This window comes from Stutzerimonas balearica DSM 6083 (assembly GCF_000818015.1).
Classification (GTDB): Bacteria; Pseudomonadota; Gammaproteobacteria; order Pseudomonadales; family Pseudomonadaceae; genus Stutzerimonas; species Stutzerimonas balearica.
The window spans coordinates 2,415,515-2,470,987 of record NZ_CP007511.1 but is presented as its reverse complement, the minus strand read 5'-3'; the positions used below and the strand labels follow the sequence as shown (position 1 = coordinate 2,470,987).

The following is a 55,473-nucleotide window of genomic DNA, read 5'->3' as shown; positions in this document are numbered from 1 at the left end:
CGGAGTTACCGGCGCCAGCAATGCCCATGGCCTTGCCCTGGTGTTCCGCCGGGTACCACTGCGAGGCCAGCGGCAGTGCCACGGCGAAGGATGCCCCCGCCATGCCGAGGAACAGACCGAGCAGCAGCGCCTGGCCGTAGCTGTGCACGCCGGCGTACCAGGCGACGAATAGCGCGGCGATCACCACGGCCTGGCCGAACAGCCCGGCGGTCTTTGGCGACGTGCGGTCGGCCAGCATCCCCAGCACCAGGCGCAGGACCGCCCCGGAGAGGATTGGCGTGGCGACCATCATCGCCCGCTCCTGGGTGGTCAGGCCCAGATCCGCGGCGATCTGCACGCCCAGCGGACCGAGGACGTACCAGACCATGAAGCTCAGGTCGAAATAGAGAAAGGCGCAAAACAGGGTCGGCGTATGGCCGGCTTTCCAGAAGCTCGTGTTCATCGTTCAGTTCCAGATTGGGGCAGTGCAGCCAGTCGCTGCCTCTGCGGGTGGCACATCGATCAACGCGGCCCCGGCATCGGGGCAAACGAAAAAAAGGCGCCGCAACACGCCTGCCGGAGCAGGGTGGTACGACGCCTTTGTCTTGATCGGTAGCCGCCGTTGGCCGCCGATGGCTTGGTTAGAGCAGAAAGCGTGCCAGCTCGCGATGGCCTACTGCCCGAGCAGCTCGTGCATGGCGATGATCTGCTCGGCGACCTGGATCAGCTTCTGCTGACGGCTCATCGCCTGACGACGCATCAGGGTGTAGGCCTCTTCCTCGTTGCAGTGGCGCATCTTCATCAGCAGGCCCTTGGCCTGCTCGATGCGCTTGCGATCGGCCAGCTGCTGGTCGCGCGCCTGCAGCTGTGCGCGGATCGCCTGATCGCTTTCGAAGCGGGCCATCGCCACCTCGAGGATCGGCTTGAGCCGCTGCGCCTGGATGCCCTCGACGATATAGGCGCTGACCCCGGCGCGGATCGCCTGGCGCATCACATCGGGGCGGTCGTCCTCGGTGAACAGCACGATCGGGCGCGGGCGATCACGGCTGACCATCACCACCTGCTCCATGACGTCGCGGCTGGGCGAATCGGTATCGATCAGCACCACATCGGGGCGGATGGCCTCGACGCGCTCGGGCAGGTCGATGATCGAACCGTGGTCGTCGATGACGTCGAAGCCGGCGTCGATCAGGGCGCAGCGCAGCCGGCCGACCTTCTTCGGGGTGTCGTCGATCAGGAGGATGCGCAACATGCAGGTCTCCTCAGGACAGATTGGCGATCGGCAGATCGCTCAGGGCATGCAGCGCGAAGCCGCGTGCATAACCGGCCGGATCGCTGCCGTCCCAGTGGCTGCCGTCCATCAGGCGGCTAGTGCGCATCAGCGATTCGGGCACGGCAATGCCCAGCGCGCTGGCGGCGTCCCGGTAGAGCGCGGTCTGCTGGACGCTGCGCGCCACGGCGAGGTAGTCCGGGTCCTGGCGCAGCAGGCCCCAGCGGCGCAGCTGGGTCATGAACCAGAGGCCATCGGAGTGGTACGGCATGTTCACCTCGCCCTCGCCAAAGAAGCGCAGGGCGTGCGCATCCTGCCAGGTGTGGCCGAGGCCGTCGGCGTACTGGCCGAGGAATCGGGGTGCGATCGCCTCGAGCGGGGCGCCGACGTATTCCGCTGCGGCGAGCAGCTGAGCGGTGCTGCGGCGGTTCTCGTCGCTCTGGTCGATGAAGCGGCTCGCGGCCAGGACCGCCATGATCAGCGCGCGCGCGGTGTTCGGGTACTGCTCGACGAAGGCACGGGTACAGCCAAGCACCTTTTCCGGATGATCCGGCCAGATCGACTGGCTGGTGGCCAGGGTGAAACCCGAGCCTTCGGCAACCGCTTGCGCACCCCAGGGCTCGCCGGCGCAGAAGCCATCGATATGCCCGCTGCGCAGATGGCCGACCATTTGCGCTGGCGGCACGACCAGCGTGCGCACATCCTCCAGCGGATGGATGCCGTGGGCCGCCAGCCAGTAATACAGCCACAACGCGTGGGTGCCGGTCGGAAAGGTCTGCGCGAAGGTCAGACGTGCACCGCTTTGGCGCACGCAGTGGCGCAATGCCTCGGCGTCGGTCACGCCGGCTTCCATCAGCGAGGACGACAGGTTGATGCTCTGGCCGTTCTGCGACAGCCCCATCAGCACCGCCATATCGACCGGCGCGCTGCCGCCGATGCCGAGGTGAACGCCGTAGATCAGGCCGTAGAGGCCCTGGGCGGCATCGAGCTCGCCATCGATGAGGCGATCGCGCAGCGCCGACCAGGAGTGCTGGCGGTGCAGGTTGAGGGTAAGTCCGTAGGGCTGGGCGAAGCCCTGGGTGGCGGCGACGATGAGCGAGGCTGCATCGGTGAGCGCCATGAACCCGAGGTTGAGGCTGTTCTTTTCGGGGGCGTCGCTGCCGTTGACCCAGGCGAGGGCGTCCGGGCGGGCAGAGGGAATATCGGTCATGAAAGCGGCCTTGTCGTTTGCTGCGCGCGGCAGGCGGGTCCTGCCGGTGCGTAGCAAGCGATATGCCAGGGTGCCCGGACTCAGCGCGGATAGAGCGGCGGCAGCGCGCCCGAGTCCTGTTCGGCAGTGGGGGTTTCCAGCGGTGGCAGCGAGCGGATCGCCTGCCACAGCGCTTCACCCTGCCAGCGCTGCCCGGTCTCGCTGTAGAGCGCACCATTGAGGCCGTCCAGTGCCTCGGACAGCGGCACGAAGCGAGCGGCCATCTCGGCGAGGGTTTCCGGCTGCTGCCGCGCCCAGGCGTCCAGCGCCTGGCGGGTGGCCTGGGTATCGTTGGCCTGGCAGGCCCGCCGGAGATCGTCGAGCAGGCTGCGCGGGGTCGGCCCGCTGGCAGCGCTGCGCTGCACCACCGGCGGCTGTCGACGAGCCCGCCACCAGAGCCCGAAACCCAGCAGGGTGGTCAGGCCGAGCAGGGCGGTGCTCAGCTGCCAGGGCCAGAGCGGCTTGGCAGCGGCGCGGCGGGGCTCGGCCGGGCCGCTCAGCGGCGCCTCTTCGAGCTGCGGGTTTTCCGCGATGCTGAGCTGGCGTGCGGCCAGGTTGGTGCGCTCGAGCCGATCCTGCTCGACGTTCCACCAGACGACCTCCAGCGCCGGCAGCTCGACCTCTCCGGCACGAGTCGGCACCAGCGCTTCGCGATCCTCGCGGCTGCCGACCACGCCGTTCGGGCCGGTCTCGTCAGCCAGCCCCGGCTGATCGGGGTAGCGCCGCAGCCCGTCGCCAGGCGCGCTGCCGAGCGGGGGCAACTGCGCACTGGTAAGCCCTTCGGCCTTGATCAGCAGGCTGCGGGTCAGCGAGTCGCCAACCTGTGCCTTGCCCGGGTCGCCGCTCCAGGCCTCGACCAGCGTCAGCGACGTGGCCGGCAGCCAGGGGGCGTCGGTCGGGTAGTCCCGCGGCTTGGGCTTGACCTCGACCGGGATGGTCGGTGACTTGACCTGGGTCGAGCGCCCCGGGCGCGGGCCGAGGATCGAATAGTCGTTGCCGCTGGCCACCGTCGTGGCGCTGAACAGCTGGCTGGGAATCTGCAGCCGCCCGCTCTTCTGCGGAAACAGCGCGTAGCGCACCTCGATCACGCCGTGGCGGACGCCATTGATGTCCTTTTCGTAGGTGCGTGGCTCGCCCAGCCGCTTGACCAGCGCATCGGGCATCTGCAGCGGTGAGAGCGTGCTGTCGTCGTACAGCGACACGGAGTGATAGATACGCAGCGTCAGGATGATCTGTGCCTGAACGTAGACGCTCTCGCGGTCAACGCTGGCGTCGATGAACACCGGTGCCAGCAGGGCGCTGTCGTGATTGCCGCGCGCCTCCTGCACGAACACGGTGATGGGGTCGCTGTGCCAGTCGCCCAGCTGCAGCGACGGAATGATCAGGTAGCCGGTACGGCGCGGGCGCAGCGTGGTTAGCCAGCGAGTGACCGCCTGCGCTTCGCCGCCGACGTTGGACAGGCTGTTGAGCTGACGCGTGTCGTAGACCTCGAACAGCTCGTTCAGCGGCTGCAGATCGGGCCGCCCGAATACCGCGGCGTCGCGCGCTTCGAGCGTCAGTTCCAAGGTTTCGTCGAGGCTCAGGCGAGTGCGATCGACGCTGGCGGCGAGCCCTGCGGCTTGGGCACTCAGCGCGGCGCAGGCGAGAACCAGGGCAAACAATAGGCGGATCATTGGGACGCTTCCTGACGCTTGCGCTGTTCGTAGAGAAATTTGCGGCGCAGCAGCTCGCCCGGATCGTCCGGGATCTGTCGGAGCCACTGCTCGGCGGCCTGGTACTGCTCGCTGATCGGGCGCGGCGCATCGCTGCTGGCCGACGCGGCGCTATCGGTTTCGGCGGGCGTCTGGGCGATCTGTTCGGTGTCCGAAGTGCTGGCCTGGTCGGCCGGGCGCTGCGCGGTTTGCGTGTTGCCCTGCTCCGGCGATGCAGCCGAAGGCTGGCCACCGTCCTCAGCCTGCCGGCCTTGCTCGCCCGGCTCCGGCGCTTCGGCGGCCTGGGCCGCTTCGTCGCGCTGGCGCAGCAGTTCTTCGACCAGGGCCTTGTTCTGCAGCGCGGGCTCGAGCCCGGGCTGCATGTCCAGCGCCTGTTCGTAGGCTTCCCGCGCCGCCTCGAGGTCGCCGGAGCGCGCCAGGGCGTTGCCTCGGTTGTAGTGATCGGCCGCGCTGTCGCCTTCGGCGAAGTGGCTGATGGCCGCCGCGTAGTCACCGGCCAGGTAACGGGCGATGCCTTGCCAGCGGCGGTCGGCGAAGCGCTCGGCTGCCTCGCCCGGGCGTCCCTCGTCGAGCAGGCGCTGGCCTTGCTGATCGGGGCGCAGCCAGAGATCGCGCAGCTCGAAGGCGTCGGCCGGAGCGGGTTGCACGAGCAGCAGGGCGAGACCGAACAGCCAGCCGCGACGGGCTGCACAGGCGGCAACCAGCAGCAGCGGTAACAGCAGCCAGTAGCCCTGGTCGAGCCAGGCATCGAGGCGCAGACGTTCGGGCTGCCGGACGATGGCGCCCGTGCGGTCGAGCAGGCCGAGGCTATCGAGGTCGGCCGTGTCGAGGCGCGCCTGCTGGTAACGACTGCCCAGTTGCGTGGCGAAGCGGCGCAGGCCGTTGTCGTCCAGGCGCGGAATCAGGATGGCGCCATCGGCATCCTTGACGAAGCCGCCTTCGGCGCGCGCGATCGGGGCGCCTTCGGGCGTGCCGACACCCAGAATCAGCAGCCGCTCGCCGTCGTCGCCCAACTGCTGGCCAATCGCCTGTTGCTGTTCGGCGGGGATACCGGTGCCGATCAACAGCAGTCGGCCGCGCCCTTGCGCGCCCTGCTCGAGCAGGGCCAGCCCCTGTTCGACTGCCAGATCCACCCGCTGGCCGCTCTCGGGCATCAGCGAGGGCTTGATCGCCTGCAGTAGATTGGCGGTGGTCGCCAGGTCGTCGGATAGCGGCACCAACGTGTGGGCACTGCCGGCGTAGACGACCACCGCAGTGTGCGCATCGGCGCGCGCGAGGAGCAGGTCGAGCAGCTTGCGGCGCGCCTGTTCCAGCCGGGTCGGCGGGACATCGCCGGCGAGCATGGCCGGCGTCATTTCCAGCAGGACCACCAGCGGGTCGGCGCGTTTGAGGCTCGGTTGCTCCAGCCGCTGCCAGCTCGGCCCAAGCAGCACGAGCATGCCGAGCGCCCAGCCCAGTGCCAGCAGGGCCCAGGGCAGACGGCTGGTGCGTTGGCGGCCCTGGGTCAGCAGGACCGCTTGAAACGCGGCAGGAATCAGGCGTTGCCAGCGGCCGACCTGGCGCTGCCGATGCCACAGTCGCCAGAGCAGCCAGGCGAGTACGGGCACGGCGAGCAGCCACCAGGGGCGCAACAGATATGGCATGAGCGCGTTCATTCGCCGGGCTCCCGGCGCGCCAGCCAGCGTGCCAGCGGCGCCTGCCAGAGCTGCGCCATGGCCAGCAGCACGCTGATGGCGAGCGCCGCAGCCAGTGGCCAGGCATGCAGCGGCTCGGCTAGGCGAGCGCGGGTGGGCGCCTGGGCGGCGGGTTCGAGTTGGTCCAGGGTTTCACCGATGGCCTGCAGCTCTTCCCGACTGCGGGCACGGAAGTAGGCACCGCCGGTGGCCTCGGCGATGGCACGCAGCGTCGGCTCGTCGAGCTCCAGCCCCGGGTTGAAACCGAAGCGGCTCAGTACACCGGTTTCCTCCGGTGCGGCACCGATACCGATGGTGTGTATCTTCACGCCCTGTTCGGCGGCCAATCGAGCGGCAACCAACGGGTCGACCTCGCCGCCGTTGTTGGCGCCGTCGGTGACCAGCACCAGCACGCGGCTCTTGGCCGGCCGTTCGCGCAGACGCTTGACCGCCAGGCCGATGGCGTCGCCGAGTGCGGTGTTGCTGCCGGCAATGCCGACGATCGCTTCGTCGAGCCAGGTGCGCACCGTTCGCCGGTCAAAGGTCAGCGGCGCCTGCAAGTAGGCCTTGCTGCCGAACAGGATCAGGCCGACCCGATCGCCCTCGCGGGCTTCGATGAAGTCGCCGAGCAGGCGCTTGACCAGCTCCAGGCGGGTGATGTCCTCGTCCTCCCAGCGCATGTCGGGGTAGTCCATCGAACCGGACACATCGACGGCCAACAGCAAGTCGCGACCGCTGGTGGGTAACGGCAGGGGTTCGCCGAGCCATTGCGGCCTAGCCGCAGCGAACAGCAGCAGCAACCAGACGGTGAGATAGGGTAACTGCTGGCGCCAGCCGGGCAGGGCGATGCGCGCCCGGCGGCCGGATAGCGACTCGAGCTCGGGCAGAAAGCTGATCTTCAGCGCGGCCTCGCCGTTGTCGGCCGCCGGTAGCAGCCAGCGCAGCAGCCAGGGCAAGGGCAGTAGGGCAAAGGCCCAGGGCCAGGCGAGATCAAACATGCTTGCGAATCCAGATGTCGACGGCCTGCTCGAGGCCATCGATGGCTTTATCGTCGAGCCGGCACTGCGGGCGGTAGGCGCCTTCGACCAGCACCATCCAGCGGGTCAGGCCGGCGGCCGGGCAGCGGCTGTCGAGAAAGGCGAGCCAGGCACGGCCGCTCAGCGTGTGCGGATGGTCGTCTGGATAGCGCGCCCGGCACAGGCGCTTGAGCAGGCCGTTGAGCTGTTGCAGCCATTCGTTGGCGGGTTGCTGACCGTAGGGTTTGCTCAGTCGGGCCAATTCGTCCAGAGCCGCCTGACGGCTCGGCTCGAGCGGTGCCGGGGCGGCCGTCTGCGGGCGCGGTCGATGCAACCGGCTGCGCAGACGCCATAGGCCGAGCAGCGCAGCCACCAGCAGCAAGGCGAGCAACCACCAGCCAGGTGCAGGCGGCCACCAGCTCACGGCCGGTGGCAGGATCGGCGGGGCCAGCTGCTCCAGCGGGTTCATGCCAGGGCGCTCGGGCGAAGGCTCAGATGACTGCGCAGCTGTTCGACCAGGTCGCTCTGCGTGTCCAGCGGCATCAGCGGAACGCGCAAGCGGTCGGCCAGGCGCTGCCAACGCGCCTGGCGCGCCTCGCCCTGGCGGTGATAGGCCTGGCGCAACGGGGCGTCCAGCGTATCGAGCTCCAGGCGTGCCGCGCCCTGGGCGAAGCGCAACAGGCCGGCGGCCGGCAGGGCGTGGTCGAGGGGGTCGAACAGTGGCAGTAAAAGAAGGTCGACGTGGCGCGCCAGCAGGCTCAGCTGCTGTTCGGCGGCGTCGCCCAGGGTGCGCTCGTCGCAGAGGACTACCGCCAGGCTGCCGGGGCGCAGCACCTCGCGGGCGCGGCGCAGGGCAAGCGAGAAGGCTTCCGGCTGTTCGGGCGTGTCGCAGTCGAGCGCCCGGTTCGCGCGCACCAGGCGGTCGAGCAACTGCAGCAGGCTCTGCTTGTTGCGTCGCGGCTTGATTTCGTGATGCTCGCTGGCGCCGAAGACCAGGCCGCCGACACGGTCGTTGTGGTGCAGCGCGGCCCAACCGACCAGGCTGGCGGCCTGCGCGGCGAGCACCGACTTGAACACCCGGCCGCTGCCGAAGAACAGGCGGCGGCTCTGCTCCACGACAAGAAAGATTGGTCGCTCGCGCTCCTCGTGGAAGAGCTTGGTGTGCGGCTCCTGGGTGCGGGCCGTGACGCGCCAGTCGATGGTGCGCACATCGTCACCGGCCTGGTAGATGCGCACCTGGTCGAAGTCGACCCCGCGGCCGCGAAGCTTGGAGTGGTGCAGGCCGATCAGCGGGCTGCGGCGATGCGGCGTGGAGAACAAGGGGACTTCGCGCACGCGGTGGCGCCACTCGATGAGTTCGGCAAGGTCGACGCGCAGGCCACTGCCGGCCGGCGATGCTGCTGCGGCCGGGGTGTGCATGTCAGGCAACCGCCACCACGTCGAGGATGCGCTGCAGTACGCGGTCCTGGTCGATGCCGGCGGCTTCGGCCTCGAAGGACAGGATCAGGCGATGGCGCAGGGTATCGAAGAGCATCGCCTGGATGTCCTCGGGGCTGACGAAGTCGCGGCCCGCCAGCCAGGCGTGCGCACGGGCGCAGCGGTCCAGCGCGATGGAGCCGCGCGGGCTGGCGCCGTAGGCGATCCACTCGGCGAGCTCGGCATCGTACTTGGCCGGGGTGCGCGTCGCCATGATCAGCTGGACCAGGTATTCCTCCACCGCATCGGCCATGTACAGGCCGAGGATCTCCTTGCGTGCGGCGAAGATCACCTGCTGGCTGATCCGCTGTTCGGGTGCGGCCTCGCCGTGAATGGCTTCGCCGCGCGCCTGCTGAAGGATGCGCCGCTCGACCGAGGCGTCCGGAAAGCCGATCTTCACGTGCAGGAGGAAGCGGTCGAGCTGCGCTTCGGGCAGCGGATAGGTGCCTTCCTGTTCGATCGGGTTCTGCGTGGCCATCACCAGGAACAGCGGCGGCAGGTCATAGGTGCTGCGGCCGACGCTGACCTGGCGTTCGGCCATCGCCTCGAGCAGCGCCGACTGAACCTTCGCCGGGGCGCGGTTGATTTCGTCAGCCAGGACCAGGTTGTGGAAGATCGGCCCCTGCTGGAAAACGAAGCTGCCGGTTTCCGGGCGATAGATTTCGGTGCCGGTGATGTCGGCAGGCAGCAGGTCGGGGGTGAACTGGATGCGGTGGAACTCGGCTTCCAGACCTTCGGCCAGCTCCTTGATCGCACGCGTCTTGGCCAGGCCGGGCGCGCCCTCGACGAGCATGTGACCATCGGCGAGCAGGGCGATCAGCAGGCGTTCGATCAGGCGGTCCTGACCAAGAATCTGGCTGGAAAGAAACTGTCGCAGAGCGACGATCGCTTCACGGTGATCCATCGTTTCGATACTTCCGCAAACGGCGCCGGCACGGCTGCGCTCGATCGCGCTCGTGCATTGCAGGCGGCGGTCGTGACGCAGGAGTCGGGGGCCAGGGGGCGTCACTTTACTGCATTTATGCCTGGCTAGACTAACCTTGAACCTTGGCCCTGTGGCGTCAGTCACTACGCCGACCCTTCCTTTTCTTGCATCAGCAGCGGAGCCCTACATGGCGTTTTTCACCGCCGCCAGCAAGGCCGATTTCCAGCAGCAATTGCGCGCGGCCCTGGCACAGCATGTCGATGATCCTCTCCTTGCCCAACTGGGCCTGTTCGCCGAGCAGTTCTTCGGCATCGTCTCTCTCAGTGAGCTGACCGAACGGCGCATGGCCGACCTGGTCGGCTCGACCCTGGCCAGCTGGCGCCTGCTGGAGCGCTTCGATCCGGCCCAGCCGGAGGTCCGCGTGTTCAACCCGGATTTCGAGAAGCATGGCTGGCAATCGACGCACACCGTGGTCGAGGTGCTGCACCCGGACATGCCGTTTCTGGTCGATTCGGTACGCATGGAGCTGACGCGGCGCGGGCTGAGCATCCACACCCTGCAGAACAGCGTGCTGAACGTGCGCCGCGATGCCGATGGTGTGCTGCAGGCCTTGCTGCCGCGCGACGCCGCGCCGGCGGACGGTGGCCTGGAGTCGCTGATCTTTGTCGAGATCGACCGTTGTGCCAGCACCGCCGAACTGCGCGAGCTGGAGCAGGCGCTGCAGGCGGTACTCGGCGACGTGCGCCAGGTGGTGGGCGACTTCGCCATGATGAAGGCGAGGGCGGACGAAGCCCAGGCGCGGCTGGAACTGGCCAATCTGCCGGTGGATGCCGATGAGCTGCAGGAGATCCGTGATTTCCTGCGCTGGCTCGCCGACGACCATTTCACCTTTCTCGGCTATGAAGAATTCAGCGTCGTCGAGCAGGATGGCGTCGGCCACATCCAGTATGACGAGGCCTCGCTGCTCGGCTTGTCCCGTACGCTGCGAACCAACCTGAGCGAGGACGACCAGCGGCTGATGCCCCAATCGGTCGCCTACCTGCGCGAGCCGCTGCTGCTGTCGTTCGCCAAGGCCTCCACGCAAAGCCGGGTGCATCGCCCGGCCTATCCCGATTACGTGTCGGTGCGCGAGTTCGACGAGTCCGGCCAGGTCGTGCGCGAATGCCGCTTCATGGGCCTGTTCACCTCGTCGGTGTATACGCAGAGCGTGCGACGTATTCCGTTCATCCGGCGCAAGGTGGACGCGGTGCTGGCCCGCGCCGATTTCGGCGGGTCGACCCATCTGAACAAGGAGCTGGCGCAGGTCCTCGAGGTGCTACCGCGCGACGAGCTGTTCCAGGCCTCGACCGACGAGCTGTTCGACAACGCCGTCGCCATCGTGCAGATCCAGGAACGCAACCGCTTGCGCCTGTTCCTGCGTTTCGATCCCTACCGGCGCTTCTGCTACTGCCTGGTCTATGTACCGCGCGACAGCTACTCGACCGAAACGCGCCTGAAGATCCAGCAGGTACTGGTCGACCGGCTCGATGCCAGCGGCTGCGAGTTCTCCACCTATTTTTCCGAGTCGGTGCTAACCCGGGTGCAGTTCATCCTGCGCCTGGACCCGAACCGGCCGGTAGCGGTGGACCCGCAGCGTCTGGAGCAGGAGGTGATTCAGGCCTGTCGCAGCTGGCAGGCCGACTACGCCGGCCTGATGGTGGAGCGGTTCGGCGAGGCGCGGGGCACGACCCTGCTCGACGAATTCCCCAAAGGCTTCCCGGCCGGCTACCGCGAGCGCTTCACGCCGCAGTCGGCGGTGGTCGACATGCAGCATATCGAGAGCCTGAGCGCCGAGCGGCCTCTGGTGATGAGCTTCTATCAGCCGATCAGTGCCGACGAGCGCACCCTGCATTGCAAGCTCTACCACATCGACACGCCGCTGCCGCTGTCCGATGTGCTGCCGATCATGGAAAACCTCGGCCTGCGGGTGCTCGGCGAGTTTCCCTATCGCATGCTCGATCGCAATGGCCGCGAATACTGGATCCACGACTTCGCCTTTACCTACTCCGAAGGCCTGGAAATCGATCTGCTGGAAATCAACGAGCCGCTGCAGGATGCCTTCATCCATATCAGCCGCGGCGATGCCGAGAACGATGGGTTCAACCGGCTGGTGCTCGCCGCCGGGCTGACCTGGCGGGAGGTCGCGCTACTGCGTGCCTACGCGCGCTACCTCAAGCAGATTCGCATGGGCTTCGACCTCGGCTACATCGCCAGCGCGCTGCTCAACCACACCGAGATCGCGCGCGAGCTGGTGCGCTTGTTCAAGATGCGTTTCTACCTGGCGCGCAAGATGAGCGAGGAAGACCTGAGCGACAAGCAGCAGCGGCTCGAGCAGGCGGTGCTCGGTGCGTTGGACGAGGTCGCGGTGCTCAACGAGGACCGCATCCTGCGGCGTTATCTCGCGCTGATCAAAGCGACGCTGCGCACCAACTTCTATCAGCCTGATGCCGGGGGCAAGGCCAAGGACTACTTCAGCTTCAAGTTCGACCCGCGCGCGATCCCGGAGATGCCGCGGCCGGCGCCGATGTTCGAGATCTTCGTCTACTCGCCGCGCGTCGAAGGTGTGCACCTGCGCGGCGGCAAGGTCGCCCGCGGCGGGCTGCGCTGGTCTGACCGGGAGGAGGACTACCGCACCGAGGTGCTCGGGCTGGTCAAGGCGCAGCAGGTCAAGAACGCCGTAATCGTGCCGGGCGGAGCCAAGGGTGGCTTCGTTCCGCGACGGCTGCCAATTGGCGGCACGCGCGACGAGATTCAGGCCGAGGCCATCGCCTGTTATCGCATCTTCATCAGCGGCCTGCTGGACCTGACCGACAACCTGAAAGAGGGGCAGGTGGTGCCGCCTGCCGGCGTGGTGCGCTACGACGAGGACGATCCGTATCTGGTCGTGGCCGCCGACAAGGGCACCGCGACCTTCTCCGACATCGCCAACGGCATTGCGGCCGACTACGACTTCTGGCTGGGCGACGCCTTTGCCTCCGGTGGCTCGGCCGGTTACGACCACAAGAAGATGGGCATCACCGCGCGCGGCGCCTGGGTATCGGTGCAGCGACACTTCCGCGAGCGTGGCATCAACGTACAGACCGATCCGATCACCGTCATCGGCATTGGCGACATGGCGGGCGACGTGTTCGGCAATGGTCTGCTGATGTCGAGCACACTGCAGCTGGTGGCCGCGTTCAACCATCTGCATATCTTTATTGATCCGGACCCCGATCCGGCGGTGAGCTTCGCCGAGCGCCAGCGCCTGTTCGAAATGCCGCGCTCGTCATGGGCCGACTACGATGCCGGCCTGATCTCCGCCGGGGGCGGGGTGTTCCCCCGCTCGGCCAAACGTATCCTCATCACCCCGCAGATGAAGGCGCGCTTCGCGATCGACGCCGATCAGCTGACCCCGGCCGAGCTCATTCACGCGCTGCTCAAGGCTCCGGTCGATCTGTTGTGGAACGGTGGCATCGGCACCTATGTCAAGAGCAGCGCCGAGAGCCATGCCGATGTCGGTGACAAGGCCAACGATGCGGTGCGGGTCAATGGCAACGAGCTGCGCGCCCGCGTCGTGGGCGAGGGCGGCAACCTCGGCATGACCCAGCTCGGGCGCGTCGAGTACGCCCTGCACGGCGGGGCGAGCAATACCGATTTCATCGACAACGCGGGCGGCGTGGACTGTTCGGACCACGAGGTCAATATCAAGATCCTGCTCAACGAGCTGGTGCGTGCTGGCGACATGACTGGCAAACAGCGCAACCAGCTGTTGGCCGACATGACCGAGGCGGTTGCCGAGCTGGTGCTGCACAACAACTACAAGCAGACCCAGGCACTTTCCCAGGCTCAATACCGAGCCGGCGAGCGGGGCGGGGAGTATGTGCGCCTGATCGCCGCGCTGGAGGCCGATGGCCTGCTCGATCGCGGCCTGGAATACCTGCCGAGCGACGAAGCGCTGGCCGAGCGGAGCAACCTCGGCAAGGGGCTGACCCGCCCCGAGCTGTCGGTGCTGATTTCCTACAGCAAGATCCAGCTCAAGGACGCGCTGCTGCACTCGCGCGTGCCCGACGACGACTACCTGGCCCGGGAGATGGAAACGGCGTTTCCCACCCTCCTTGGCGAGCGCTATCGCGATGCCATGCGCCAGCATCGGCTCAAGCGTGAAATCGTCAGCACGCAGATCGCCAACGACCTGGTCAACAACATGGGCATCGCCTTTGTGCAGCGCCTGAAAGAGGCGACGGGCATGAGCGCGGCGAACGTGGCCGGCGCCTATGTGATCGTGCGCGACATCTTTCACCTGCCGCACTGGTTCCGCCAGATCGAGGCACTGGACTACCGGATTCCCGCCGAGCTGCAGCTCAAACTGATGGAAGAGCTCGTCCGCCTCGGCCGGCGCGCCACCCGCTGGTTCCTGCGCAACCGGCGCGGCGAGCTCGACGCAGCGCGAGATGTGGGCCATTTCGGACCCCGCGTGGCGGCGCTGGGGCTCAAGCTCAATGAGCTGTTGCAGGGCTCGACGCGGCAGTTCTGGGAAGCGCGTTACCAGCAGTACGTCGAAGCCGGTGTGCCGGAATTGCTCGCGCGCCTGGTCGCCGGCACCAGCCACCTCTACACCTTGTTGCCGGTACTCGAGGCGGCGGATGAGACCGGGCAGGCACCCGCCGATGTCGCGGCCGCCTATTTCGCCGTGGGCGACGCGCTGGAGCTGCCCTGGTACGGGCAGCAGCTGTCGGCCCTGCCGGTGGAGAACAACTGGCAGGCGCTCGCGCGCGAGGCCTTCCGCGACGATCTCGACAGCCAGCAGCGGGCGATGACGGTCTCGGTGCTGCAGCCGGATGTAGGCGAGGGCGGCCTGCATGAGCGCCTCGACAGCTGGTTGGCCCAGCGGCAGGGGCAAGTCGAACGCTGGCGCGGCATGCTCGGCGAGCTGCGCGGTGGGGCGGCAACCGACTACGCGATGTACGCCGTGGCCAGCCGCGAACTGCAGGACCTGGCGCAGGCTGCACCAATGCGCGAGCGACTGTGAGAGGCGCTGACCGATCGGGCGTCGCCCGGTCGGTCAGCCCGGTCAGACTTCTGGAAGCGGTTCGCCGCGCTTGAAGCGGGTGATCTGCGGCAGCCCTTTCAGGTAGCGGATGAAGTCGGGTGCGCCGGCTGCCTTCAGGCCCTCACCCAGCGCATTGGCGGTCGGCTGTCGACGTTCGAGCAGCAGCAGCTCGGAGTTGCCGGCCTGGCGCAGCAGCGAGAGGCGCGCATAGGGCACCTGGCTGTCCAGCAACATCGCCATGAACGCCTTGTCGCTCCAGGCCTGCGCCGGCATGGCGAGGGCGTGGTATTCCTCGTCCAGGGCGCGGACGCCACTACGCTCCAGCCGATAATCGGTCAGCGTCACGGGCGCGGAGACTTCGAGGCCGCGCAGCCGGGCATAGGCGATTGCGCAGGCAAAAGCATCGGCGTGATGATCACTGCTCCAGTACAGGCGCTCGCCCAGCCAGCTCGCCTGGCGCAGCTCGACGGGCGCGCCGGCCGGATAACCGGGAATGGCAGTGCCGATTACCCGCAGGAAATCCTTGTAGCTGATGATGCGTATCCGTCGCGCGCCACCGCTGGCAGCGAAAGCCTCGAAGCTGGGGTAGCGTTCGCCACCCTCACTTGACCTCGCGCATACGCCGTCGACCTGGCGCAGATCCAACGCTGAAAGCGCTTCGCTATCCTTGCGAATCAAGCGGCACAGCGCTGCATGCGCGCGGGCCTTGTCTTCTTGCACCGGGCCGGAAAGCGCGCCGCGCGGAAGTTCGACCAGACGATGCAGGCAGGGCCCGTCCTCCCAGAAAATGCTCGGCTCGGGTTCGGCAAGAGGGGTAAAGGGCAGACTCAGCGAGCCGGCACGCTCTTGTACGCCACGCGAGGACGAGGGGCCGAATCCCAGACGCTGGGCCATTCGAGCAATATGAGCGGTCAGTGAGGGCATGGTTTCCGACAGGCTGATCATGATGCGCGAGCTCGCACGGTCGCGTTCGAAGTGTGGCAGAGCTGCCGGTAATCTGCATCCGCTTTGCGCGTCGTGGAAGGGCTACGTCTGCCGGACGCACGGCTGAAGGCGCCGGCCACCGGGCGGGGCTGTGGCAATATGATCGCAACTGACACTGAGGAGCCTCCATGCCGACTCTTGTGCTGGATATCGCCTTGCCCGCCGAGAGGTTGTTGGCCGTCTACCAGGGGCAAGCCAATCGAATCCTGGTGCGTAGCCGGGAGGGCAAGCGAGTCAGCCTGCCGGCCCAGCATTTGCGCCCGTTTCTGACTCGCGAGGGCGTGTTTGGTTCCTTCGAGCTGCATTTCGCCGAGCAGGGCCAGTTGCTGGGGCTGCGGCGGCTGGATTGAGCGCTGCCGACGATGGGGCGATCGGCTTAAATCCGATGCCGGCTGCTATACTTCGCGCCCATCGTTCCTCTCCCAGGATATTAGGCTGCGTATGTACAACCTGGCCCGCCAGCTGCTGTTCAAGCTTTCCCCCGAGACGTCCCACGAACTGTCGCTCGATCTGATCGGAGCAGGCGGCCGGTTGGGCGTCAACCGCCTGCTGTGCAAGGCGCCAGCCAGCCTGCCGGTTCGCGTGATGGGGCTGGATTTCCCGAATCCGGTCGGCCTGGCCGCCGGGTTGGACAAGAACGGCGAGGCCATCTGCGGGCTTTCCCAGCTGGGGTTCGGCTTCATCGAGGTTGGCACGGTCACGCCCCGGCCTCAGCCGGGCAATCCGAAGCCACGCATCTTCCGCCTGCCCGAGGCCGAGGCGATCATCAATCGGATGGGCTTCAACAACAACGGTGTGGACGCCTTGCTCGCCCGGATCGATGCTGCCCGATTCGATGGCGTCCTGGGTATTAACATCGGCAAGAATTTCGACACGCCGGTCGAGCGGGCCGAGGACGACTACCTGCTCTGTCTGGACAAGGTCTATCACCATGCCAGCTATGTCACGGTGAATGTCAGTTCGCCCAACACGCCGGGCCTGCGCAGCCTGCAGTTCGGCGATTCGCTCAAGCACTTGCTCGATGCGCTGCGGTTGCGCCGCGAGGATCTGGAGATCGAGCATGGCAAGCGTGTACCGTTGGCCATCAAGATCGCCCCGGACATGAGTGACGAGGAAACGGCGTTGGTCGGCGAGGCGGTTTTCCAGGCTGGCATGGACGCGGTTATCGCCACCAACACCACACTCGGGCGCGACGGTGTCGCCGGGTTGGCGCATGCCGACGAGGCCGGTGGGCTGTCCGGCGCGCCGGTTCGTGACAAGAGCACCCATACGGTCAAGGTCCTGGCCGATACGCTTGGAGGGCGTTTGCCGATCATCGCGGTGGGCGGCATCACCGAAGGGCGGCATGCGGCGGAAAAGATCAAGGCCGGCGCCAGTCTGGTTCAGCTCTATTCGGGCTTTATCTACAAGGGGCCTGCGCTGATTCGCGAATCGGTGGATGCCATCGCGGCGCTGCGTTCGTCGAAGGAGTGAGGCCTGGCCCTGGAAGGGGCTCCTGCTGGAGCCCCTGGGCGTCTAGCCCGCCGCCCGGGTGGGGCGTGCCTGAAAAAGGTGTTTACCAGGTCGGATCAGCCGACCGCGTGGAATTGATTCATACGATGCAGACCGGCCGTGCCGATCATGCCATCCCAGTTGTCGCCACGGCCCTCCCGCCAGCCGTTCATCCAGGCTTGCCGAGTATTCGGATGAGTAAAGGGACATAGCTCGCGGGACTTACCATGGATACCGTGTTGATAACCGCGCAAGAAAGCTCGTTCCATCGGATCACGCTTGAGTCTTCTCATTGGGTGTTGCCCTCAGTGGTTGACTGGTGTTCCTGGTGGTCTCTCGGCGAGACCGGGCAGACAGGCTGCCGGTGAGGCCCGCTGCCGGCGTGGCGAGCCTCGTCGACTCCGTTGCGAAGCCGACCTGAGGGGAGTTCTAACCCAAGGGCCACGGGCCGGGAATGATCGTTTTGTCATAAGTAGGTAACGAATCTATGGTTCTGCCCATAAGCCTGATCAGCGTAGCGATACAGCGCTCCTTGGCAGGCCCGGAACACCATCGCTTCCCGACGGGCGTTTGCCTGCCCTGCGGGTGCCGTCGCTAATTTCACTGGAACCTTCATGACTACATCTCACGAACTCGTCCTCACGTGCCCCAAGGGCCTCGAAAGCCTGCTGCGCGAAGAAGCGCAGGGCCTTGGGTTGGAGGAGACCCGTGAACAGACCGCGGCCGTGCGTGGCCTGGGGGACCTCGCAGTCGCGTATCGCCTCTGTCTCTGGTCCCGCCTGGCCAACCGCGTGTTGCTGGTGCTGGCCAGATTCCCCGTGAGTGACGCGCAGGCGCTCTACGACGGCGTGAAGGCGGTCGACTGGAGCGACCATCTGGCCGCTGACGGCACCCTGGCCGTTGAGTTCTCCGGCCGCGGCGCGGGTATCGACAACACCCACTTCGGCGCCTTGAAGGTCAAGGATGCAATCGTCGATCGGCTCCGCCGGCCGGACGGCACGCGCCCGGGGATCGACAAGCTGAACCCTGACGTGCGGATGCATTTGCGACTGGACAAGGGGCAGGCGGTGCTTTCGCTGGACCTCTCCGGGAACAGCCTGCACCAGCGTGGTTATCGCCTGCAGCAGGGCGCAGCGCCGTTGAAGGAGAACCTGGCCGCGGCCATTCTGATGCGCGCCGGCTGGCCGCGCATCGCTGCCGAGGGCGGGGCGCTGACCGACCCGATGTGCGGGGTCGGCACTTTTCTCGTCGAAGGCGCGCTGATGGCCGCCGATATCGCGCCGAACCTGCGCCGTGAGCGCTGGGGCTTCAGCGCCTGGCTCGGCCATGTGCCGGCGATCTGGACCCGCCTGCTCGACGAGGCCCGAGCGCGGGCCGCCGCCGGGTTGGCGCGACCGCCGTTGTGGATTCGTGGCTACGAGGCCGACCCGCGGCTGATTCAGCCTGCACGCAACAACATCGAGCGCGCCGGGTTGGCCGAGTGGGTAAAAATCTACCAGGGCGAGGTTGCTACCTTCGCCCCGCGCCCGGACCAGAGTCAGAAGGGCCTGGTGATCTGCAACCCGCCGTACGGAGAGCGGCTGGGCGACGAGGCCAGTCTGCTGTATCTCTATCAGAGCCTGGGCGAGCGCCTACGCCAGTGTTGCGAGGGCTGGGAGGCGGGAATCTTCACCGCGACGCCCGAACTCGGCAAGCGCATGGGCATCCGTAGCTACAAGCAGTACGCCCTGTGGAACGGCGCATTGCCGTGCAAGTTGTTGCTGATGCACGTACAACCAGACCAGTTCGTCGTGGCGCAGCAGCCTGCGGCGAGCGCGGCGTCTGGCGAGGGAGCGGAGCAGGTCAGGCTGAGCGAAGGCGGGCAGATGTTCGCCAATCGCCTACAGAAGAATCTCAAGCAGCTCGGCAAATGGGCCAGACGCGAGGGGATAGAGTGCTACCGGCTCTATGATGCCGACATGCCTGAATATGCGCTGGCCGTCGACCTCTATCGTGATTGGGTGCACGTGCAGGAATACGCACCGCCGCGTTCGATCGACCCGCAGAAGGCGCAGGAGAGGCTGCTCGATGCGCTGGCCGCGATTCCGCAGGCGCTGCAGCTGCCGCGCGAGCGGGTGGTGGTCAAGCGCCGCGAGCGGCAGAGCGGCACTCGCCAGTACGAACGTCAGGCTAGCCAAGGGCAGTTTCTCGAGGTGGCCGAGGGAGGCGTGAAACTGCTGGTCAACCTCACCGACTATCTGGATACGGGGTTGTTTCTCGACCATCGCCCGTTGCGCCTGCAGATTCAGCGGGAGGCCGCCGGAAAGCGCTTCCTGAACCTGTTCTGCTACACGGCGACCGCCACCGTCCATGCGGCCAAGGGCGGCGCGCGCAGTACGACCAGCGTCGATCTGTCGAAGACCTATCTCGATTGGGCGCGACGCAATCTTGCGCTCAACGGCTTCTCGGAGCGCCAGCGTCTCGCGCAGGGCGATGTGATGGCTTGGCTCGCGGAGGATCGAGGCGAGTACGACCTGATCTTCATCGACCCGCCGACGTTCTCCAACTCCAAGCGCATGGAGGGTGTGTTCGATGTGCAGCGTGACCACGTCGCGCTGCTCGATCTGGCAATGGCACGCTTGGCGCGCGGCGGGACACTGTATTTTTCCAACAACTTCCGCAAGTTCGTTCTCGACGAAGGGCTGGCGGTGCGCTATCGGGTAGAGGAAATCAGCGCCAGCACGATCGACGAAGATTTTCGCCGCAACCCGCGCATTCACCGTGCCTGGAAGTTCCAGGCACGGTGAATGACTCGGCTCAGCGCTGAGCGGTACGGTTGCCGTTGTTGTTGTAGAGGCTGACCAGGACCTGGTCGAGGATCGATGACGCGCCCCACGGACGGGGGTGATTGAGAATGGCCACGACGGCCCAGGTGTGGCCGTCGCTGTCGCGGCTGTAGCCGGCGATGGCGCGCACGGTGTTCAGCGTGCCGGTCTTGATGTGGGCCTTGCCTGCTACAGCAGTGCCGCGTAGGCGCTTGCGCATGGTGCCGTCGATGGCCGCCAGCGGCATCGAGGAAATGAACTCGGGCGCGTAGGGGCTGTTCCAGGCTGCCTGCAGGAGGCCTGCCATCTCGCGCGCGCTGACGCGCTCGTCACGCGATAGACCGGAGCCGTTCTCGATCACCAGATGCGGCGAAATCAGCTTCTTCTTCGCCAGCCATTGGCGTATCACCCGTTGCGCAGCCTTGGCGTCGTCCGTATCGGCCTCGTTGCGAAACTCCGCGCCGAGGCTGAGGAACAGCTGTTTGGCCATGGTGTTGTTGCTGTACTTGTTCACGTCCCGAATCACTTCGACCAGATCGGGCGAGAACGCGCGGGCAATCAGCTTGGCGTCCTTTGGGACCTGGGCGACGCGGTCATGGCCGAGGATGTTGCCTCCCAGTTCCTGCCAGATGGCCCTTACCGCACCGGCGGCGTAGCGCTGGTGGTCCAGCAGCGAGAGGTAGGTCTGCGTCTTGCAGCCGGCAGCGAGTTTGCCGCTGACCACGACGGTCATGTTGCCGTTCTGCTCGACCGGATTGAACAGCACATCCGGCCAGCCGGGGCACTTCGCGGCCGGCAAAGGCTTGACCCGGTTGTCGATCTGGATGCTGGCAATCGGCGGTTCGACGGTGACGTTGACCTTGCCGCCATCGTTGCGGACCACGAAGCGCAGTGCCTTCAGGTTGACCAGCAGCGAGTCGGGCTCGACCAGGAAGGGCTTGTTGTCATCGCCGCCGTCATCGTCGAACTCGGGAAGGTCAGGCTGCACGAAATGGCTGCGATCGAGCACCAGGTCGCCGGTGACCGTACGCACGCCGTTGGCGCGCAAGTCACGCATCAGCAGCCAGAGCTTCTCCATGTTCAGCTTGGGGTCGCCGCCGCCCTTCAGGTAGAGGTTGCCCTTGAGCGTTCCGTCTACCAGCGGACCATCGGAATAGAACTCGGTCTTCCACTGATGGTTCGGACCGAGCAGTTCCAGCGCGGCGTAGGTGGTGACCAGCTTCATGGTCGAGGCCGGATTGACCGACACGTCGGCATTGAAATAGGTCGGCACGCCGTTGCCGTTGAGCGGCAGCATCACGACCGAGAGCGCGTTGCTGTCGATCTTGTTCGCTTGCAGAGCCTTGGCAACGCTCGGTGGCAGTGCCTGGTTCACCGGCGCGGCGAGCGACGTGCTGGCAAGCGGCACCGCCAGCACCAGGGCGGCAAGGGTGCGGCTGAGGAGATTCTTGCGGCGTGCGCCGGACGGCCGCACGCGATGAGCTACTGTTCGGGACATGTTTCCCACTGCTCCAAGGGAAAGGTGCGGGCATTATGCTATGGCCTGCGCTGCCAGAGGCGGCGCCCCGATAAGCGTAGCTGGCCCTGTGGGGTATCTGCAAAGGCTCGTGCAGCTGTCATCGCGTCGCCGGAGCGATGCTGCTAGAGTGCGCGCCGTCACTACTCAAGCAAGGGATCAACCATGGCTACCAATCGTTCGCGCCGCCTGCGCAAGAAACTCTGTGTCGACGAGTTCCAGGAGCTCGGCTTCGAAGTGAACCTCACCTATGCGCAAGGTGCCGATGCCAAGGCGGTCGACGCCTTTCTCGAAGCGTTCCTGCGCGATGCCATCGAAGCCAATGGGCTGGGTTATGTCGGCGGGGAAGATTACGGTTTCGTATGTCTATCCAAGCGCGGCTCGGTATCCGAAGAGCAGCGTCAGCAGGTGGAAAGCTGGCTCAAGGCGCGCACCGAACTCGCCGAGTTCCAGGTCAGCCCGCTGATGGACGTCTGGTATCCGGAAAATCCGATCAACGCGTGACGTCCGATCCCTTGTCGGTCGCAGGCTCGCCGTTTGTCGGTGCCTGGGACCGGCGGGAACGGAACATCCAGCGCCGCAGACCGTGCATCGTCAAGGTCACCAGCAAGGCCAGGCCTACCCCGATGGAGGCGTTGATCAGGCGCACCTGTGGCAGGTTCCAATCCTGCGCCAGTGTCTCGGCAAGCAGCAGGAAGCCCAGCGTGGTCTGCAGCACGAACAGGCCATAATGGTGAGCCTGGAACGCCCGTCCCAGCACCACCAGCGGCAGCAATACCATCACCATCATCGGCGGATCGGCCAGGCTGTGGCCCATGTAGATCAGGATCGCGGCGGCCAGCAGGATCGCCAGGCACGCCTGCACCGCGCGCACGACGCTGCGCTCGACATCCATCTGCAAGCTGGTGAACACCGCGAGCGTCAGCCAGTACCCGCGCGGTAGTTGCGCTAGGTTGACGATCAAGCCGCCCAGCGCGCAGGCGATGACATACGACAATGCGTGGACACGCCATTGGCGGATGGGGGTGCGCCTGGCGTGGCGATGCAGGACCTTGAACAGACGGCCGAGTCGGGGCATGTACGGCCACATGCGCAGACCATGCAGGCCGCGCAGGCCGAAGGCCAACAGCGTGACCCAGAGCCCACCCAGAGCGAACAGCATGGCGATCGCTGCCGGGTTGTTGAAGTCGGCGACGCCATGCTGGCCCTGTCCCAGGCAGAGACAGATCGCCAGGCCGATACCGAGCTTGCCGGCTTCGGCGCCATATCGCTGCAGCCAGGCCAGCAGCAGGGCATAGAAGGCAAACAGGCCGAGGCTGATCAGCGGGTGCGTAGCCGACCAGAAGCCAAGGCCCGCCGAGCACGCGCCCAGCGCGATCAACAAGAGCATCCTTAGCATGCCGAAGCGATGCAGCGGATTAGCCTTGGCCGCCTGGAAGGCGCCCACCGTTGCCCAGAGAAAACCCGGGTGCCCACTGAACAAGCCCAGCAGCAAGGGCAACGAGCAGCCAAACCCGGCGACCGCAGCCGCGCCCCAGGCGGGGCGGCCGGGTGTCCACTGGACTGTCTGGTTGAACAGGCGCTTCATGGTTTCAGACCGGGCTGGAGCGGCCGGTCATCTCTCCAGCCATTTCGGTGGCATAGCTGTCGGTCATGCCGGCGATGAAATCGATCATGCGCAGGAAGGACTGGTACAACGACAGCGCTGGATCCGGCGCGCCGCGTCCCAACAGGTCCAGAATGCGCTGATTCTTGAACGATAGACTGCCACCGCGATGCTGTTCCAAAGCCGCTCCGCAGAAGGCGTTGAGAAGGATCTCGAGCGTCGTGTACGCGCCGATCTCATGCAGCGTCTTGCGCTTGTCCTGGAAAATTTTCTGCCGCGCCAGCGTCTTGGCCTGCAGGACGCAACGCTTGGCTGGGCCATGCATATGCTCGACGAGATCGCCCGGCAAGGTACCGGCCAGCAGGCTCTGCTGTTGCTCGACGAAGGCACCAGCAGCAGCGTTGGTCAGGTGTTCGATGGCCTTGCCACGCAGTATGGCGAGCTTGCGCCGCCTTGAATCGCGGGGGCCCAGCTGGCGGTAGGTCTCAGGTACATCATCGCCCACCAGGTCAAGCAGCAGCGCCTCGACTTCCGCATAGTCGAGCAGCTCCATCTCCAGGCCATCCTCGAGATCGATCAGACCGTAGCAGATGTCGTCCGCTGCCTCCATCAGGTAGACCAGCGGATGACGGGCCCAGCGCTGGTTGTCTATGCAGGGCAGACCGAGTTTGGTGGTGATCTGCTCGAGAAGCTGTTGTTCGTTCTGATAGCAGCCGAATTTATGCTTCTTGTAGCCGAGCGCCTCGGCATGCCGCGACGTCCAGGGATACTTCAGATAGGCGCCCAGCGTGGCGTAGGTCAGGCGCATGCCGCCGTCGAACTGGTGGTATTCCAGCTGTGTTAGCACACGAAAGCCCTGCGCGTTGCCTTCGAAGTTCAGGAAGTCGGAGCGCTCGGCGTCGCTCATGTCGTCCAGCCAGCCGCGCGCCGCTGCCTGCTGGAACCAGTAGCGAATTGCATCTTCGCCCGAATGCCCGAACGGCGGGTTGCCGATGTCGTGTGCGAGGCACGCCGACTGCACGATCATGCCGAGGTCGGCTGGGCTGCACCATTCCGGGAGCGCATCGCGCAGCACTTCACCGACGCGCATGCCAAGAGATCGACCGACACAACTGACCTCTAGCGAATGCGTCAGGCGTGTATGGATATGGTCATTGCTGGAGACCGGATGAACCTGCGTCTTGCGCCCGAGCCGGCGAAAGGCGCCTGAAAAGATGATCCGGTCGTGGTCCTTGTGAAACGGGCTGCGGCCCAGCTCGTCAGTGCCTTGCGTCGGTTTTCCGAGCCGTTCGCGGGTCAGCAGGGTATTCCAATCCAAGGAGTCTCTCCATTCGCTCCGGCGGTGCGGCAACGCTAACACACTCCAGGTGTTCTTCCTCCTGGCTGCGCCTATATGACGAGGCGCCGATCTCTGGCGGGAAGTGCAAGGACGAAAATCATGGTGAATCGAGCTTTCGCCGAATCGCGCGCTGGCCTTTGAACAGGGGGTACAGCGTGATGCCGATTCGAGCCCATTTGCCAACCCGGCCAAGCCTGCGGCCGAACAGAAAAAGCACCACGGTAGCGATCGTCAGCGCGGGACTCTTGCCGGAACCTTGAGCGTCGTCGGCTGGTTTGTGGCGCCCGAACAGCCCCTGCGCGTAATGCAGCGGAGAGGCCAGGGGGCGAGCATGGTAGCGCAGTTGCTGGCGGTGCATTTCCAGGCGCAGACGAACAAGGTCCTTTCTCATCTTGAGGTCTGCAGAGCTGGTCAGTGGTGTACTCATGGCAGAAGTCGCTCCCGGTCGCGGGCAATCTCTTCGAGGGTTGCCTGGAATGGCGTTGCGCACTCTTTGGCCAGCCGGATCGCTCGCCCGATGCACAGCGCCATGAGCACTGCGTAGATCAGGCATAGCGACAGGATCGCGGCCATGCGATGCGTTTCCCAGAACGCGATGACGACCGCGGCGGACAGACCTACCAGCACCAGCAATCCGAATATCAGGCTGATTCCTGCTAGCAGGAACAAGCGGAACGTCCGGGCCTTTTCTTCCTGAAATTCGATGCCGAGTAATTCGAGGTGGCCATGCAAAAGGTCGACGAATGCGCCGCCGAGCTTTTTGATCGATGGCTTCGGTGCTTCTGCGTCAGAGGACGGCCGCATTACTGCCTCCGTTACCGACGAGTCACCAGGCCGAGGAGAAAGCCCACACCCGCCGCAATACCGATTGATTGCCAGGGATGGGTCTGAACGTACTCTTCGGTGCATTGCATGGCAGCCTGTCCCTGCTCGCGCAGATCCCCCTCGCGCTCTTTCAGCGCCTGGCGGGCACGTGCAAGGTTGGCGTTGATCTTGTTGCGCAGCTCCTCGGTCTGGCCTCCTGCCGACTCCTGGGTGTGCTTGAGCAGGCGCTCTGTGTCGGCGATGAGTGTGTGGAACTCTTCGATCAGGGCATTCTGCGCTGTCTGTAGGTTGCGCCGGTGAGCTTCCTTATCGATTACCGGGCGGGAGGCCGGATTGTCGGTCAGGTTTTGGTCAATCGGGCTGCCATTGGTTGATTCGATAGTCATCTTCCGCTCCTGAACGATTGGGCTGTGCCGCGGGTGTGTAAGCTTCGAGCATAGTCGTGGCGCAAGGTTCCCGTTCCGCTGCCGTGCCGGATAAAGGCTGGCAAAAGGTCGCAGGGAGATGGTTCAGCTACGTTTGGCGGATAATTTAAATGCGCAAAACAAGAAAACCCGCCGAGGCGGGTTTTCTTGTTCACGCCGGATGAATTACATCAGCGGGATGGTGTAGCTGACGATCAGGCGGTTTTCGTCCAGATCGTTAGCAGTTCCGTTGCTGCGGAAAGTGGCGTTACGCCATTTCACGTTCAGGTTCTTCAGGGCGCCGGTTTGGAAGGTGTAAGCGAGATCGGTATCGCGTTCCCACTCTTTGCCTTCGGAAACTCCAGCACGGTCAAAGTTGTCGCCAGTGATATACCGAGTCATCAGAGTCAGACCCGGGATACCAACAGCTGCAAAGTTGAAATCATAGCGAGCTTGCCAGGATTTCTCGTCTGCTTGGGCGAAGTCGCCAATCTGTACGTAGTTGACCAGGTAAGGATCGATATTGCCGCCAACATAGGCAAAGCCGGTATCGCCGCTCATCTTCTGATAGCCGACGCCAAAGCTGTGGCCGCTCAGAGAGTAGGTGACCATCGCGCCGAACGCCTTGTTATCGACGTTGGTATTGCCGTCATCGGTCGAACGCTGATAGCGCAGATCGGTCTTCAGCGATTGTCCTTCAGCGATCGGCAGCACATGAATCAAGTTCACGGCGTGCTGCTTGTAGTTATCTTCCAGATTGCTGTAGTAGTAACCAGCCGTCAGATCCTTGGTCAGCTTGTACTGGCCACCAAGGAATACGAAGCTGTCAGCTTCGGCTGCGCCGGTAATGCTCTTGCCAGAGGTGTTAACGCTCAGGTCTTCATAATCGCTCGAAGCACGATTGTTGATTTCGTCGAGGTAACCGAAGTCCAGCGTCAAGCCGTCGATTTCGTTCGAAACCAGTTGAGCGCCGCGGGTCACGGCCGGCAGCAGGCGGCTGTCGCTGGTGGCAATAGCCATGTTTTTCGGCTGAAGTGTGCCCACCTTCAGGACGCTATTGGAAAGTTTGGCTTTTGCAGTCAAGCCGACTTCGGAGAAATCATCTGCAGCGCTGTCGCCGTCACCCGGGAGAAGCTGGCTGCCACCACCGGCGCGGCCAGCGCCAGAATCCAGCTTGACGCCCAGCAAGCCAAGTGCGTCAACGCCAAAGCCTACGGTACCTTCGGTATAGCCGGATTCAACGCGCAGCAGGAAGCCCTGAGCCCACTCTTCCTGTTTCGACTGAGAGGCGCCTTCCTGACGGAAGTCACGGTTGAAATAGAAGTTACGCAGTTCAAGGTTGGCTTTGGTGTCTTCGATAAAGGCAGCCTGGGCCAGGGTTGGGATTACCAGTGTTGCTCCCAGAGTGGCCAGGGCCACGCCCCGGGCGATGGGGGTCTTGAGCATTTCTTATTTCTCCTCGTTGGATGATGCTCTGAATCGCTCTGTACGGCGCCGTGAAATAAAACATTACATAGCGCTTTCAACCTTTAGACTTTAGTCTTCAAGGCGCTGTAGTCAACGCGCTAGACGGTCGCATCATGCTTCGCGCGGCGCTGGCTACTGGGCAGTACGCCTTGTGGGGTCTGCCCGATCGGTTCTCCCGGCAAACTCTGCTGCCTGGGACGCCGCGTATCGTAGCGGTTTGGGGCATGCGAGTCGAACAGGTGTCGGTGGCGCTGACATTACACTGAGTCGAATGTCACGCTTTGCGAGCGACAGGCTTGCGTGTTTGCAAGATAACGCCTTGCTGGCGGGGGCTGTAAAGCTTGTGATTTTCTTCTGCAGGAGGCGCGAATGCTGCCCGAATGCCAATTGTTCGGAACCCTGGGGTGTCACCTGTGCGAGCAGGCAGAAGGATTATTGATGCCGCTCGTGGAGCGAGGCCTGCTCGTCGAGTTGCTGGACATCGCCGATGACGAGCGCTGGGTGGACGAGTATGGCTTGCGGATCCCGGTGCTGCGCAGGGCGGACAGCGGCGAAGAGCTCGATTGGCCGTTCGAACTCGAGCAGGTCGTGCTGTTTCTGCAGCGATGACGAAGCAGGCGAGGCGAATTCTAGGCAATAGAAAACCGGCGCAAGGCCGGTTTTTATTGCCTCTCAACAGTGCTGAGAGCGGGATATGGTCGGAGCGACTGGATTCGAACCAGCGACCTTCTCGTCCCGAACGAGACGCGCTACCAAGCTGCGCTACGCTCCGAAAGATGGCGCGCATTCTACAGAAAAAGTTTTGCTCGACAAGAGGTTAAGCGAAATTTTTTGCTTGGGGGCCAAGCCAGGCCGATTGGCTGGCTTGGCGTGTAGGGAGCGCTTACAGCTCACGTACTGTGCGGACACGGTCCTTGTTCACTTTGCCTGGCTTGCCATCGAGTTGCTCGTATTCATAGAAGCCAGACTCGTCGTCGTACTCGGGGGTATCCATGGTCTGGATTTCCCGGCCATCGTTCAGCGTTATGACGCTCGGGTTCGCGCAACCGGTCAACAATGCAAAGCCGGCGGCAATCACGCAGGTCGGAAGAATTGGGCGCATACGGATTTCCTTCTTGGATTGACTTCTTTGCATCCTGTGATGGCGCCAAGCCGGGTCAAGTTCCGTCTGGGAGCGCTTGTCGAAGTAGAGTGGGGTCGTTGAGGTTGGCCAGACGTGGATCCGTGTCGTCCAGGTCCAGGAGCGCGCAGGACTGAGCCAGGAGTACTTGGCGGGGGCTGCGCAAACCCTGTTGCCAGGATCGCTCAAATGTCGCCGCCAGGCGTTTTGGAATGACGCAGAACAGCGGCTCCAGTTGGCCGCGCTGGCGCAGCATGAGTGGCTGGTCGGGCCTTTCGAGCGCCTTGTGGAGCATGGCCCAGAGCAGGTTGCTATCTATCAGCGGGGTATCGCATGGCAGTACGAGCAAGCGAGAGTGGCGTGCAGCCGCCAATCCGGCGCGAATGCCTGCCAATGGGCCCGGAAATGTGTCGTCGTCATCGCATACCAGCCGGTCTGCGTGTTCTGCATAGGCGTCGTAATTGCGATTGCAGGAGATCAGCAGGTCGTCGGTTACGGGGCGCGCAGCGTCACATAGCCATTGAATCAGGGGTTTGCCGCGCCAACTGATCAGGCCCTTGTCCCGGCCGCCCATACGCTGGCCGCGACCGCCGGCGAGAATCAGTACGGACGTTGCGCTGCGAGCATCTGTTTCCATCGTAGGTCCTTGATGGTTGGGAGGGCATGCCTGAGGCGCAGTTGGGAGCTGAGCCGATGGTCGGCAGGTGCAAGGTTAAACAAAGCCGGCATTGGGTTGTCTATCTCCACCACCTGCCTCGCTGGCGGGGGCCGTCTTCGTTTCGCCCACGAAAACAAGGAGAACAGAACGATGAAGGAGAGAAACGTCTGGGTCGACTACGCCAAAGCGATCGGGATCATTCTGGTGGTATACGGGCATGTAGCACGCGGCGTCTTCAATGCCGGGCTGCCGATGGATGAAGCCCGGTACGCGCTGGTCGACAGCATTATCTACAGCTTCCACATGCCGCTGTTCTTCTTTCTGTCGGGGCTGTTCTTTTACGATTCGCTGGTCAAGCGCGGGAAGGGTGGCCTGATCATCAACAAGGTCGACACGATCGTCTACCCGTTTATCGTCTGGTCTCTTTTGCAGGGCTTCATCGAGGTCGTGCTGTCCAGATACACCAACGGCCAGGTAACCGTGACAGAGGTGCTGTCGCTGTTATGGATGCCTCGGGCGCAGTTCTGGTTCCTGTATGCCCTGTTCCTGGTGTTCGTGGTTTGCGCTTTCACCTACAGCCGGGCGGACCGTCGCTACTTTCTGCCACTCGTAGTGCTGTTCGGTTTGCTTTTTGTTTTTCAAAAGGACATTGCCACCGAGGGGCCGCTTCGTTTCATTCTGGGTAACACGGTGTTCTTTGCCCTCGGGGTCTGGTTCAACGAAGTGAAGGCTTTCTTCATGGCTCGTTGCGCCCAGTTGAGCGCTTTCTTCGGTGTCTTGTTCGTCGTCGGCCAATACCTGTTCCATGTGACCTATGGCCTGAATTACACCGTGGGCGGGCTGCCAGTGCTTGCGTTGGCGACCGTGTCGATCTTTTTCATGGCGGCCCTATCGATGTGGCTCGGGCAGTTCCGTGTCGACTGGCTGTTGTTCATCGGGGCGTCGTCCATGACGATCTATCTGATGCACATCCTGGCCGGTAGCGGGGCGAGGGTGATTCTCAGCAAGTTCATGGGCATCGACTCGATTCCTCTGCATCTGGTCGTCGGCACGTTGGTTGGCTTGCTGGCGCCGCTGGCTGCGCAGTGGGTCATTACGCGCTTCAACCTGAGCTTCCTGTTGACGCCTCCAAGGCCTGTTTCGGCAACCAATCTGCATATGCGCAAGGCGGTGGCTCAGTAGTCGGAGCTGGCGGGCCGGTGCTCCGTCGAGGCCGGCCCGTTATTTCTATCCGCAGTGAATGCGCTCGATGGTCAGTTCTTCATCGGTATGCAGGTTCAGCCGCTGTGAGTCGTATTCCAATGTCACCACGTCATTAGGACGCAGTACGCGTGCGCGCTGAGCGCCCGCAAGCTCTCGGGCCTTTTCGAGCAGGGCCGGGGTCGCTGTCTTGCCGATCATTGAATGAACGGCTTCGGCATTGCATCCCTGGAGGCTCGGAGAATGGGTGGCTGGAGGCGGCGAACTGCAAGCGCCGAGAGACGACACTGCAAGAATCGCCCAGAGGTGCTTTGCTGAAACATGCATAGACTTTCATTCCTTATGCTTTGCTTGAGATTGTGGAAAGGAACCGAAACGACGCCGGGCCGTCTCAGTTCGGTGAGTTGTGCGGTGTGGATAAAACAACCAAAAAGGGGTTTCGCTATGTTCACTTCGTCTTTTCTACGGCGTATCGCTGCAGTGGTGTTGATGATGCACGCGCTGCTTGTTGTTCAGGTTCCTCAGGCTCAGGCGGCCATGATCGGTACGCCGGAGATCCTCTCGGAACATCAGCAGCAGGTCGATCGCCAGCAATTGCTCGGCATGCTCGACGACCAGGACGTACAGAAAAAGCTCGAGTCAATGGGAGTCGAGCGGCAGCAGGTCGAAAAGCGCATCAACAGTCTGACGCCAGCGGAACTGGCGCAGTTCAATCAGCAGTTGGATAACGCTCCCGCTGGCGCCGGTGTTGTCGGCATCATCGTCCTGTTTCTGGTGATCTTCATCATCACTGACATGCTCTGTGCGACCAACATCTTCAACTTCGTCAATTGCATCAACCGTTGATCCGACTGCTCGTTGCGCTGTGCGTAGCGCTTGCGCTGGGCGGCTGCGCACAGCATCGGGTCGCCATCGAAGGGAAAGGGCTGCCGCCAAGGATCGAGTTGACCGAGGTGCCCTTTTTCCCCCAGCAGGACTATCAGTGTGGGCCTGCTGCCCTGGCGACCATGCTTGCCCAGCGCAATATCGCTGTGACTCCGGACGATCTGGTCGGGCAGGTCTATCTGCCATCCCGAAAAGGCAGCTTGCAGGTCGAACTGGTGGCAGCGTCCCGGGCTGCGGGCTTGCTGGTCTATCCGTTGCAACCTCGACTGGAGACGGTTCTGACCGAGGTTGCGGCAGGAAACCCCGTGCTGGTATTGCAGAATCTGGCGTTTGATCGATGGCCGCAGTGGCACTTCGCGGTCGTCGTGGGTTACGACCTGGCACAGCAGCAAATCATCCTGCGCTCGGGTACTACGCGCCGATGGGTTGGGAGCTTTGCGCAGTTTGAGCGGAGCTGGGCCAAGGGGGAGCGCTGGGCGGTCCTGACGCTGCCTCCCAGCCGCCTGCCAGCAACGGCGCAAGAGCTGCGCTGGCTTCAGGCGGCCAGCGATTTGGAGCAAACGCAAGGAGTGCAGCAGGCCAGTGTGGCCTACCGCACGGCCGTCGAACGGTGGGGCAGTGCGCTGTCCTGGTTCGCGCTGGGCAATAGTCAATACGCGGGCAGGCAATTTGGAGAGGCGGAGCGAGCGTTTCGCCAGGCGATCATCGCCGACGGTCACTTCGCTCCCGCCTGGAACAACCTGGCCCAGCTGTTAGCGGAGCGCGGGTGTACAGCGGGTGCAGCGGTGGCTCGTAGGTGCGCCTCACAGGTGGGGGCGCAGTCCGGTGATGCCGAGGCCTCCTCGCGGCCCGCTCATGCCTGTGGCGCGCCGCCTCGCTGCCCATAGTCGTAACGTTAAAAGCCGAGGCGATCACGCAGCGAGTAGTAGAGTGCACCCAGTGCGCTGATAGCGGCGCCAAACCGCTGCCCGCCGGGGAACGGATAGTGGCGCAGGCTGGCGAAAGCATCGAAGCGCTCGGCTTGGCCTTTGATGGCTTCGGCAATGATCCGGCCGGCAAGATGCGTATAGGTCACCCCGTGCCCGCTGCAGCCCTGTGAGTAGTAGATGTTATCGCCCAGCCGTCCGACCTGCGGCAGGCGCGAGAGAGTGAGGAGGAAATTGCCCGTCCAGGCAAATTCGATCTTCGCCTCGCGTAACTGCGGAAACGTCTCCAGCATCTTCGGTCGGATGATGGATATTACATCTGCCGGGTCTCGAGCTCCGTATACGACGCCTCCTCCATAGATCAGGCGGCGGTCGGCAGATAGCCGGTAATAGTCCAGCAGGTAATTGCAATCCTCGACACAGTAATCGTGCGGCAAGAGGCTGCTAGCGATTTCGGCAGCAAGTGGCTCCGTCGCGATGACTTGGGTGCCGCAGGGCATCGACTTCGCGGCAAGTTCCGGGACCAGATTTCCCAGGTATGCGTTGCCGGCGACCACGACGAACCGTGCGCTTACCTGGCCTTCTGGGGTTCGAACCATTGGACGTTGCCCTCGCTCGATCTTGATCGCGGGGGATTGCTCGAAGATCCTGCCGCCTAGATGTTCGACCGCCAGGGCCTCGCCCAGTGCGAGGTTGAGCGGATGTATATGGCCGCCTTGTCGATCCAGCATGCCGCCAACGTATCGGTCGCTGGCAACCTCGCTCCGAATGTCCTGGCCATCCAGCATTTCGAGGTGCTGGTAACCATAGCGCTCCCAGAGGGCTTTCTGGCCCTCCAGGTGCCGCATCTGTTTCGTGCTGAGGGCAGCAAAGATCCCGCCGTCCTTGAGGTCGCAGTCGATGTCGTACTGTCTGATACGTTCGCGGATGATCCGGGCCCCTTCAAACGCCATTGCCCCTATCAGTGCTGTTTCGTGAGCGCCAGCGGTTCGCTCGATCGTGTCGATGTCCCGGCTATAGCTGTTGACGATCTGGCCACCGTTGCGCCCGGACGCACCGAAGCCGACGCCTGCAGCCTCCAATACGACCACTCGGTATCCCTGCTCAAGCAAGGACAAAGCCGTGGAAAGGCCCGTATAACCCGCGCCGATGATACAAACATCGGTTTCTACTGCCTCCTGTAGTCGCGGGCGGGCAGGGGCTTTGTTGGCCGAGGCTGCATAATACGAGGCTGGATAGTCGATGTGCGCCATTTCGGTCAACCTGTTGTGAATATTTGACGCGATACTAGCTGGACACCAAGGGCGCTGTCAGCCACTGGTCGAACCCGCTTGCCGAAAGACGAAAAACAAAAAATTTTCAGTAGGTTAGCGAAAAAACGCTTGACGCTATTCTTCGAATCTATAGAATGCGCACCCAACGAAGGCACATAGCTCAGTTGGTTAGAGCACCACCTTGACATGGTGGGGGTCGTTGGTTCGAGTCCAATTGTGCCTACCAAATCGAAAAGGGTCGCGAAAGCGACCCTTTTTTTTGGTCTGCTTGCCCTGTGGCCTGCTTTCTGAAAGCATGCCGGGCTCTTTTTTCCAGTGACTTCGGTTCGCCAGGCTCTCAATGCTCCCACCAGTGTGCGGTGGGTTGGCCCGGTGGATCGCTTTCCTGGCTCATCCCACCCCATGTGGCCTTTGGTAGGGGTCACCACTAGGAAAGGAGGCGCCATGCCCATCATTACTCTTCCTGACGGCAGTCAGCGTGCATTCGATCATCCGGTAAGTGTTGCCGAGGTGGCGCAGTCCATCGGGGCGGGGCTCGCCAAGGCGACGCTCGCTGGCAAAGTTGATGGCCGTCTCGTAGATGCCTGTGACGTGATCGATCATGACGCCACGTTGCAAATCATCACGCCGAAGGATGAGGAAGGGCTGGAGATCATCCGTCATTCCTGTGCGCATCTCGTCGGGCACGCTGTCAAGCAACTCTATCCGTCGGCGAAGATGGTCATTGGGCCGGTTATCGATGAGGGCTTCTTTTACGATATCTCCTATGAGCGCCCTTTCACGCCGGAAGACCTGGCGGCTATCGAGCAGCGCATGAAAGAGCTGATCGACAAGGATTACGATGTCATCAAAAAGATGACGCCTCGTGCTCAGGTGATCGAAGTATTCAAGTCCCGTGGTGAAGACTACAAGTTGCGGCTGGTCGAGGATATGCCGGACGAGAAGGCCATGGGGCTGTACTACCACGAAGAATATGTCGACATGTGTCGTGGTCCGCATGTGCCCAACACGCGCTTCCTCAAGGCATTCAAGCTGACCAAGCTGTCCGGTGCCTACTGGCGTGGTGATGCCAAGAACGAGCAGTTGCAGCGCATCTATGGCACCGCCTGGGCTGACAAGAAGCAGCTGGCAGCGTATATCCAGCGCATCGAAGAAGCTGAGAAGCGCGATCATCGTCGCATCGGCAAGCAGTTGGATCTGTTTCATACCCAGGAAGAAGCGCCGGGTATGGTTTTCTGGCATCCCAATGGCTGGACCCTGTATCAGGTGCTCGAGCAGTACATGCGCCAAGTGCAGCGTGAGAACGGTTATGTCGAGGTTCGCACCCCGCAGGTCGTTGATCGCATCCTGTGGGAGAAGTCAGGCCATTGGTCCAATTACGCCGAGAACATGTTCACGACGGAATCGGAAAGCCGCGACTATGCGGTGAAGCCGATGAACTGCCCGTGTCATGTGCAGATCTTCAACCAGGGTCTGAAGTCGTACCGTGAGCTGCCTTTGCGCATGGCGGAGTTCGGCGCTTGCCATCGCAATGAGCCTTCCGGTGCGCTGCACGGCATTATGCGCGTGCGTGCGTTCACTCAAGACGACGCGCACATCTTCTGTACCGAAGAGCAGGTCAAGAAAGAGGCGGCCGATTTCATCAGGCTGACTCTCAAGGTCTACGCAGACTTCGGCTTCAGCGACATTGCCATGAAGCTTTCCACTCGGCCGGCCAAGCGGGTCGGCTCGGAAGAGCTCTGGGATCGCGCTGAGGGTGCGCTGGCCGATGCGCTGAATGAGTCTGGTCTGGCCTGGGATTACCAGCCGGGTGAGGGCGCTTTCTACGGGCCGAAAATCGAATTTACCCTGCGCGACTGTCTGGGGCGGAACTGGCAGTGCGGTACGCTGCAATACGATCCGAACCTGCCTGAGCGACTGGATGCCAGCTACATTGCTGAAGATAACCAGCGCAAGCGCCCAGTGATGCTGCATCGCGCGATCCTGGGGTCCTTCGAGCGTTTCATCGGAATGCTGATCGAGCATTATGCTGGGGCCTTCCCGGCTTGGCTTGCGCCGACCCAGGCGGTGATCATGAACATCACCGACAAGCAGGCTGATTTTGCGCTCGAGGCTGAGAGGGTGCTCGCTCAGAGCGGCTTCCGTGTCAAGGCCGACTTGAGAAACGAGAAGATCGGCTTTAAAATCCGCGAGCATACTTTGCTCAAGACTCCCTATCTCTTGGTTATTGGGGATCGGGAAGTCGAAACACGATCCGTTGCTGTGCGCACCCGCGAAGGCGTCGACATGGGCTCCATGCCCCTCGAGCAGTTCGCCCAGTTGCTGGCACAGGCGGTTTCCCGGCGTGGTCGCCAAGAATCGGAGTAATCACTATTAAGCGTGAAATGAGACAAGATAGAAGAGCTCAACCCAAGGCCCCGATCAACGAGAACATTACCGCACGCGAAGTGCGTTTGATCGGCTCCGATGGGGAGCAAATTGGCATCGTCTCGATTGATGAAGCGTTGCGTGTCGCCGAAGAGGCCAAGCTTGACCTGGTGGAGATTTCCGCGGATGCGACTCCTCCGGTCTGCCGAATCATGGATTACGGCAAGCACCTTTTCGAAAAGAAGAAGCAGGCCGCAGCGGCAAAGAAGAACCAGAAACAGGTTCAGATCAAAGAAGTGAAGTTTCGTCCAGGGACGGAAGAAGGGGATTACCAGGTAAAGCTACGCAACCTGGTACGTTTCCTTGAAGAGGGGGACAAGGCCAAGGTTTCCTTGCGATTCCGCGGCCGTGAGATGGCTCACCAGGAGCTGGGGATGGAGTTGCTCAAGCGGGTCGAAGCAGACCTCGCTGAGCTTGGTACCGTCGAACAGCATCCTAAGCTGGAAGGACGCCAGCTGATGATGGTCATCGCTCCCAAGAAGCGTAAGTAACCTACCGGGCACTGGCAGGCCTGATGGTTGACTGTTGTTATTGAATGCGGAGTACGAACATGCCAAAGATGAAAACCAAAAGTGGTGCTGCAAAGCGCTTCAAGAAGACTGCAAACGGCTTCAAGCACAAGCACGCCTTCAAGAGCCACATCCTGACCAAAATGTCCACCAAGCGTAAGCGTCAGCTGCGCGGTTGCTCGCAAGTGCATCCGTCTGACGTTGCAAAAGTGGAGCGCATGCTGCGCGTTCGTTGATTCGGTCAAGACCTGGAGAAATAACTCATGGCTCGTGTTAAGCGTGGCGTCATCGCTCGTCGCCGTCACAAGAAAATTCTGAAACTCGCCAAAGGCTACTACGGTGCGCGCTCGCGTGTGTTCCGCGTTGCCAAGCAGGCGGTGATCAAGGCTGGCCAGTACGCCTACCGTGACCGCCGTCAGCGCAAGCGTCAGTTCCGCGCTCTGTGGATTGCTCGTATCAATGCTGGTGCGCGTGTTAACGGTCTGTCCTACAGCCGTTTCATTGCCGGCCTGAAAAAAGCAGCCATCGAGATCGACCGTAAGGTTCTGGCCGATCTGGCAGTGAACGAAAAAGCGGCATTCGCTGCGATTGTCGAAAAAGCCAAAGCCTCTCTGGCCTAAGCTCCGACGATCACGAGTCCCCACGGATTCGTCGCGGATGTCACTCGATAGGGGAAGAGCCTGTGCTCTTCCCCTATTTCGTATCTAAGGAGGCTTTTGCAAAAGTGCACGGGAAACCCGGTGGGGCCGGTGCGGTTCTGCAAGAACCTCGGGAGGTTGTACATGGAAAACCTGGAGGCACTGGTCTCGCAAGCGCTCGATGCCGTGCAGCAGTGCGTAGACGTCAATGCTCTGGAGCAGGTCCGGGTGCAATACCTGGGCAAGAAAGGCGAACTGACTCAGCTGATGCAATCGCTCGGCAAACTGTCTGCCGAAGAGAGACCGAAGGCTGGCGCATTGATCAATGCGGCCAAAGGCCAGGTCCAGGATGCCCTCTCTGAGCGAAAGGTTGAGCTTGAACGGGCCGCCTTGAGTGCGCAACTGGCCGCCGAATGTATCGACGTGACCTTGCCGGGTCGAGGGCAGCAATCCGGAGGCCTGCACCCGGTAACCCGCACGCTGGAGCGGATCGAGCAGTTCTTCACGCGTATCGGATATCGTGTTGCGGAGGGGCCTGAAGTCGAGGACGACTATCATAACTTCGAGGCACTGAACATTCCGGGGCATCATCCGGCCCGGGCGATGCACGATACGTTCTACTTCAATGCGAACATGTTGCTGCGCACCCATACCTCGCCCGTCCAGGTGCGCACGATGGAGTCGCAGCAGCCGCCGATTCGCATCGTTTGTCCTGGCCGCGTGTATCGCTGCGATTCGGATATCACGCATTCCCCGATGTTCCATCAGGTCGAGGGCTTGCTGGTCGATGAGGGCATCAGCTTCGCGGACCTGAAAGGGACGATCGAGCAGTTTCTTCGGGTATTTTTCGAGAAACCTCTGGGCGTACGCTTTCGGCCATCATTCTTCCCCTTTACTGAGCCGTCCGCCGAAGTGGATATGCAGTGCGTGATGTGCAGCGGGAAGGGCTGTCGCGTATGCAAACAGACCGGTTGGCTCGAAGTGATGGGCTGCGGCATGGTCCATCCGAACGTGCTGCGCATGTCAGGGATCGATCCGGAGAAATATCAAGGCTTTGCTTTTGGCATGGGGGCCGAACGGCTCGCCATGTTGCGCTATGGCGTCAATGACTTGCGTCTGTTCTTCGATAACGACCTGCGGTTTCTTGCGCAATTTCGCTAGTGCCGAGTCACGTCCGTAATTTTGGGAGAACAGAATGAAGTTCAGTGAGCAGTGGTTGCGTACCTGGGTCAACCCTGAAGTTTCTCGTGAAGAGCTGGTGGCTCGGCTATCGATGGTCGGTCTCGAAGTCGATGCCGTTGAGGCTGTAGCCGGCAGCTTCAGTGGGGTTGTGGTCGGTGAGGTCGTTTCTACCGAACCTCATCCTGATGCCGACAAGCTGCGTGTTTGTCAGGTCAGCAATGGTCGAGAGACGTTCCAGGTGGTTTGTGGCGCTCCGAACGTGCGGTCCGGACTTAAAGTCCCCTTCGCCCAAGTCGGCGCCGTGTTGCCGGGTGATTTCAAGATCAAGAAGGCGAAGCTGCGCGGTGTCGAGTCGCACGGCATGCTCTGTTCGGAAGCCGAGTTGAAGATCAGCGATGATCATGGCGGGCTCATGGAGCTGGCCGACAACGCGCCTGCCGGGCAGGATCTGCGTGCTTATCTCGGGCTCGATGATGTAAGCATCGAAATCGGGTTGACGCCCAATCGCGGCGATTGCCTGTCCATTGCCGGCCTTGCTCGTGAGGTCGGCGCCATTTACGGCGCGTCCGTCTGTGAGCCGGCGATCGGGCAAAACCCTGTTGCAACAGACGATCTCCGCCCAGTTGAAGTGTCGGCGCCTCATGCGTGCCCCCGGTATCTGGGACGAGTTTTGCGCGACGTCGACGTCAGCCGCCTGACGCCTTTGTGGATGGTCGAGCGCCTGCGCCGGTCCGGTATTCGCAGCATCGATGCTGTGGTGGACATTACCAACTACGTGATGCTCGAGTTGGGGCAGCCCCTCCACGCCTTTGATTTGAAGCAGATCGAAGGCGGAATCCGCGTACGCATGGCCACCGAAGGTGAGCCCCTGGTATTGCTCGACGGACAGAAGGTGTCGTTGCGGCCCGATACGCTGGTGATCGCGGACCATCGGCGCCCGTTGGCCATCGCTGGCATCATGGGCGGCGAAGACAGCGGTATCGCAGCGGACACGAAGGACCTGTTCCTCGAATGCGCTTTTTTCGATCCGATTGCCCTGGCCGGCAAGGCGCGCTCATACGGGTTGCACACTGATGCCTCGCATCGTTACGAGCGAGGCGTGGATCCGGAGCTCGCCAGGCGGGCGATGGAGCGAGCAACCGAGCTGTTGCTGGACGTCGTAGGCGGAGCTGCTGGCCCCGTCGTAGAGGTGGCTAGCGAGGCCCATTTGCCCAAGCCTGCCCCGATTACACTGCGTGGCGAGCGAATCGATCAGATGCTTGGGCTGGAGATGGATCGAGCTCAGGTCGAGTCGATGTTGGCGTCCTTGGGTTTCGGCGTTTCCGAATGCGCGGAGGACAGTTGGCAGGTCGATGTACCCAGTCATCGATTTGATGTCACGCTGGAGGTCGATCTCATTGAGGAGCTGGGACGACTGTACGGCTACGACAAACTTCCGACTCGTTATCCGCAGGCTCGTCTGGCCCCAGAGTCCAGCCAGGAAGCGCAGGCTGACCTAGCGGCCTTGCGCCAGGTGCTGGTCGATCGTGGCTATCAAGAGGCCATCACCTACAGCTTCATTGATCCCAAGTTGTTCGAGCTGTTCACACCGGGTGTGGCTCCGCTCGAGCTGGCCAATCCGATATCTGCCGATATGTCCGCAATGCGGGCGTCGCTGTGGCCGGGCCTGGTCAAAGCGTTGCAGTACAACCTCAACCGCCAGCAGGCTCGGGTTCGCCTCTTTGAGGCAGGATTACGCTTTGTCGGACAGTTGGGCGAACTGCGTCAGGAAAACATGCTCGCCGGAGTCGTCTGCGGCAGTCGGCATCCTGAGGGATGGGCTAACGAGCAGGTCGAGGTAGATTTCTTCGATGTGAAGGCGGACGTCGAAGCCTTGCTCGGCGCAGCCGGCGCTGGGCGTGATTTCCGCTTCGTGCGTGATGAGCAGGCTGTGCTCCATCCAGGTCAGACTGCCCGGATCGAGCGGAATGGTCGTCTGGTTGGATACCTGGGGGCGCTGCACCCAAAGGTCGCTCGGGCACTCGGTATCGAGCAGCGCGTGTATCTTTTCGAAGTTTCACTCGCCGAGATTCGCGAAGGCAGGTTGCCAAAGTTTCAGGAGCTCTCGCGTTTCCCTGAGGTACGTCGGGATCTCGCGATTGTCGTAGCTAGAGACATTGCGGCCGATGAGATCCTTTCTTGCATTCGGGATTGTGCGGGCGAGACGCTTCGCGAGCTCAGGTTGTTTGACGTTTACCAAGGTAAAGGTATTGATCCGCTTAGCAAAAGTATGGCAGTCGGCTTGACCTGGCAGCATTCCGCGCGCACTCTAAACGACGACGAGGTGGCCGCTGCAATGGAGCGGATCATCACCACTCTGGAAGAAAGGTTCAACGCCACGTTAAGGAAGTAGCGTATGGGGGCTCTGACGAAAGCTGAAATGGCCGAACGTCTATATGAAGAGCTAGGCCTGAACAAGCGCGAGGCCAAGGAGCTGGTCGAACTCTTTTTCGAAGAGATACGCCAGGCACTGGAGCATAACGAGCAAGTCAAATTGTCGGGGTTCGGCAATTTCGACTTGCGAGACAAGCGCCAGCGCCCCGGCCGCAATCCGAAGACCGGCGAGGAAATCCCCATCACTGCTCGCCGAGTCGTCACATTCCGCCCCGGCCAGAAACTCAAAGCCAGAGTCGAAGCCTATGCTGGAACCAAGCCATAACGACGAATTACCGCCAATTCCAGGCAAACGTTACTTCACCATCGGTGAAGTGAGCGAGCTCTGTGCGGTCAAGCCACACGTGTTGCGCTACTGGGAACAGGAATTTCCCCAGCTGAGCCCGGTGAAGCGACGAGGTAATCGCCGCTATTACCAACGGCAGGACGTGCTCATGATCAGGCAAATTCGCGCGCTTCTCTACGAGCAGGGCTTCACGATAGGCGGTGCCCGGCAACGCCTATCGAGTGACGAGGCGCGTGACGACCTTACCCAGTACAAGCAGTTGATTCGGCAGATGATTGTCGAGCTGGAGGAGGTCAGGCAGGTGCTGCTTAAGTAGCGCGACCCTACATGTAAGAATCGCCAGTCACTATATGAAGCCTGAAATGAAAACGGGATCAGAGCTTAAGGCTACTGATCCCGTTATCTTGTTTGGTCGGGACGGAGTGATTCGAACACTCGACCCCTTGCACCCCATGCAAGTGCGCTACCAGGCTGCGCTACGCCCCGACAGTGCTTTCCCTAGCTGGAAAGCGCGTGAACTATACACTAACCGACTGAATTGAGAAAAGTTTTTTTGTTGTCCATAACATGTATGGGCACCACTATCCCTGCCGGTACGCTGCGTGCCTTCTAGCGCATGAGCCGCGGCTTGGCCGCTGTATGGATGCATTCACTACGGCGTTAGCAACAGCCGGCCAGCAGCGGCGCGATCAGCCACTGTATCAGTATCCCGCCGAGGAGCAGCAGCGTCCCGCTTAGCCAGACCATTGAGCGTGCCGTAATGCCTTCCAGGTAGTGCGCTGGAGCGCCGCAAGGCTCGGCGAAGACGATCGTGCAGGCAACCCTCAGGTAGTAGAACAGCGAGATCGCCGTATTGAGCGCAGCAACGAGGGCCAACCAGCCAAGGCCGCCGTCGAGCACCGTGCGGTAGAGCATGAACTTGCCGAAGAACCCCACCAGTGGCGGGATGCCGACCAGCGACAGCAGCGCGAGGATCAGCACCACCGCAGCGCCCGGAGTGCGCCATGCCAGCCCGGCGTAGTCGGTGAACGCGGTACGCCCGCGCAGGGCGATCACCACGGCGAAGGCGGCCAGGTTTGCCAACGCATAGCTGGCCAGGAATACCAGCAGCGTGCTCGCCGCGTCCGCGCTACGGCCAAACACGGCGACCGCCATCAGGGCAAAGCCCGACTGGGCGACCGACGACCAGCCAAGCAGCCGGCGCAGGTCCTGTTGCCAGAGGGCAGCAAGGTTGCCGAGGGTCATGGTCACCGCGGCCAGCACGGCAACCAATAGCGCCGCATCGAGTTCGGCTGGCAACAGGGCGAGTAGCCGAGCCAGGGCAACAGCGGCACCGATCTTCGGCACCACCGTGAGAAAGGCCGCGGCCGGCGCCGGCGACGCCTGGGCCACATCGGGCATCCAGGCATGGGCGGGAAAGGCCGCGAGCTTGAAGGTCAGGCCGACGACCAAGCAACCGACCGCCACCTGTAGCGCCAGCCCGTCGTTACCCTGCGTCAGCGCCGTAGCGATGGCCGGATAACCGGTGCTGCCGGTAAGGCCGAACAGCCAGACCGCGCCGATGCACAGCAGCGTGTTGGTCAGGGCGCCGACCAGGAAGTACTTCATGCCTGCCTCCAGCGCCGGCGCGAAGCGGCGGTGAAAGGCGGCCAACGGGTAGCTCGCCACCGAGGACAGCAATACCCCCACGACCAATTCCATGATGTCGCTGGCCGAAGCGAGCATGAGCACGCCGAGCACGGCGAACAGCAACAGCGCGTAGAACTCGCCATGCCGTCGGTCGCTGGCGAACCAGGCCGGCGATAACAGCACCACCACGGCACTGGCACCAAGCACGATGAGCTTCGCCGCCACGGCCAGGCCGTCCAGCGCCCACACGCCGGAAAAGGTCAGGCGCGGCGGCTCACCCCACTGGGCCACGGCGAAACCGGTCGAGCAGGCGATCGCCAGAAGCGCCAGCAGTGCCATCCCGCCGAGCCGTGGCTGCGGCAGGAACGCCGACGCGAGCACGATGGCCACCGCGCCGAACAGCAGGCAGAGCTCCGGTAGCAGGTCGGTGATCGGCATCAGCGCAGGCCCAGCAGCCAGCCGGCGCTGGCCTCGACGACACCCAGCAGGAACTGCGGCGCCACGCCGATGAGCACGAACGCCGCGGCCAGTACGCCGAGCACCCACCCTTCGCGCCGGCCAAGGTCGTTGAAGCCGTCCAAACGCGGCGGCAGCTCGCCGAAGAACAGCTGAGTCAGCGTCTGCAGGAACAGCGCCGCGGTGATCAGGATGCCGAAGATGCCGATCACGGCGAGCCCGGGGTAGACCGCGAAGGTCCCGGCGAACACATGGAATTCCGCCACGAAGCCGGCCAGGCCGGGCAGCCCGAGGCTGGCGAACGCGGCGAGCACGGCAAAGCCGGTCAGCAGCGGTGCGCGCCGGGCCAGGCCGCCGTAATGGGCGAGCTCGTAGTCCTCGGTGCGCTGCCAGAACGAGCCGCAGATGAGGAACAGGCTGCCGGTAATCAGGCCGTGCGCGACCATCTCCACCGTAGCGCCGACCAGCGCCAGCTGCCGCGCCGCTTCATCGCCACTGAGCAGTGCGCCAGCCACGGCGAGGCCGAGCACGGTATAGCCCATGTGGTTGACCGAGGTGTAGGCGATCCGCCGCTTGAGGTTGCGCTGGCCGAGCGCCACCGAGGCGCCATAGAGAATCGACACCACCGCTACCAGCGCGATGACCCAGGCGTAGTGGGCGAAGGTTTCTCGCATCATCGCGAAGGGGATGCGCAGCATGCCGAAGGTGCCCATTTTCAGCAGCACGCCGGCGAGGATCGCCGAGGCCGGCGCCGGCGCGTCCACGTGTGCCTGCGGCAGCCAGGTGTGCACCGGCACCAGCGGCGTCTTGATGCCGAGCCCGATCATCAGCCCGAGGAACACCAGACCGGCCGGAACCGTTGCGCCGACGAGCGGTTGTTCGGCGATCAGCACACGCATGTCGAAGGTGTGCGGGGCCACCGACAGGTACAGGCCGATGAACGCCAGCAGCATCAGCAGCGAGCCGCAGAAGGTGTAGAGAAAGAACTTGAGCGCCGACACCTGGCGCTCGCCGTGCCCCCAGCGGCCGATGAGAAAGAACATGCCCACCAGCGATAGATCGAAGAATACGTAGAACAGCAGCAGGTCGAGGGCGAGAAACACCCCGAGCGAGACGCCGAGCAGGAACAGCAGCCAGGCGTAGTAGGTCGGCGCACGCCCGCGCGTATCGACCGGATAGACAATGCTGGCGACGAACACCAGCGCGCTCATGCCCGCCACCGCCAGGGCGATGCCGTCCACGCCGAGCCGCCAGGCCATGCCCAGGCCCGGCACCCAAGGCACCTCCTCGATCTGCTGGAACAGCGCGCCGCCCGGATCGAAACGCAGCCAGGCCAGGCCCAGGCAAACCAGCGAAACGAGCGCCAACGCGGTGGCGAAGGTGCGCGAAGCGGCCTCGCTCCAACGCGGCAGCAGTGCGAGGGTCAGCGCACCCAGCAAGGGCAGGCTGACGGCAGCGGTGAGGATCACGGCAGGCCTCCTATCGCGAGAATCAGGACCACCACGGCGAGGCCCGCGGCAATTCCGGTGTAGTAGTGGTGCATCTGCCCGCTTTGCAGGCGGCGCACGTGCCGCCCGAGGGCGCCGGTGGCCTCCGACAGGCCGCTGACCCAGCCGTCGAACAGCGCTTCGCCGCGCCGATCACCGAGCCGCGCCAGCCCCTCGCCGACCCGTGCGGTGAGGCGGACGCCACCGTCCACCGCACGGTCGTCGAAGCGGGCCAGCGCATGAGCGGCCGAGCCGTAGCGCGCCACCAGGCGCAGGCCGCCGTCGACCACCCGGTCATCGAAACGCGCCAGGGCATGACTGGCGGCAAACAGCGCGCTGGCTCCGCGCGTGGCCAAAGCGGGCAGGCCGAACCAGCGGCTGAGCATCGGGTGGCGCGTGTTGGCTTCGTCTTCGTTGCCCCATTGCTGGCGCACGGCTACCGCGCCGCCGAGCACGCCCAGCCCGACCAGCAACCACGACAGCAGCACTTCCCAAGGCTTGCCGGCCGGCAGGACGAAGCCCAGCCGGTGCCCGATCGCTTCGGCGAGGCCCGGCCACCACAGCAGCGAGAGCAGCAGGGAACCGGCGCTGAGCAGGTACAGGGCCAGGCGTTCGGCGTTGCTGGGGCGACCGCCCGGCGTGCGCGGCATGCCGGGGCCCGGGCCGAACCCCAGCCACTGCAGGCGCGTGGCGTAGTACGCGCTGAATGCCCCGGCGAACATCGTCGCCAGTGCCAGCCAGGCGCCGTGATGGCCCGCGGCGCTGACGATCTGCTCCTTGCTCCAGGCGCCACCGAGCGGCGGTACGCCCGCCAGCGCCAGGCTGGCGATGAGCGTTGCGACGGCGATGCCGGGCAGGCGCCGGCCCAGGCGCATGGCGCCGAGCGCATAGCTGCCGACCTGGTGCTCGGCGATGCCGCTGGCCAGGAACAGACCGGCCTTGAAGAACGCATGCACCACGAAGTGCAGCAGCGCGGCCCCCGGGTAGCCGGCACCGACCGCCAGCCACATCAAGCCATGGTGCGCGGAGGTCGAGGCGGCGAGCAGTTTCTTGGCGTGCCCCTGCAGGCCGGCCACCACGCCACCGGCCAGCGCCGTCGCCAGCCCCAGCGCCATGGCCAGCGGCGCGAACCAGGCGACTGCGTCCAGGCTCGGATGCAGGCGAGTGGTCAGGTACACGCCCGCCGCCACCATGGTGGCAGCGTGCAGCAGGGCCGAGACCGAGGTCGGGCCGGCCATCGCGGCAAACAGCCAGGGCGCGAACGGCAGTTGCGCGGATTTCGCCGCACAGGCGAGCACGATGCCCGCGACGAAGACCTGCAACGGCATGCCCTCCAAGCTGGGCAGGGCGGTGAAGGCGAATGAGCCGCTGCCCGCGAAGGCCGCGGCCGCCGCGATGTACAACCCCAGGTCGCCGAAGCGGGTGACCAGAAAGGCCCAGCCGGCATCGCGCAGGTTGCCGCGTTCGCGCCAGTCATGGCCGATCAGGGACCAGGACAGCGCGCCGACCAGCTCCCAGGCGATCAGCAAGGTCAGCAGGTCGGCGGCCAGCACCAGCAGCTCCATTGCCCCGACGAACGCCAGCAGCAGCGCCATCAGCCGGGCCAGCGCGGCGGGCGTCGGCGCCTGCGCCTCGTGATGGGCGGCATACAGCGCTATGGGGGCGGCCACCAGCGGCACGGTCAGAGCGAACACGGCGCTCGCCGGGGCCAGCGCCAGCGTCAGCTGGATCTGCGAACTCCAGCGGTAGCTGCCCGACCAGTCGCCGAGCAGTGCCGCCACGGCGAGCCCGACCGTCGTCAGGATTACCGCGGTGGCCAGCCCGGCGAGGCGCGTACGGCGGCCGTCACGGCACAGACCATAGAGCAGCGGCGCCGCCAGCAGCGGCAAGAGCGGGACCAGCCAGAGCATCAGTGTTTCAGCCCGTCGAGCGCTTCGGTGGTGTCGGCCTGCTTGGCGCGATAGACCGCCACCACCAGGGCGAAGCCTATGGCCATTTCGATAGCCATCACCGCCATCACCACGATGGTCAGCAACTGGCCCTGTGGCATGCCGGCGCCGGTCAGGGCCCAAAAGGCCACCGACGCCAGCATCACGCCGTTGAGGATCAGCTCCAGGCCCATCATCAGCATGACGAACGATTGCTGGGACAGCGCCCCGTAGACGCCGATGCCAATCAGGCCGGCGGCGAGCAGCAGCAGGGTGGTCAGGGTCATCGTCGGGCCTCCGTCGCGTCAGTGGTGATGGTGCGCATGCTCGCCGCCGGACTCGCCGTCCTTTTTCTCGGGCTGGCCGGCCGGGGCGCCGCCCGGGGTCAGCCCCGGCGGGAGCGAGCCCTCGCTGGCATCGCCGTAGCGGCCGCGCTGGCTGGAGAGCACCACCACGCCGATCATCGTGGCCAGCAGCACCAGCCCGGCCGACTCGAACACCAGCATCGACGGGCCGAGCATTTCCCGGCCGAGCGAGCGCACCGGCTCGAGGACGGCTGGCGCCGGGCGCTCGGGGAAGTCGGCGAAGAGGGTAACGCTGCCCAGCAGCAGGAAGATGGCGAGGCCGGCGCCGAGGGCCAGGCGCGGCTGGTGCACCATGTTCATCGGGTTGAGGCCGGCGGGGTTCATCATGAACATGACCATGAACAACGCCATGACGGTCATCTCCACGGCCATCATGAACCACAGCGCCACCCCCAGGTATTCGGCGGCGAGCAGCAGCATGATCACCCCGACTGCGATGAACGACAGCAGCAGCAGGAAGGACGCCCGTACCATCGAGTCGGTGCGGAACACCCGCCAGCCGGTGAACAGCGCGACGGCGGCGCAAACGAAGAAGGCGACATCGGTGAGCATCAGCGCATGGCCTCCAGCCCGGCCCTGATCAGGTCGACGAATGACAGCGGCAGGAAAAGCAGCCAGGCGAGGGTGACGCAGCGTTCGGGGCTGACCCGCGCCAGGGAGTGGCCGAGCCAGAGCAGCACGGCCATCACCGCCAGCGTCTTGAGCGCCAACCACAGCGGGCCGGGCAGCCAGGACCCGAGCCAGCCGCCGAGAAAGGCGGTCGCCGCCATCGCGCTGAACGCCACCAGCATCGCTGCGCGCGCCCAGGCCCAGACCAGCTGCGAGGGGCCGCTGAGCTCGGCGCGGGTGCCGCCGGCCAGGTCGGCCGGGTCGGCGAAATTCAGCGGGCCCCAGAAGCTCACGCCAAGCCCGACGATGAGAAACAGCGGCAGGCCGAGCGGCTGGCGGATCAGGTTCCAGAGTTCGCGCTGCGACTCCACCACGGCCGAGACCTGCAGCGACTCGGCCGGCAGCGCCACGCTGATCAGCACGAACATGCTGATGAGGATGTAGGACAGGCCCAGCGCCACGTAGCGATAGGCGCCGATCAGCGGCAGCAGCGCGTTGGCCGACCAGCCGTGCAGAAAGATCACCACCGTGGCCAGTGCCTCCACCGAGCCCCAGAGCACGATGCCGGTGCTGAGGTCGGTGGCGATCAGCGTCGCCGACCAGGGCACGACCGCCAGGCCGGCCGCCGCCAGCGCCAGGTAGGCCGCGGGGGCGAACTGCCAGTTGAGGTTGTCGGGGCGTTCGGTGTGGTTGGCCGGCTGCAGCCACAGCCAGGCGCCGCGCTGCAGCGGCTCGAGCCAGAGGCGGCCCGGCCTGCGGCCGGCCACTGCGGCGCCGATCGCGCCGTCGACCACCTGCAGCAGGTAAGGGCCGAGCACCAGCGTGACGAGTACCAGGAGCACCGGCGACAGCAGATCGGCGACCATCAGGCTGCCCCCCGTTGCGGTACCTGATCCGTGGACGGCTGTGGGTAAGGCGACAAGGCCGCCAGGTCCAGGCTGGCGATCAGCAGCAGCGCCTGGCTCCATTCCAGCCCCGGTAACAGGTCTGGCAACAGGTGGCAGCCGTCGGTCGGCCGCTGCTCGTTGCTCATCGTGCCGCGAGGCGTTTCCACCTGCGCCTGGCTGGCCGTTTCCAGGGCCAGGGCGTCGGCCGCGGCAGCCAGGCCAAGTGCCTGCTCGATCTCGCCCAGCCATTGCAGGACCCGTGCGCGAAGATCGCCGCCCGGGTGGCTGAGCGGGCGAAACCCCAGCCGTGCGTAGTGCCGGTCCTCGCTGCGCGCATCCTCGTCGTGCCCCGCGGCGCGGTAGGCCGGGCCGCCGAGCGAGTAGGCCTGGCCGGTATCGAGCCGGCCGATACCCGGGTCGAGCGCCTGCAGCAGGCCGCTGCGCAGGATACGTCGGCGCAGCGCGGGCAACGATCGGCCGGGCGCCAGTCGCGCGGCATCGGCCAGTGTGCGGAGGGCCAGCGCGTCGAGCCCGGCCAGGTGCAGTAGGTGCGCCAGGCGATGCAGGTGATGGCGGGCCCGCGCGATCTCCAGTTCGCCGATCGGCACCGGCCGCTCCAGCGCCTGGAACCAGCAGGGTGCGGCAGGCTGAGGGTAGGCGCGCGAGGCGAGCATCGCCATCTGCACGAGGTCGCCCTGCAGAGTCAGCTGCAGTTGCAGGCCGGACGGCAGCGCCGGGTAGAAGGGGCCGAGGGTGAACGACAGCGAGTCGAGCGTCAGGCCGTCGCGCAGGTCCTCCATCATCGCCATGGCCATCGGCCGGCCGTAGGGATAGCCGCCCATCATGCCCTCGCCACCCTGGCCATGCGCGCCGAGGCCTTTCCAGGGGTGCGGCGGTTGATCGGGCAACAGGTGCGCTGCGCCCAACCGGCGGCCTTCGAGCAACTCGCGGTGCAGGCGGGCGATCGCCGCCGGCGTGGCGTCCAGATGGTCGATACGCTCGGCATGGGGCAGCTCGGCGAGGGGCTCGCTGCACAGCCAGAGCGAGGCCGAAGGCCGCGGCAGCTGGTCATGCAGCCGGCGCAGCGCCTCGTGCTGGTCGGGCGGAACGCCGCCGGCGACCAGCAGCACACTGGCGTGGCGCGGCGAGTCCACCAGCTCCACCCGCGGGTCCAATGCCAACGCCTCGCGCACCGGGCCGGCGTGCATGCCGAGCGCGACGAACACCGGTGCCGGGCGCGCCGCCGCCAGACGAGCGAGCAGCCCTATTGCCACCGGAACACCCCCTCGCGCCAGGCGTAGACGATGCCCACCGAGAGAATGGCGAGGAACATGCCCATTTCCATCAGGGCCTTCATGCCCTCGGCGACATAGACCACTGCCCAGGGGTACATGAACATCATCTCCATCTCGAAGGCGATCAGCAGCAGCGTCATCGGGTAATAGCGCACGTGGTAGCGGCTCCACGCATGGCTGTCGGGCAGGCCGCCACCGAGGAAGGGCGCCCGCTGCGGCCAGGCCGGCAGGCGCCGTTGCCACGGCCGCTGCAAGGCGAGCCCGGCGATGAACATGAGGGTCACGATGAGCGAAAGCGCGAGCAGCTCCATGGGGGCCTCCGTTCGGTGGGGCGGCGGGCCGAAGGGCGACAGGCGCCGCATCGGCCGGGGCGATGCTCAGGCGGTGCGCTGCAGGTAATGCACGCTGAACAGGCGGTCGGCGTCGGTCCACTGCGCGAGGCTGGTGTAGCCGGCGCTGCGGGCGAGGGCGGCGAAGGATTGCAGGCTGTACTTGTAGGAATTCTCGGTGTGCAGCGTTTCGCCCTTGGCGAAGCGGAAGCGCCGGCCCTCGATCGTCACCTGCTGCGCCTCGCGGCTGACCAGGTGCATCTCGATGCGCGACTGGCCTTCGTTGAAGATCGCCTTGTGGCTGAAGCGTGCGGGGTCGATATCGCTGTCCAGCTCGCGGCGAATGCGCTCGAGCAGGTTCAGGTTGAAGGCCGCGGTGACGCCGGCGGCATCGTTGTAGGCGGCTTCGAGCACGGCCTTGTCCTTGACCAGGTCGACGCCGACCAGCAGGCCGCCGCCGACCGGCAGCAGGCTGTGCAAGCGGGTGAGGAACTGCTGCGCCTGGGTCGGGGTGAAGTTGCCGATGCTCGAGCCGGGGAAGAAGGCCAGCGGGCAGCTGCTGTCGAAGCCTTCCGGCAGGTGCAGCTCATCGCTGAAATCAGCGCACAGGGCATGCACGTCGAGCCAGGAATAGTCGGCCGCGAGCTTCTGCGTGCTGCTGCGCAGGAAGTCCTCGGAGATGTCGATGCCCAGGTAGCTGGCCGGGCGCATGGCCTCGAGCAGCAGGCGCACCTTGCGGCTGGCGCCGCTGCCGAATTCGATAAGGTCGGCCTCGGGCCCGGCGATCGCGGCGATCTCGCCGGCCGCTTCGCGCAGGATGCGTTCCTCGGTGCGCGTCGGGTAGTACTCCGGCTGCTCGGTGATCTGCTCGAAGAGTTCCGAGCCGCGGCGGTCGTAGAAGTATTTCGGCGAGGCCCACTTGGGTGTGGCGGCGAAGCCGGCGAGGGCATCGTCGCGCAGGCAGGAATGGCTGGAGCTGGCGAGCTGGTCGTGAAAGCGAATGGCGAGGGCCATCAGGGTGTCTCCTGGGCTGGGCAGGCACTGTGGTGTCAGCGCTCGTTGGAGGCGACAGACTGGTGGGCGAAAGCCATCCGCGCGCCGTTCCATGCGCCGCTACCTGCTTCCCTCTTCGCGCCCGGATGGCCATGTCCTGTCGTTCGCCGTGTCCGGTTTCTCTGTTTTACGACTGCCCTGTTTCCTCGGGGGTTCCGGTCGCCAAATTACAATGCCGTAAGCTTGCCGGCCGACGTCGGGCTCGGCCCGTCGCCAGCCAACGCAGGGATTTCACCCCAGCTCGCGGATCAGCCGGTCGAGCTCGTGCTGGCTGTATACCCGAATGCCATTGGCGCTCAGCAGGGCCGCGGTCACCCCCATGCCGGCCTTGCGGATACCGCTGAAGGTGCCGTCGTAGATGCTGGAGCTGCCGCAGGAGGGGCTGGACTCGGTCAGGATGGCATGGCGGATGCCTTCGGCCATGCAGCGGGCCAGGGCCTGGCGGGCACCGTCCAGAAAGGCGTCGGTGACATCCTGGCCGCTGATGTCCATCACCCTGTCGCGTCCGGCGAGCACGTCCTGGCCACTGGCCGAGCGAATTTCCGCGGGTGGGCGTGGGGTCGGCAGCCCGGCAGCCACTTCCGGGCAGAAGGCGACCAGCTCGACATGCGTTTCGAGCCACTCCAGCGCCGGGGCGGGCAGGTTCAGGGCGCCCGCGTTGTAACGAACCTTGCAGCCCAGCAGACATGAGCTGACCAGCACCTTTTTCATGTTTCGTTCCTGTTCGGTATGCGGGGTTGCTGTGCTCCGCGAGCGGCACGCGAGAGCGTGCCGCATGCTGCCTAGCGCTGCCGAAAGGCCAGGCCGAGCCCGGCGAAGATGATCGCCATGCCGATCCAGCCCGGCAGCGGCAAGGCGTTGCCGAGCAATAGATGGTCGAGCAGAGCGGTCACGACCGGCACAAGGTAGAAGAGACCTGTCACGTTGACCAGGTTGCCGGCCTGGATCAATCGGTACAGCAACAGCTGCGCGCCAACCGAGATCACCAGGCCCAACCACAGCCACGGCAGGACGAAACCTGCCACCCAGTCGACCTCGAACGGCCTGAACGGGACGAACAGCAGGCACAGCAGCAGGCTGGCCATGTACTGCAGCGGCAATACCTGCTGCGGGGCCTGGCCGATGCGCTTCTGCAGGATGGCGCCAAAGGTCACGCAGCCCAGCGCGAGCAGCGCGAACAGCATGCCGAGGGCAGAGAAGCCTGCGCCGCTCAGGCCCTGCTGCACCACCAGCGCCAGCCCACCCAGCGCCAGCAACAGGCCGGAGAGACGCGCCGCACTGAAGTGCCGCTCGACGAGTACCAGCGTCAGGATCGGCTGCACGCCGAGAACCGTGGCCAGCACGCCGGGCGTCACGCCGTTCTCCAGGGCAAGGAAGTAACAGATCGAATAACCGCCGATCAGGGCCAGCCCGGAAACCAGGACCTGCCGGCGACTATCCGGTTGCGGCAGGAACTGTCGTCGCAGCGCGGCGATCGCCAGCAGGGCGACCAGCGCCAGGGCGAAGCGCAGGGTGAGGATGGCAAAGGCGGAACTGTGGTCCAGCGCCCAGCGTGAAGAGATTGCGCCGCTGCCCCAGAGCAGGACGAACAGCGCGGTCGAGCCGTACGCGGCCCACGTAGTCTTGATGGTTTTCATTGAACACCTGTCAGGTCGTGACGCAACAGCCGTGCACGGCATGGCCAGCAGAGGCGAGCCGAATCAGCGCGGAAGTGGCGTAAAGGTCGTCAGAACGATGCGTTCGCCAGCCCAGGGGGCGGCGCAAGGGCGACCGAGACAGGGGGTGGTGCGGCGCCAGGCACACGCAACGACGCTTCCCCTGAGCGGGGACCGGTGAACGGTAGGTCGTGCGTGTTCGTAGGCATGGCGGGCAGCCGTGGGGTGGACCATCGGGACGCTACCCGAGCGCGCCGGGGGCGTCAATGCCGAGGGCAGGTGGCGTCTGTGTGGCTCAGCGATCCGCCAGGGCGAGGTTCGCGCCCAGGCCGGCGAAGGATGCCGCGAAGCCGCGACGCAACCAGGTCTGCACGCGTGTCGATTCGATCACCGCGGTGCGGAACAGGTGCGCCAGCAGGCCATAGAGCACGAAGACCGCAAAGGTCATGCCCATGAAGGTCGCGCTCAGGATCAGCAACGGCCGCAGCGGGTCGCCGGCGCCGGGCTGGATGAACTGCGGCAGGAAGGCCAGAAAGAAGATCGTCAGCTTGGGATTCAGGATATTGAGCAGGAACGCCTTGGCGATCAGGCCCGCCGCGCTGCACCGCACCGCGCCCGTCTCGACCGCAAAGGCCGAGCGGTCGCGCCAAGTGGCATAGGCCAGATAGAACAGGTAGGCGACGCCCGCGTATTTCAGCCCCTGGAAGGCCAGGGCGCTGGCATGCAGCACCGCAGCCAGGCCCAGGATGGTCGCCAGCAGGTGCGGCACGATGCCGGCCGTGCAGCCCAGCGCGGCGATCACGCCTGCCCGGCGGCCGTGGATCAGTGCCGTGGAGACGGTGTAGATCACCCCGGCGCCCGGGATCAGCACCACCACCAGCGAGGTGAGCAGGAACTCGAGGCTGAGCATGGCGAGGCACTCCTTATCGCAGGCGGGTTAGCGGAGCCGGGAAACGTCCGGCTCCTGGCAAGGTAGACGGGCCGGCGGCACTTGGCTAGGGCAGGCCGTACTCGCGCTCGACGCAGGCGATGCGCACCCGGAAGGCCGAGTACCAGCGCTCGCGGCCCAGCCGTTGCGCCTGCCGATGCTCGACCTGCGCCCGCCATTGCCGGATCGAGTCCAGGTCAGCCCAGTACGACACGGTGATCCCCAGGCCGTCCCTGGCTGACTCCACGCCAAGAAAGCCGGGCTGGCAACGGGCCAGTTCGAGCATTCGCTCGGCCATCTGGGCGTAGCCGTCGTCGACCTCGTGGCGATGCGAAGTGAAAATCACGGCGTAGTAGGGCGGGGCAGGTGTTTCGGCAAGGGGCGGCAAGGTCATTTCGGACGCCTCATGGCGGCTGGACTCCGGGCCGACCGATGCTAGCCCAACCCGGCGCCGCACACGCGCGCGTGGTAGATCAGCGCCGCGCCTCGAGCCCTTGCAACAGAGCCCTGTGGAACCGCTCGGGTGCCTCGATCTGCGGCGAATGACCCAGCTCGGCAAAGGTCACCAGGGTTGCCTGCGGTATCCGCTGTGCGGCGTCGCGCGCCAGCACCGGATAGTTGCCCAGGCGTTCGGCAACCGCCTGCGGGGCGCGGTTGGCCCCCGGCGCGGTGCGGTCCTGATTGCCGATCAACAGCAATGTCGGCACCTGGAGCCGGGCGAACTCATGGATCACCGGCTGGGTGAACACCATGTCGGAAGTCTGCGACTGGTTCCAGGCGACGATTTCCCGACCCTCCCCGGCATACAGACCGGCCAGCATCTCTACCGGGCGGTCGTATTCGGGTTTCCATTGGCCGTTGTAGTAGAACTTGCGCTGATAGGCCTTGATCGAGTCGAAATCGGTCTTCAGCTCGGCCTGGTAAAGCTGTTCGATCGGCGCGTAGGGCACGCCTTCGGCCTGCCAATCTTCCAGGCCGATCGGATTGACCAGCACAAGCTGTTCGACCTGCTCGGGGTAATTCAGCGCGAAGCGCGAGGCCAGCATGCCTCCCATCGAGTGGCCGATGACCGTTGCTCGTTCCACCTTCAGCGCCTGCAGCAACTGGCGCGTGTTGTGTGCCAGCTGGGCGAAGCTGAACTGATAGCCCTCCGGCTTGCTGGAGCGGCAGAAGCCGATCTGGTCCGGCGCAATGACGCGAAAGCCGCGCTCTGAGAGCACGGCGATGGTCTGTTCCCAGGTGGCCGCGCAGAAGTTCTTGCCATGCAGCAGCAGCGCCGTGCGGCCGTTCGCTTCGCCTTGCGGCGGCACGTCCATGTAGGCCATCGACAGGCTCTGCCCCTGGGAGGAAAGGGCGTGGCGGGTGACCGGATAGGGATAATCGAACCCCTCCAGCTGCGGCCCGTAGCTCGGGCGTGGGCCGGCGTGGGCGGCGGACAGGACGGCCAGGCCGAGAAGGCAGCACAGCGAAGGCAGGGGCTTGTTCACGCATCGTTCTCCTGGCGAGTGGCAGCGGGGTAGCCAAGCCCGGCGCGAACAGCGGTTCACGCGGGCTCCCTTGTAGTACCGCCAATGCCGGCCGGGGTTCGCCGGGGCGCGCACGAGATTTTGTGCGCGTGTTGCGGCGCTGCCTTTCGTGACGCGGCAGAGAAGGGGGCGGCTTGGCATAATCCGTGTCCCTTCATCGCCACGACGAGAGTTCGCCATGTCGCCCGACCAGTCCCCGCCAGCGCACGAGGCCGAGCTTTCCGAGCGCGATCAGCGGGCCAACGTCTGGCGCCTGACGCTGGCCCAGGCACTGGCCGGGGCGAATGCCGTGGTGGTCTATGCGACCGGCGCAATCATCGGCAACCAGCTGGCCCCGGCGCCGGTCCTGGCAACCTTGCCGATCTCGATCTTTGTCGTGGGCATGGCCGCCTGCATTCTTCCTGCCGGTGCGGTGGCGCGCCGCCATGGGCGGCGAACCGCGTTCCTGGCCGGGACGTCGGCCGGGGTGCTCACCGGTCTGCTGGCAGCGCTCGCCGTGGTCGTCGGCAGTTTCTGGCTGTTCTGCCTGGCGACCTTCTTCGGGGGCAGTTACGCCGCGGTCGTTCTGTCGTTCCGCTTCGCCGCCGCCGATGGTGTGGCGCCGGCGCGCCGGGCACGTGCGCTTTCGCTGGTGATGGGCGGTGGGGTGGCAGCCGGTGTGATCGGGCCGCAGCTCGTGACCTGGACCATGCACCTGTGGCCGCCGCACACCTTTGCCGCCACCTTCGTGGTGCAGGCGCTGGTAGCGGTGGTGGCGGCACTGGTGCTGCTGGGCGTGCGCCTGCCCCGGCCGACGGCGGCAGAGCTGGCCGGTGGCCGCCCGCTGGCGCTGATCCTGCGCCAGCCACGCTTCATCGCGGCGGCGACCTGCGGGGCGGTCACCTACATGCTGATGAATTTCGTGATGACCGCAGCGCCGCTGGCGATGCACCTGCACGGCCACTCGCAGGCCTCGTCCAACCTGGGCCTGCAATGGCACGTGAT

General features: G+C 64.5%; 54 protein-coding genes and 3 tRNA genes (2 of these 57 only partly in view). 19 read left to right on the top strand and 38 right to left on the bottom strand.

The features are described from left to right. The 9 genes from CL52_RS11165 to CL52_RS11125 all read right to left on the bottom strand — a co-directional run. On the bottom strand, positions 1-442 hold the 5' portion of the coding sequence (locus CL52_RS11165) for a nitrate/nitrite transporter (protein ID WP_043220638.1). The gene continues 770 nt to the left of window position 1, outside the view; 442 of the gene's 1,212 nt are visible here — the first part of the coding sequence; its start codon is at positions 440-442; the stop codon falls past the left edge of the window. Between the two features lie 210 nt (positions 443-652). Beyond that, entirely contained in the window at positions 653-1,231 is a 579-nt protein-coding gene (locus tag CL52_RS11160; RefSeq protein WP_041104994.1) for an ANTAR domain-containing response regulator, read from the bottom strand. 10 nt (positions 1,232-1,241) lie between these two features. Beyond that, positions 1,242-2,459: a CmpA/NrtA family ABC transporter substrate-binding protein gene (locus CL52_RS11155; RefSeq protein WP_043223146.1), complete on the bottom strand. Its 1,218-nt coding sequence runs from the start codon at positions 2,457-2,459 to the stop codon at positions 1,242-1,244. Between the two features lie 80 nt (positions 2,460-2,539). Then, positions 2,540-4,171 carry a BatD family protein gene (locus CL52_RS11150; RefSeq protein WP_041104995.1) on the bottom strand — a complete coding sequence of 544 codons (1,632 nt, stop codon included), beginning with the start codon at positions 4,169-4,171 and terminating at the stop codon, positions 2,540-2,542. Continuing rightward, the gene (locus tag CL52_RS11145; RefSeq protein ID WP_043220635.1) at positions 4,168-5,865 is read right to left on the bottom strand and encodes a VWA domain-containing protein; all 1,698 of its coding nucleotides are present in this window, start codon (positions 5,863-5,865) and stop codon (positions 4,168-4,170) included. The genes CL52_RS11150 and CL52_RS11145 overlap by 4 nt, the downstream gene beginning before the upstream one ends. Beyond that, on the bottom strand, positions 5,862-6,881 hold the full coding sequence (locus tag CL52_RS11140) for a vWA domain-containing protein (RefSeq protein ID WP_043220633.1): 1,020 nt from the start codon (positions 6,879-6,881) through the stop codon (positions 5,862-5,864). The genes CL52_RS11145 and CL52_RS11140 overlap by 4 nt, the downstream gene beginning before the upstream one ends. Continuing rightward, complete coding sequence (locus CL52_RS11135; RefSeq protein WP_041105000.1) at positions 6,874-7,368, bottom strand: DUF4381 domain-containing protein; 495 nt, start codon at positions 7,366-7,368, stop codon at positions 6,874-6,876. The genes CL52_RS11140 and CL52_RS11135 overlap by 8 nt, the downstream gene beginning before the upstream one ends. Then, positions 7,365-8,318 (bottom strand): DUF58 domain-containing protein, encoded by a 954-nt coding sequence (locus tag CL52_RS11130; protein WP_043220631.1) that lies wholly within the window; start codon positions 8,316-8,318, stop codon positions 7,365-7,367. The genes CL52_RS11135 and CL52_RS11130 overlap by 4 nt, the downstream gene beginning before the upstream one ends. A gap of 1 nt (position 8,319) precedes the next feature. Then, complete coding sequence (locus CL52_RS11125) at positions 8,320-9,279, bottom strand: AAA family ATPase (RefSeq protein ID WP_041105004.1); 960 nt, start codon at positions 9,277-9,279, stop codon at positions 8,320-8,322. A 208-nt stretch (positions 9,280-9,487) separates the two neighbouring features. On the opposite strand from CL52_RS11125, the gene CL52_RS11120 reads away from it, so the two are divergent. Then, positions 9,488-14,347 (top strand): NAD-glutamate dehydrogenase, encoded by a 4,860-nt coding sequence (locus tag CL52_RS11120; RefSeq protein WP_041105006.1) that lies wholly within the window; start codon positions 9,488-9,490, stop codon positions 14,345-14,347. A gap of 42 nt (positions 14,348-14,389) precedes the next feature. Here the strand turns inward: CL52_RS11120 and CL52_RS11115 are convergent, their stop codons facing one another. Next, entirely contained in the window at positions 14,390-15,313 is a 924-nt protein-coding gene (locus CL52_RS11115) for a DUF6685 family protein (protein WP_041105008.1), read from the bottom strand. Between the two features lie 167 nt (positions 15,314-15,480). Here CL52_RS11115 and CL52_RS11110 point away from each other — a divergent pair, with 167 nt between their 5' ends. Further along, entirely contained in the window at positions 15,481-15,702 is a 222-nt protein-coding gene (locus CL52_RS11110) for a DUF2835 domain-containing protein (protein ID WP_041105010.1), read from the top strand. Positions 15,703-15,793: 91 nt separating this feature from the next. Beyond that, a complete protein-coding gene (locus CL52_RS11105; RefSeq protein WP_043220629.1) occupies positions 15,794-16,825 on the top strand; it encodes a quinone-dependent dihydroorotate dehydrogenase in 1,032 nt (343 codons plus the stop codon). Positions 16,826-16,920: 95 nt separating this feature from the next. On the opposite strand, the gene rmf is transcribed toward CL52_RS11105, so the two are convergent. Beyond that, positions 16,921-17,136 carry a ribosome modulation factor gene (gene rmf / locus CL52_RS11100; RefSeq protein WP_041105014.1) on the bottom strand — a complete coding sequence of 72 codons (216 nt, stop codon included), beginning with the start codon at positions 17,134-17,136 and terminating at the stop codon, positions 16,921-16,923. Positions 17,137-17,457: 321 nt separating this feature from the next. Between rmf and rlmKL the strand changes: the two genes are divergently transcribed. Further along, the gene (gene rlmKL, locus CL52_RS11095) at positions 17,458-19,629 is read left to right on the top strand and encodes a bifunctional 23S rRNA (guanine(2069)-N(7))-methyltransferase RlmK/23S rRNA (guanine(2445)-N(2))-methyltransferase RlmL (RefSeq protein ID WP_043220626.1); all 2,172 of its coding nucleotides are present in this window, start codon (positions 17,458-17,460) and stop codon (positions 19,627-19,629) included. A 10-nt stretch (positions 19,630-19,639) separates the two neighbouring features. Here the strand turns inward: rlmKL and dacB are convergent, their stop codons facing one another. Beyond that, entirely contained in the window at positions 19,640-21,145 is a 1,506-nt protein-coding gene (gene dacB, locus CL52_RS11090; protein ID WP_052264557.1) for a D-alanyl-D-alanine carboxypeptidase/D-alanyl-D-alanine endopeptidase, read from the bottom strand. Positions 21,146-21,328: 183 nt separating this feature from the next. On the opposite strand from dacB, the gene CL52_RS11085 reads away from it, so the two are divergent. Next, positions 21,329-21,667, top strand: coding sequence for a YggL 50S ribosome-binding family protein (locus tag CL52_RS11085; RefSeq protein ID WP_041105020.1), 339 nt, complete (start codon positions 21,329-21,331; stop codon positions 21,665-21,667). Here CL52_RS11085 and CL52_RS11080 read toward each other — a convergent pair. From CL52_RS11080 to CL52_RS11055, 6 genes are all read right to left on the bottom strand, one after another. Next, positions 21,657-22,751 carry an FUSC family protein gene (locus CL52_RS11080; RefSeq protein WP_043220616.1) on the bottom strand — a complete coding sequence of 365 codons (1,095 nt, stop codon included), beginning with the start codon at positions 22,749-22,751 and terminating at the stop codon, positions 21,657-21,659. The genes CL52_RS11085 and CL52_RS11080 overlap by 11 nt on opposite strands. Before the next feature lie 4 nt (positions 22,752-22,755). Then, the gene (locus CL52_RS11075) at positions 22,756-24,087 is read right to left on the bottom strand and encodes a deoxyguanosinetriphosphate triphosphohydrolase (protein WP_041105024.1); all 1,332 of its coding nucleotides are present in this window, start codon (positions 24,085-24,087) and stop codon (positions 22,756-22,758) included. Between the two features lie 118 nt (positions 24,088-24,205). Then, positions 24,206-24,535 (bottom strand): hypothetical protein, encoded by a 330-nt coding sequence (locus CL52_RS11070; protein WP_041105025.1) that lies wholly within the window; start codon positions 24,533-24,535, stop codon positions 24,206-24,208. Then, positions 24,532-24,912 carry a phage holin family protein gene (locus CL52_RS11065; RefSeq protein WP_043220614.1) on the bottom strand — a complete coding sequence of 127 codons (381 nt, stop codon included), beginning with the start codon at positions 24,910-24,912 and terminating at the stop codon, positions 24,532-24,534. The genes CL52_RS11070 and CL52_RS11065 overlap by 4 nt, the downstream gene beginning before the upstream one ends. Positions 24,913-24,923: 11 nt before the next feature. Continuing rightward, on the bottom strand, positions 24,924-25,319 hold the full coding sequence (locus CL52_RS11060) for an ElaB/YgaM/YqjD family protein (protein ID WP_043220613.1): 396 nt from the start codon (positions 25,317-25,319) through the stop codon (positions 24,924-24,926). A gap of 204 nt (positions 25,320-25,523) precedes the next feature. Further along, positions 25,524-26,783 carry an OprD family porin gene (locus CL52_RS11055; RefSeq protein WP_043220611.1) on the bottom strand — a complete coding sequence of 420 codons (1,260 nt, stop codon included), beginning with the start codon at positions 26,781-26,783 and terminating at the stop codon, positions 25,524-25,526. A gap of 390 nt (positions 26,784-27,173) precedes the next feature. Between CL52_RS11055 and CL52_RS11050 the strand changes: the two genes are divergently transcribed. Further along, a complete protein-coding gene (locus CL52_RS11050) occupies positions 27,174-27,413 on the top strand; it encodes a glutaredoxin family protein (protein ID WP_041105031.1) in 240 nt (79 codons plus the stop codon). Positions 27,414-27,499: 86 nt separating this feature from the next. Here the strand turns inward: CL52_RS11050 and CL52_RS11045 are convergent. The 3 genes from CL52_RS11045 to mobA form a co-directional block, all read right to left on the bottom strand. Continuing rightward, positions 27,500-27,576: transfer RNA gene (locus CL52_RS11045), tRNA-Pro, on the bottom strand. Between the two features lie 111 nt (positions 27,577-27,687). Continuing rightward, entirely contained in the window at positions 27,688-27,906 is a 219-nt protein-coding gene (locus CL52_RS11040) for a YgdI/YgdR family lipoprotein (protein ID WP_041105032.1), read from the bottom strand. Positions 27,907-27,961: 55 nt separating this feature from the next. After that, positions 27,962-28,561, bottom strand: a complete 600-nt coding sequence (mobA, locus tag CL52_RS11035; RefSeq protein ID WP_043220608.1) for a molybdenum cofactor guanylyltransferase MobA — start codon at positions 28,559-28,561, stop codon at positions 27,962-27,964. Between the two features lie 171 nt (positions 28,562-28,732). Here mobA and CL52_RS11030 point away from each other — a divergent pair, with 171 nt between their 5' ends. Continuing rightward, positions 28,733-29,764 carry an acyltransferase family protein gene (locus CL52_RS11030; RefSeq protein WP_043220606.1) on the top strand — a complete coding sequence of 344 codons (1,032 nt, stop codon included), beginning with the start codon at positions 28,733-28,735 and terminating at the stop codon, positions 29,762-29,764. Positions 29,765-29,809: 45 nt separating this feature from the next. Here CL52_RS11030 and CL52_RS20710 read toward each other — a convergent pair whose 3' ends face one another. After that, positions 29,810-30,109 carry an I78 family peptidase inhibitor gene (locus CL52_RS20710; protein ID WP_074519890.1) on the bottom strand — a complete coding sequence of 100 codons (300 nt, stop codon included), beginning with the start codon at positions 30,107-30,109 and terminating at the stop codon, positions 29,810-29,812. Positions 30,110-30,226: 117 nt separating this feature from the next. Between CL52_RS20710 and CL52_RS11025 the strand changes: the two genes are divergently transcribed. Together CL52_RS11025 and CL52_RS11020 are read left to right on the top strand one after the other, a co-directional pair. Beyond that, positions 30,227-30,628 carry a PA2779 family protein gene (locus tag CL52_RS11025; RefSeq protein ID WP_041105036.1) on the top strand — a complete coding sequence of 134 codons (402 nt, stop codon included), beginning with the start codon at positions 30,227-30,229 and terminating at the stop codon, positions 30,626-30,628. Further along, positions 30,628-31,554 (top strand): PA2778 family cysteine peptidase, encoded by a 927-nt coding sequence (locus tag CL52_RS11020; protein ID WP_043223144.1) that lies wholly within the window; start codon positions 30,628-30,630, stop codon positions 31,552-31,554. Before CL52_RS11025 ends, CL52_RS11020 begins: the two co-directional genes overlap by 1 nt. Before the next feature lie 8 nt (positions 31,555-31,562). Here CL52_RS11020 and CL52_RS11015 read toward each other — a convergent pair whose 3' ends face one another. Continuing rightward, complete coding sequence (locus tag CL52_RS11015) at positions 31,563-32,846, bottom strand: NAD(P)/FAD-dependent oxidoreductase (protein ID WP_043220602.1); 1,284 nt, start codon at positions 32,844-32,846, stop codon at positions 31,563-31,565. 170 nt (positions 32,847-33,016) lie between these two features. Between CL52_RS11015 and CL52_RS11010 the strand changes: the two genes are divergently transcribed. From CL52_RS11010 to CL52_RS10970, 9 genes are all read left to right on the top strand, one after another. After that, positions 33,017-33,093, top strand: a tRNA-Val gene (locus CL52_RS11010). 218 nt (positions 33,094-33,311) lie between these two features. Next, positions 33,312-35,234: a threonine--tRNA ligase gene (gene thrS, locus CL52_RS11005; RefSeq protein ID WP_041105040.1), complete on the top strand. Its 1,923-nt coding sequence runs from the start codon at positions 33,312-33,314 to the stop codon at positions 35,232-35,234. Further along, positions 35,234-35,785: a translation initiation factor IF-3 gene (infC, locus tag CL52_RS11000; RefSeq protein ID WP_173425365.1), complete on the top strand. Its 552-nt coding sequence runs from the start codon at positions 35,234-35,236 to the stop codon at positions 35,783-35,785. The genes thrS and infC overlap by 1 nt, the downstream gene beginning before the upstream one ends. A gap of 59 nt (positions 35,786-35,844) precedes the next feature. Then, the gene (rpmI, locus tag CL52_RS10995) at positions 35,845-36,039 is read left to right on the top strand and encodes a 50S ribosomal protein L35 (RefSeq protein ID WP_003289526.1); all 195 of its coding nucleotides are present in this window, start codon (positions 35,845-35,847) and stop codon (positions 36,037-36,039) included. 27 nt (positions 36,040-36,066) lie between these two features. Beyond that, on the top strand, positions 36,067-36,423 hold the full coding sequence (rplT, locus tag CL52_RS10990) for a 50S ribosomal protein L20 (protein ID WP_041105045.1): 357 nt from the start codon (positions 36,067-36,069) through the stop codon (positions 36,421-36,423). Between the two features lie 162 nt (positions 36,424-36,585). Beyond that, the gene (gene pheS, locus CL52_RS10985; protein WP_041105047.1) at positions 36,586-37,602 is read left to right on the top strand and encodes a phenylalanine--tRNA ligase subunit alpha; all 1,017 of its coding nucleotides are present in this window, start codon (positions 36,586-36,588) and stop codon (positions 37,600-37,602) included. Positions 37,603-37,636: 34 nt separating this feature from the next. Continuing rightward, complete coding sequence (gene pheT, locus CL52_RS10980; RefSeq protein ID WP_043220598.1) at positions 37,637-40,015, top strand: phenylalanine--tRNA ligase subunit beta; 2,379 nt, start codon at positions 37,637-37,639, stop codon at positions 40,013-40,015. A gap of 3 nt (positions 40,016-40,018) precedes the next feature. Then, positions 40,019-40,321 (top strand): integration host factor subunit alpha, encoded by a 303-nt coding sequence (gene ihfA / locus CL52_RS10975; protein ID WP_011913482.1) that lies wholly within the window; start codon positions 40,019-40,021, stop codon positions 40,319-40,321. Continuing rightward, the gene (locus tag CL52_RS10970; RefSeq protein ID WP_041105054.1) at positions 40,302-40,658 is read left to right on the top strand and encodes a MerR family transcriptional regulator; all 357 of its coding nucleotides are present in this window, start codon (positions 40,302-40,304) and stop codon (positions 40,656-40,658) included. The genes ihfA and CL52_RS10970 overlap by 20 nt, the downstream gene beginning before the upstream one ends. A gap of 93 nt (positions 40,659-40,751) precedes the next feature. On the opposite strand, the gene CL52_RS10965 is transcribed toward CL52_RS10970, so the two are convergent. From CL52_RS10965 to CL52_RS10895, 15 genes are all read right to left on the bottom strand, one after another. Beyond that, a tRNA-Pro gene (locus CL52_RS10965) sits at positions 40,752-40,828 on the bottom strand. A 174-nt stretch (positions 40,829-41,002) separates the two neighbouring features. Next, the gene (locus CL52_RS10960; protein ID WP_052264555.1) at positions 41,003-42,409 is read right to left on the bottom strand and encodes an NADH-quinone oxidoreductase subunit N; all 1,407 of its coding nucleotides are present in this window, start codon (positions 42,407-42,409) and stop codon (positions 41,003-41,005) included. After that, the gene (locus CL52_RS10955) at positions 42,409-43,896 is read right to left on the bottom strand and encodes a complex I subunit 4 family protein (protein ID WP_200889395.1); all 1,488 of its coding nucleotides are present in this window, start codon (positions 43,894-43,896) and stop codon (positions 42,409-42,411) included. The genes CL52_RS10960 and CL52_RS10955 overlap by 1 nt, the downstream gene beginning before the upstream one ends. Next, entirely contained in the window at positions 43,893-45,824 is a 1,932-nt protein-coding gene (locus CL52_RS10950; protein WP_043220594.1) for an NADH-quinone oxidoreductase subunit 5 family protein, read from the bottom strand. The genes CL52_RS10955 and CL52_RS10950 overlap by 4 nt, the downstream gene beginning before the upstream one ends. After that, positions 45,824-46,129: an NADH-quinone oxidoreductase subunit NuoK gene (nuoK, locus tag CL52_RS10945; RefSeq protein WP_043220592.1), complete on the bottom strand. Its 306-nt coding sequence runs from the start codon at positions 46,127-46,129 to the stop codon at positions 45,824-45,826. Before nuoK ends, CL52_RS10950 begins: the two co-directional genes overlap by 1 nt. Positions 46,130-46,147: 18 nt before the next feature. Beyond that, on the bottom strand, positions 46,148-46,759 hold the full coding sequence (locus CL52_RS10940) for an NADH-quinone oxidoreductase subunit J (RefSeq protein WP_043220589.1): 612 nt from the start codon (positions 46,757-46,759) through the stop codon (positions 46,148-46,150). Next, on the bottom strand, positions 46,759-47,682 hold the full coding sequence (locus CL52_RS10935; RefSeq protein ID WP_043220586.1) for a complex I subunit 1 family protein: 924 nt from the start codon (positions 47,680-47,682) through the stop codon (positions 46,759-46,761). The genes CL52_RS10940 and CL52_RS10935 overlap by 1 nt, the downstream gene beginning before the upstream one ends. Next, positions 47,682-48,977: a hypothetical protein gene (locus CL52_RS10930; RefSeq protein ID WP_143008640.1), complete on the bottom strand. Its 1,296-nt coding sequence runs from the start codon at positions 48,975-48,977 to the stop codon at positions 47,682-47,684. The genes CL52_RS10935 and CL52_RS10930 overlap by 1 nt, the downstream gene beginning before the upstream one ends. Further along, positions 48,968-49,309, bottom strand: a complete 342-nt coding sequence (locus CL52_RS10925) for an NADH-quinone oxidoreductase subunit A (RefSeq protein ID WP_041105066.1) — start codon at positions 49,307-49,309, stop codon at positions 48,968-48,970. Before CL52_RS10925 ends, CL52_RS10930 begins: the two co-directional genes overlap by 10 nt. A 66-nt stretch (positions 49,310-49,375) precedes the next feature. Then, positions 49,376-50,341: an L-histidine N(alpha)-methyltransferase gene (gene egtD, locus CL52_RS10920; protein WP_043220582.1), complete on the bottom strand. Its 966-nt coding sequence runs from the start codon at positions 50,339-50,341 to the stop codon at positions 49,376-49,378. A gap of 270 nt (positions 50,342-50,611) precedes the next feature. Then, the gene (locus tag CL52_RS10915) at positions 50,612-51,091 is read right to left on the bottom strand and encodes a 2-thiouracil desulfurase family protein (RefSeq protein ID WP_043220579.1); all 480 of its coding nucleotides are present in this window, start codon (positions 51,089-51,091) and stop codon (positions 50,612-50,614) included. Positions 51,092-51,162: 71 nt separating this feature from the next. Beyond that, positions 51,163-52,017, bottom strand: a complete 855-nt coding sequence (locus CL52_RS10910; RefSeq protein WP_043220577.1) for a DMT family transporter — start codon at positions 52,015-52,017, stop codon at positions 51,163-51,165. A gap of 313 nt (positions 52,018-52,330) precedes the next feature. Next, positions 52,331-52,945, bottom strand: a complete 615-nt coding sequence (locus tag CL52_RS10905; RefSeq protein WP_043220573.1) for a LysE family translocator — start codon at positions 52,943-52,945, stop codon at positions 52,331-52,333. 85 nt (positions 52,946-53,030) lie between these two features. After that, entirely contained in the window at positions 53,031-53,357 is a 327-nt protein-coding gene (locus CL52_RS10900; protein ID WP_043220571.1) for an antibiotic biosynthesis monooxygenase family protein, read from the bottom strand. Between the two features lie 79 nt (positions 53,358-53,436). Further along, a complete protein-coding gene (locus CL52_RS10895) occupies positions 53,437-54,438 on the bottom strand; it encodes an alpha/beta fold hydrolase (protein WP_052264626.1) in 1,002 nt (333 codons plus the stop codon). Positions 54,439-54,667: 229 nt separating this feature from the next. On the opposite strand from CL52_RS10895, the gene CL52_RS10890 reads away from it, so the two are divergent. Further along, positions 54,668-55,473 carry the 5' portion of an MFS transporter gene (locus CL52_RS10890; protein ID WP_043220568.1) on the top strand. 424 nt of this gene lie beyond the right edge of the window, so the window shows 806 of its 1,230 coding nt (coding positions 1-806); it begins with the start codon at positions 54,668-54,670; its stop codon lies beyond the right edge, outside the window.

Bases quoted from the DNA above. Each gene is read 5' to 3' on its own strand.
- nuoK (WP_043220592.1), bottom strand. From the start codon at position 46,129: ATGACCCTGACCACCCTGCTGCTGCTCGCCGCCGGCCTGATTGGCATC.
- CL52_RS10960 (WP_052264555.1), bottom strand. From the start codon at position 42,409: ATGCCGATCACCGACCTGCTACCGGAGCTCTGCCTGCTGTTCGGCGCG.
- CL52_RS10935 (WP_043220586.1), bottom strand. From the start codon at position 47,682: ATGGTCGCCGATCTGCTGTCGCCGGTGCTCCTGGTACTCGTCACGCTG.
- CL52_RS11160 (WP_041104994.1), bottom strand. From the start codon at position 1,231: ATGTTGCGCATCCTCCTGATCGACGACACCCCGAAGAAGGTCGGCCGG.
- CL52_RS10950 (WP_043220594.1), bottom strand. From the start codon at position 45,824: ATGCTCTGGCTGGTCCCGCTCTTGCCGCTGCTGGCGGCGCCGCTGCTC.
- CL52_RS11050 (WP_041105031.1), top strand. From the start codon at position 27,174: ATGCTGCCCGAATGCCAATTGTTCGGAACCCTGGGGTGTCACCTGTGC.
- rmf (WP_041105014.1), bottom strand. From the start codon at position 17,136: ATGAGAAGACTCAAGCGTGATCCGATGGAACGAGCTTTCTTGCGCGGT.
- CL52_RS11140 (WP_043220633.1), bottom strand. From the start codon at position 6,881: ATGTTTGATCTCGCCTGGCCCTGGGCCTTTGCCCTACTGCCCTTGCCC.
- CL52_RS11040 (WP_041105032.1), bottom strand. From the start codon at position 27,906: ATGCGCCCAATTCTTCCGACCTGCGTGATTGCCGCCGGCTTTGCATTG.
- CL52_RS10925 (WP_041105066.1), bottom strand. From the start codon at position 49,309: ATGGAGCTGCTCGCGCTTTCGCTCATCGTGACCCTCATGTTCATCGCC.
- CL52_RS11055 (WP_043220611.1), bottom strand. From the start codon at position 26,783: ATGCTCAAGACCCCCATCGCCCGGGGCGTGGCCCTGGCCACTCTGGGA.
- dacB (WP_052264557.1), bottom strand. From the start codon at position 21,145: ATGTCCCGAACAGTAGCTCATCGCGTGCGGCCGTCCGGCGCACGCCGC.
- CL52_RS10905 (WP_043220573.1), bottom strand. From the start codon at position 52,945: ATGCTCAGCCTCGAGTTCCTGCTCACCTCGCTGGTGGTGGTGCTGATC.
- CL52_RS11015 (WP_043220602.1), bottom strand. From the start codon at position 32,846: ATGGCGCACATCGACTATCCAGCCTCGTATTATGCAGCCTCGGCCAAC.
- pheS (WP_041105047.1), top strand. From the start codon at position 36,586: ATGGAAAACCTGGAGGCACTGGTCTCGCAAGCGCTCGATGCCGTGCAG.
- CL52_RS11080 (WP_043220616.1), bottom strand. From the start codon at position 22,751: ATGAAGCGCCTGTTCAACCAGACAGTCCAGTGGACACCCGGCCGCCCC.
- CL52_RS10900 (WP_043220571.1), bottom strand. From the start codon at position 53,357: ATGACCTTGCCGCCCCTTGCCGAAACACCTGCCCCGCCCTACTACGCC.
- CL52_RS11155 (WP_043223146.1), bottom strand. From the start codon at position 2,459: ATGACCGATATTCCCTCTGCCCGCCCGGACGCCCTCGCCTGGGTCAAC.
- CL52_RS11060 (WP_043220613.1), bottom strand. From the start codon at position 25,319: ATGACTATCGAATCAACCAATGGCAGCCCGATTGACCAAAACCTGACC.
- CL52_RS10915 (WP_043220579.1), bottom strand. From the start codon at position 51,091: ATGAAAAAGGTGCTGGTCAGCTCATGTCTGCTGGGCTGCAAGGTTCGT.
- CL52_RS10940 (WP_043220589.1), bottom strand. From the start codon at position 46,759: ATGCTCACCGATGTCGCCTTCTTCGTTTGCGCCGCCGTCGCGCTGTTC.
- CL52_RS11085 (WP_041105020.1), top strand. From the start codon at position 21,329: ATGGCTACCAATCGTTCGCGCCGCCTGCGCAAGAAACTCTGTGTCGAC.
- CL52_RS10970 (WP_041105054.1), top strand. From the start codon at position 40,302: ATGCTGGAACCAAGCCATAACGACGAATTACCGCCAATTCCAGGCAAA.
- CL52_RS11065 (WP_043220614.1), bottom strand. From the start codon at position 24,912: ATGCGGCCGTCCTCTGACGCAGAAGCACCGAAGCCATCGATCAAAAAG.
- CL52_RS11115 (WP_041105008.1), bottom strand. From the start codon at position 15,313: ATGATCAGCCTGTCGGAAACCATGCCCTCACTGACCGCTCATATTGCT.
- CL52_RS11130 (WP_043220631.1), bottom strand. From the start codon at position 8,318: ATGCACACCCCGGCCGCAGCAGCATCGCCGGCCGGCAGTGGCCTGCGC.
- CL52_RS11145 (WP_043220635.1), bottom strand. From the start codon at position 5,865: ATGAACGCGCTCATGCCATATCTGTTGCGCCCCTGGTGGCTGCTCGCC.
- CL52_RS11025 (WP_041105036.1), top strand. From the start codon at position 30,227: ATGTTCACTTCGTCTTTTCTACGGCGTATCGCTGCAGTGGTGTTGATG.
- thrS (WP_041105040.1), top strand. From the start codon at position 33,312: ATGCCCATCATTACTCTTCCTGACGGCAGTCAGCGTGCATTCGATCAT.
- rplT (WP_041105045.1), top strand. From the start codon at position 36,067: ATGGCTCGTGTTAAGCGTGGCGTCATCGCTCGTCGCCGTCACAAGAAA.
- ihfA (WP_011913482.1), top strand. From the start codon at position 40,019: ATGGGGGCTCTGACGAAAGCTGAAATGGCCGAACGTCTATATGAAGAG.
- CL52_RS11120 (WP_041105006.1), top strand. From the start codon at position 9,488: ATGGCGTTTTTCACCGCCGCCAGCAAGGCCGATTTCCAGCAGCAATTG.
- CL52_RS20710 (WP_074519890.1), bottom strand. From the start codon at position 30,109: ATGCATGTTTCAGCAAAGCACCTCTGGGCGATTCTTGCAGTGTCGTCT.
- mobA (WP_043220608.1), bottom strand. From the start codon at position 28,561: ATGGAAACAGATGCTCGCAGCGCAACGTCCGTACTGATTCTCGCCGGC.
- CL52_RS11110 (WP_041105010.1), top strand. From the start codon at position 15,481: ATGCCGACTCTTGTGCTGGATATCGCCTTGCCCGCCGAGAGGTTGTTG.
- CL52_RS11030 (WP_043220606.1), top strand. From the start codon at position 28,733: ATGAAGGAGAGAAACGTCTGGGTCGACTACGCCAAAGCGATCGGGATC.
- CL52_RS11070 (WP_041105025.1), bottom strand. From the start codon at position 24,535: ATGAGTACACCACTGACCAGCTCTGCAGACCTCAAGATGAGAAAGGAC.
- CL52_RS11150 (WP_041104995.1), bottom strand. From the start codon at position 4,171: ATGATCCGCCTATTGTTTGCCCTGGTTCTCGCCTGCGCCGCGCTGAGT.
- rlmKL (WP_043220626.1), top strand. From the start codon at position 17,458: ATGACTACATCTCACGAACTCGTCCTCACGTGCCCCAAGGGCCTCGAA.
- CL52_RS11135 (WP_041105000.1), bottom strand. From the start codon at position 7,368: ATGAACCCGCTGGAGCAGCTGGCCCCGCCGATCCTGCCACCGGCCGTG.
- CL52_RS11105 (WP_043220629.1), top strand. From the start codon at position 15,794: ATGTACAACCTGGCCCGCCAGCTGCTGTTCAAGCTTTCCCCCGAGACG.
- rpmI (WP_003289526.1), top strand. From the start codon at position 35,845: ATGCCAAAGATGAAAACCAAAAGTGGTGCTGCAAAGCGCTTCAAGAAG.
- pheT (WP_043220598.1), top strand. From the start codon at position 37,637: ATGAAGTTCAGTGAGCAGTGGTTGCGTACCTGGGTCAACCCTGAAGTT.
- CL52_RS10910 (WP_043220577.1), bottom strand. From the start codon at position 52,017: ATGAAAACCATCAAGACTACGTGGGCCGCGTACGGCTCGACCGCGCTG.
- egtD (WP_043220582.1), bottom strand. From the start codon at position 50,341: ATGGCCCTCGCCATTCGCTTTCACGACCAGCTCGCCAGCTCCAGCCAT.
- CL52_RS11125 (WP_041105004.1), bottom strand. From the start codon at position 9,279: ATGGATCACCGTGAAGCGATCGTCGCTCTGCGACAGTTTCTTTCCAGC.